The following is a 56,004-nucleotide window of genomic DNA, read 5'->3' as shown; positions in this document are numbered from 1 at the left end:
GCTATTTCACCCGCTGGAACGACGGGCCGGGCGACCGCAACCTGCTGCCGCACGAATTCGTCCACAGCTGGAACGGCAAGTTCCGCCGCCCCGAACTGCTGTGGACGCCCGACTATCGCACGCCGATGCAGGACACGCTGCTCTGGGTCTATGAAGGACAGACGCAATTCTGGGGCTATGTGCTGGGCGCCCGGTCGGGCCTCTACACCAAGGAGCAGACGCTCGACGCGCTCGCCTCCATCGCGGCGCGGCTGGATACGGCGAAGGGGCGGCAATGGCGGCCGATGGTCGACACCACGCTCGACCCGATCATCTCCGCCCGCCGCCCCAAGGGCTGGGCCAGCTGGCAGCGGTCGGAGGATTATTACAACGAAGGCCTGCTGATGTGGCTGGAGGCCGACGCGATCATCCGCCGCAACAGCCAGGGCGCGCGCGGCCTCGACGATTTCGCCCGCGCCTTCTTCGGCGTCCGCCCCGGCGACTGGGGGCAGCTGACCTACAGCCGGCAGGACGTGATCGACACCCTGAACAGCGTCCAGCCCTATGACTGGGCGGCCTTCTTCGCCGCCCATGTCGACCGCCCCACGCTGGAAGCGCCCAAGGCCGGGTTCGACATGGGGGGCTATACCTTGGTCTATGGCGACACCCCCAACAGCACGACGCGGGAGGTCGAGAAGAACCTGAAGGGCGTCGACCAGAGCTATGGCGTCGGCCTCGTGGTGAAGAATGAAGGCGAGATCACCGGCGTGATATGGGACAGCGCGGCCTTCAAGGCCGGATTGGCCGTCGGCATGAGCATCGTCGCGATCAACGGCGCGGAATTTTCCGGCGAGCAGTTCCGGGCCGCGCTGATGCAGGCCAGGGCGACCGGAAAGCCGATGGAGCTGGTCGTCCGGCAGGGCAAGCTCTACCGCAATATTAGTCTCGATTATTCGCTCGGCTTGCGCTATCCGCGCCTCCGCAAAACAGGAGAGGGAGAGGGCAGCCTCGACAGGCTGCTCCAACCGAAAACATAATCGCCGGAACGCAACCAGAGCTAAAGTCAGGGATTTCATGAATATTGATCTTATCCCGGTAGGGGACAACCCGCCGCACAGCCTCAACGTCATCATCGAGGTGCCGGTCGGCGGCGAGCCGGTGAAATATGAATTCGACAAGGCGTCGGGCGCGCTGTTCGTGGACCGCATCCTCCATACGCCGATGCGCTATCCCGCCAATTACGGCTTCGTGCCGCACACCCTGTCGCCCGACGGCGACCCGCTCGACGCGCTGGTCGTCGCGCGCTCCTCGTTCATGCCGGGCTGCGTCGTGCGCGCCCGCCCGATCGCGGTGCTGAACCTTGAGGACGAGCATGGCGGCGACGAAAAGCTGGTCTGCGTGCCGGTGGATTCGACCTTTCCCTATTATTCCGACGTGAAGGAAAAGGACGACCTGCCCGAAATCGTGTTCGCGCAGATCGAGCATTTCTTCACCCACTATAAGGACCTCGAAAAGGAAAAGTGGGTCCGCATCGGCAAATGGGGCGGCGCGGAAGAAGCGGCGCAGATCGTGCTTGAGGCGATCGAGCGCTATCAGGAAAGCAAGAAATAAGTCCACGGCCTTGGTTCTGACGAAAAAGGCGCGGCCGCCGGAAGGGGCCGCGCCTTTTTCGTTGGGTGCCACGCCCGCGGATGGGACCCATTGGATAGACGATTCCTGCTGTTCCTGCCCTTTCCATCGCGTCATGCCAGCGCAGGCTGGCATCTCAGGAGGGTAGCGCGCGACATCGCCTGCGACCCCAGCTTGCGCCGGGATGACGATTAGGAGGGAGAGTCTGCCCAATCCAAAACCGCATCAGGCGCAACAGGTCAGGCATGGAAAGGAAACCTGACACTCCCGCCCGCACCCATGTAAAGCTTCCTTTACAAGGAGGCCGTCATGATCCATTCACGCCGCTATATTTTCGAACTGGGCGGAGCGATGCTGCTCTATGGGGCGATGCTGCTGGGCGCCAATGCGCTGGCGCGGGCGGTTCAGCCGGAAGGGCTGCCGCGCCTCATCATCAATCTGGCGCCGATGATCGGCGCGGGCGCCGTCGCCTGGGCGATCTTGCGCGGGCTCTGGCGCATGGACGAGTTGCAGCGCCGTATCCAGCTCGACGCGATCGCCCTCTCCTTCCTCGGCACCGCGCTGCTCACCTTCGGCTGGGGCTTCGCCGAAGGGGCGGGCCTGCCGCATCTGCGCGCCTTCGCGGTGTGGCCGCTGATGGCAGTGCTGTGGGTGCTGGGCCTTATCGTCGCGCAGCGCCGCTACCGATGAACAACCGCATCCGCGACCTGCGCGCCGAGCGCGGCTGGAGCCAGGGAGCGCTCGCCGAGGCCCTCTCCGTTTCCCGCCAGACGATAAACGCGATCGAAAACGGCCGCTACGACCCCAGCCTGCCCCTCGCCTTCGCGATCGCGGCGCTGTTCGGGCTCAAGATAGAGGAGATTTTCCAGCCCTGAGGCGGCGCCTTGCCCTAGCCCCGGCCGCGATAGCCCGCCACGCCCTGATCGGGCACCCACACATCCGCCGGGGCCGCGCCCGATTGCCAGAACACGTCGATGGGAATGCCGCCGCGCGGATACCAGTAGCCGCCGATGCGCAGCCACAGCGGTTGCATTTCCTCGAACAGGCGCTGGCCGATGCCGACGGTGCAATCCTCGTGAAAGGCCGCATGATTGCGGAAGGAACCGAGGAACAGCTTCAGCGACTTGGATTCGACGATGGTGTCGCCGGGCACATAGTCGATCACCAGATGCGCGAAATCCGGCTGGCCGGTCACCGGGCAGAGCGAGGTGAATTCCGGCGCGGCGAAGCGCACCAGATAGCGGGTGCCCGCGCGCGGGTTGGGAACATAATCGAGCACCGCTTCCGCCGGGGAGGCAGGCAGCGCGCTGGTCTGGCCGAGATGAAGTGGGGTCATGGCCCGCCTATAGGCGATAAGCGGGCCGGAGCAAAGGGTGGCGGGGAGGGAGGCGAGCTTCAATCCTCCCCGGCACGGGGAGGGGAGGAATGGCAGCTAACCACTCCCAGCTCGCCCACCACCAATAGCCCAGCCCGCAAAAAGGCTGGAAACCGGCCCCGCCCTTCCCTATCCAGACGGGACGGCGAAGGAGGCGCGGACATCATGGACATGCTGGTGACGACGCAATGGCTGGCGGACCATAGGGACGAGAGCGATCTGCGCATCCTCGACGCCACCTCCTTCCTGCCGGAAATGGGCCGCGACGCCGCCGCCGAATATGAGGCGCGGCACATTCCCGGCGCGCTGTTCCTGAACCTTGCCGACGTGAAGGACGGCAGCGATCCCCGCCCCGGCATGGCCCCGCCGCCGGACGAGTTCGCGGCGCGCATGGGCGCGCTGGGGCTGGGCGGGCGCGACCGGATCGTCCTCTACGACGACAGCCCGCTGCACACATCGGCGCGCGCATGGTGGCTCTTCCGCCTGTATGGCGCCACGCGGGTGACGATCCTCGACGGCGGCCTCGGCAAATGGATCGCCGAAGGACGGCCGGTGGAGGAAGGCCCGGTGGAGGGCCGCCCCGCCGCCTTCGCCACCGCACAGGGCGACATGAGCGTTGCGACCAAGGCGGACGTGCTCGAAAATCTCTCCACGGAGAAAGCGCAACTGGTCGACGCCCGGTCTCTCGCCCGCTTCACCGGGGAGGAACGGGAAACCCGCCCCGGCCTCGCCTCCGGCCACATCCCCGGCTCCGTCTGCCTGCATTATGCGCGCCTGTTCAACGCCGATGGCACATGGAAGCGGGGCGAAGAGCTGCGCGGCCTGTTCGCCGAGGCGGGCGTGGACCTCGACCGCCCGATCATCACCACCTGCGGCAGCGGCGTCACCGCCGCCGACATCCTCTTCGCGGCGCATTTGCTGGGCAAGCGGGACGTCGCCCTCTATGACGGCAGCTGGAGCGAATGGGGCGCGGACCCCGACACGCCCAAGGCGACAGGACAGGCATGAGCAGCAGCAGACAGGACGATCACGACCACCTCACCAATACCGATATCGCCCCCGACACGCGGCTGGCGCAGGCCGGGCGGCGCGCCGAATGGACCAGCATCCCCGGCCAGCCGGGCGGCATCGTCAGCCCGGCTGTGTGGCGCGCCTCGACCATCCTCTACGAGGACGTCGCCCATCTGCGCGCGGCGCGGACCGATCAGCATGAACGCTGGTTCTACGGCCGCAAGGGCACGCCGACGGCCTGGTCGCTGGCCGACGCGCTGACCGAGCTGGAGCCGGGGGCGAAGGGCACGATGCTCTACCCTTCCGGCGTCGCGGCGATCAGTTGCGCGCTGATGGCCGTGCTGAAGCCGGGCGACCGGCTGCTGATGGTGGACAGCGCCTATGACCCCACCCGCACCTTTTGCGAGAAGGTGCTGCGCCCGATGGGCATCGACACCGTCTATTACGACCCGCTGATCGGCGCGGCGATAGAAGCGCTGGTCGACGGGAACACCCGCGCGATCTTTCTCGAAAGCCCCGGCAGCCTGACGATGGAGGTGCAGGACGTGCCTGCGATCGTCGCGGTGGCGAAGGCGCATGGACTCGTCACGCTGATCGACAATACCTGGGCGACGCCGCTCTTCTTCCCGGCACTGTCCCATGGCGTCGATATCTCGATCCTCGCCTGCACCAAATATATTGTCGGCCATAGCGACGTGATGATGGGATCGGTCACCACCCATGAAGGCTGGTGGCCGCAGATCCAGTCGATGGCGTGGATGTTCGGGCAGATGAGCAGCCCCGACGATTGCTGGCTGGCGCTGCGCGGCCTGCGCACGCTGGGGGTGCGGCTGCGCCAGCATCAGGAAACGGCGCTCGCCGTCGCGCGCTGGCTGAAGACGCGGGCGGAGGTCGGCGAAGTGCGCCACCCGGCGCTGCCCGACTGCCCCGGCCATGACCTCTGGCGGCGTGACTTCACCGGCGCCACCGGCCTGTTCAGCTTCACGCTGAAGGACGGCGACGACGCGATGCGCGCCCGCTTCATCGACAGCCTGCGCCATTTCGGCATCGGCTATAGCTGGGGCGGGTTCGAAAGCCTCGCGCTGCCGGTGGATCCGCATACCATCCGCACCGCAACACGATGGACGGCGCGCGACCCGTTGATCCGGCTGCATATCGGGCTGGAGGACGCGGCGGACCTGATCGCCGATCTGGAAAAGGCGTTCGCGGCTTGCAGCCTTACGGGCCGAACCGGCTGAAACAAGACGGAAATCCGCGATCCGCATCAGGCGCGCGGGCTGAGGCGGCAAGGCCACGGTTCGCCGCGGAAAGTTGCATCCGTGCAACACATCGGCGGCAACTCCGACCCGGCGCGCTGATTTCATCTTGTGCGGCGCGAAATATCGCGTCATCAAATCGGTGTTCGCGGTGACCGGCCCCGGTCAGACCAGCGCCCGCAGGAGGACCAGGCCTGCCGGCGAGATCAGAGAGGCATCGACCGGAACGCAGGTGGGACGATCTGTCTGATCGACTCGACGAAGGGAAATTTTATGAACAAGATGTTTTTTGCCGTGTCGGCGCTCGTGCTGGCATGCGCGGCCACGCCTGCGCTCGCGCAGGACAGCGACGCCCCGGCGGACCTCACCGTTTCGGGCAGCGCCACGGTGGTGAGCGACTATCGCTTCCGCGGCGTGTCGCAGACCGACAAGCGCTTCGCCGTGCAGGGCGGCCTCACCGTCAGCCACGCTTCGGGCCTGTATGGCAGCGTCTGGGGCTCCTCGATCGACGATTATGTCGCCAACGGCTCCGATCAGGAAATCGATTTCGTCCTCGGCTACAGCCGGACCGTCGGCGCCGCGACCTTCGATGTCGGCGTGCTCTATTACTATTATCCGGGTTCGGGCGGCGTCAATTCCGACTTCGTGGAACCCTATGCCAGCGTGAAGGGCGAACTCGGCCCGGTCAGCGCGAAGGTCGGCGTCGCCTATGCGCCCAAGCAACATGCGCTGAGCTGGCGCCACAATCGCGACGACAACACCTATGTCTATGGCGAGCTGTCCGGCAGCGTACCCAACACGCCGATCTCGGTCACCGCCCATGTCGGCGAGAGCTTCGGCCGCAGCTTCCTGACCGGCGGCCTGAAAAACTATACCGACTGGAGCCTCAACGCCAGCTACACCTGGAACCAGCTGAGCTTCGGCGTCACCTATGTCGACACCGACATCAAGAAGACCGATTCTCCGGACGCGCCCGGCTTCTTCACCAACGGCAACCGCTTCCTCGCCAAGGGCGGCGTCTACGGCACGGTCTCGGTCGCCTTCTGATCCTTTTGCCCAAAGCATGACGGGGGTTGCGGACCACGGTTCGCAGCCCCTTTTTTGGGCAGCGTCACGCCAGCACAGGCCGGGGTGACGGCAAGGGGGAAACGTCCCCCTCACACCATGATCAGGACTGCGCCACCGGGGCCTTGCGCCGGGCGAACAGTTCGCGGTCCTCCGGGCCGAAGCCCAGACGCCAGATCACCGCGCCATAGGCGGCGAGGATGGCCGGAACGCCGACCACCAGCTCGACCCATTCCAGATTGCGCGGCAGGGCGACGAACAGCCCGCCGACGCCCACCGCGACCAGCGCGGCGGCGATCAGCGCCGGGCGCCATGTCGCGATCCGGCACCGCAGCAGCCGCTGCAACAGGTGCGACTTGACGATGGAGCTGGACGCCAGCGCCAGCGCCAGCGCCAGCGCCGGGGCGGCGGCCAGCACCTGCGCGCCGTACCCCGCCTGCCGCGCCATCAGGATGAAGAGGAAGCTCAGCCCCGCCTGCACCGCGATCATCGCCAGCGAGATCATCAGGTTGCGATGCCGGGCGAGGTAGACCAGCGCGCTCTCGCTCACCACTGCGGTCGCGGCGACCACCTCCGCCGCCAGCAAGAAGCCGAGCGCCAGCGTGCCGTCGACGAATTGCGGGCCGACCAGCCCCATCACCGCCTCGCCCGGCAAGCCCAGCGCCAGCGCGATGCCCGCCTGCGCGGCGATGATCCAGAAGCCGACCTGGCTGACCTGCCGCGCGATCGCCGCAAGGTTGTTCTCGGTCAGGTTGCGGGTGATGACCGGGCCCAAAATCGGCTCGAAGCTGGTCTTGAGCTTCTGCGGCAGCGACGCGACCTGCTGCGCGACATAATAGACGCCGACCACCGCCGGGCTGACGAACAGGCCGAGGATCGCGAGGTCGAGCCGCCGCGACCCCCATTCCACCGCATCGGCGGCGGCGAGCGGCACGTTGATCCGCATCATCCGCCACAGCCGCAGCGGATGCGGCGCCCAGCCGCGCGGCACGCCGAAATGCCGGACCATCGGCCAGAGCGAAGCCGCCAGCGCGGCGATCATCGACAGCACATAGGACAGGATCAGCCCGTCCCGCAGCGAATAATAGGACAGCACCCACGCCGCGATGCTGATCGTCCACGGCTCGATGATCGCGCGCGCGCGCACCGTCGCGGCGATGTCGTAGCGCCACGCGCAGGCGGCCAGCGCCACGTCCGATCCGGCGACCGCGATGATGATGAGCGGCAGCAGCCGGTCGAGGCCGTTGACCCCGCTGTTCGGGAACATCGCATGGGGAAACAGCATCAGCAGCGCGGCCGCCGCCAGCGAGCAGAGCAGCGTCAGCAGCAGCCCGTCGGCCAGCACATGGTTTTCCGGCCGCTTCGTCTGCGCCAGCGCGCCCGCCAGACCGCGCTTGAGCCCCAGCGTCGCCAGTTGCGCCGCGAATTCGATCACCAATATCGCATAGGCGAAACGGCCAAGCACGTCCGGCCCGTAGATGCGCCCGGCGATGAACAGGAACGGCAGGCGCGCGGCAAGCCGCAGCAGAAAGCCGAAAATATTGGTGCGTCCGCCCTTTGCCAGGGCAGCGATGTCGCTATCTTCCCGCGCTTTGGCGTCAGGCGCCTCGTCAGATATCAACCCGCTAACCCTCCTAAAGCGCGGCGATCATAAGCCATGCCGCGCATCAAGTATATTGTCATTCGCTGCGCAGCGGGCGGGCGAGCAGCATCCCGGTCATGTCCGCCACGTCCACCGTTCCTTCGAGCAGCGCGCACACGCCCTCGACGATCGGCATTTCCACCTCCAGCCGCCGCGCCACGTCGCGTAGCACCGGCGCGGTGAAGGCGCCTTCGGCCACGGTGCGGCGGTTGGCGAGCAGATCGGCGGCGCGCGCGCCCTCGCCCAGCCCCTTGCCCAGCGAGAAATTGCGCGAATTGGTGGACGAGCAGGTCAGCACCAGATCGCCGAGGCCGGAAAGGCCCGACAGCGTTTCCGCCCGCGCGCCCAGCGCCCGGCCGAAGCGCGTCATCTCGGCAAAGCCCCGGCTGATGAGCGAGGCCCGCGCATTGAGGCCCATGCCCGCCCCCTCGGCGACGCCGCAGGCGATGGCGAGCACATTCTTCACCGCGCCGCCGACCTCCGCACCGATCACATCGTCGGACAGATAGGGGCGGAAGGCGGGCAGGGCGATGCGCTCGACCAGCCTTTGCCCAAGCTCCGCGTCAGCGCAGGCCAGCGTCACCGCCGTCGGCAGGCCCGCCGCGACCTCATGGGCGAAGGTCGGGCCGGACAGCACCGCGATCGGCGCGTCGGGCCGTTCCTGCTGCGCCACCTGCGAGACGAGCAGGCCGCTGCCCGCCTCTATCCCCTTGGCGCACAGCAGCAGCGCCGCCTCGCCGCGCGGCAGGCGGCGCAGAACCGCGCGCAGATGCTGGGCCGGAACGACGACCAGCAGCGCGTCGCAATCCGCCAGCGCCGCCAGATCGTCCACAGCGCGAATCGTGGGAGAAAGCGTCACGCCGGGCAGATAGAGGCTGTTTTCATGGGCATCGTTGATCGAAGCCACGACCTCCGGCTCCAGCGCCCACAGCGTCACCGCGTCGCCCTTGGCCGCGGCGACCTGCGCCAGCGCGGTTCCCCAGGCCCCGGCCCCGACTACGCCGATCTTCATTGCCGTTCCTCCCCCTTGCGGATGAATAGCCTCCGCCCGTTCACGCCTTCACCCCCGCGCCGCGCGCCCTTTCGGCGGTCGGGTCGAGCGGCCAGCGCGGTCGCGCCGCGATGTCCATTCCATCGGTCAGGCCGAGGCGGAAGCGCTCCGCCCCCGCCCAGGCGATCATCGCGCCATTGTCGGTGCACAGCCACAGCGGCGGCGCGACGAAAGGCAGGCCCCGGCTCTCCGCGAGGCCGGAAAGCGCCTCGCGCACCGCCCGGTTGGCCGCGACCCCGCCCGCGACGACCAGCGCGGTCAGCCCCTCACTCTGGTCCAGGGCAAGGCGCGTGCGGTCGACCAGGCAATCGACCACCGCCTGCGTGAAGCTCGCCGCGATATCCTCGACGCTGTATTTGCCGCTGTCGCGCGCGCGCAGCACCGCGCTTTTCAGACCCGCGAAGGAGAAATGCGGCTCCCCGCTGCCGACCAGCGGACGGGGCAGCGGCACAGCCTTCGGGTCGCCCCGCAGCGCCGCCTTCTCCACCTCCGGCCCGCCGGGATAGCCGAGGCCCAGCATCTTCGCGGTCTTGTCGAACGCCTCGCCCGCCGCATCGTCGATGGTGGTGGCGAGGCGGCGATAGCGCCCCACGCCCTCGACCCGCAGCAACTGGCAATGCCCGCCCGACACCAGCAGCAGCATATAGGGGAATTGCAGGCTTTGGTCCGCCAGACGCGGGGACAGCGCATGGCCTTCCAGATGGTTGACCGCGATCAGCGGCTTGCCCGCCGCCAGCGCCAGCGCCTTGCCGGTGACGAGGCCGACCATCACCCCGCCGATCAGCCCCGGCCCGGCGGTCGCGGCGATCGCGTCCACATCGGCCAGCGCCAGCCCCGCCTCTTCCAGCGCGGCGTCGACCAGCGGCATCAGCGCCTCGGCATGGGCGCGCGCGGCGATTTCCGGCACGACCCCGCCATAGGGGCGATGCTGCGCCTCCTGCGTGGCGAGGCGATGGGCGAGCACACGCCCGTCCCCGCTCACCAGCGCGGCGGCGGTTTCGTCGCAACTCGATTCAAGGCCCAGGATGATCGTCATTTGCGCCTTTCCTCTAAACCCCGTGGCGATTAGAGCAAGGGCCGATATGACCGACACCGCCCCTCCCCATCGCCCGCTGCGCCTCGGCAGCCGCGCTTCCCCCCTCGCCATGGCGCAGGCCCGGCTCGCCGCGCGCGCGCTGTGCGACGCCCATGGCTGGGCGGAGAACCGCGTCGTCATCGTGCCGGTGACGGCCAGCGGCGACAAGGTGCTGGACCGGCCGCTCGCCGATATCGGCGGCAAGGCGCTGTGGACCAAGGAGCTGGACCATTGGCTGCATGACGGCACGATCGACGCCTCGGTCCATTCGATGAAGGATGTGGAGACGATCCGCCCGGAAACACTGTGCATCGCCGCGATGCTGCCCCGCGCCGATGTGCGCGACACGCTGGTCGGCGCGGCTTCGATCGAGGCGCTGCCGCAGAGCGGCAGGCTCGGCACCAGTTCGCCGCGCCGCTCGGCGCAGATCCGGCGGCTGCGGCCCGATATCATGCCGGTGCTGTTCCGCGGCAATGTCGCGACGCGCCTCGCCCGGCTGGAGGCGGGCGAGGCCGACGCGACGCTGCTCGCGACGGCGGGGCTGGCGCGGCTGGGCCAGACGCATGTGGGAACGCCCGTGCCGGTGGCGCAGATGCTGCCCGCGCCCTCGCAGGGGGCGATCGGCATCGAGGTGCTGGCGGGCAACGCCACCATCGCCGCACTGGTCGGGGCGGTCGATCATCGCGCGACCAGCGATTGCGTCCATGCCGAGCGCGCGGTGCTGGAGGGGCTGGACGGCAGTTGCCATTCGCCGATCGCCGCGCTGGGCACGGTGGAACAGGGCGGGCATATCCGGCTGCGCGCGGAGATTCTCTCGCCCGACGGCACCGAGCATATCGCCGACGTCCGCCTGATCGACCGGGGCGACCATGCGGCGGCCTATGCGCTGGGGCGGGAACTGCTCGCCGCCGCCAGCCCGTCGCTGCGGGCGCTCTTCACGCCATGACCGGGGCGGCACCCGCGCTGCTCGTCTGCCGCCCGCAGCCGGGGGCCGAGGCGACGGCGCGGCGGGCGCGGGCGATGGGGATGGAAGCGCTGGTCTACCCGCTGTTCCGGGTCGAGCCGCTGGCATGGGACGCGCCAGACCCCGCGGCTTTCGACGCGCTGATGCTGAGCAGCGCCAACGGCCTGCGCCATGGCGGGCCGAAGCTGGCGCTCTATCACGACCTGCCGGTCGTCGCGGTCGGGGAGCCGACGGCGGAGGCGGCGCGCGCCCATGGCTTTCGCCGCGTGACCGTCGCCGGGCCGGATGCGCGGGCGATGATCGCCGCCCTGGGCGAGGCCGGGCATCGCCATGTGCTGCACCTGTGCGGCGCGGACTATCGCAAGGCCGACCCCGGCGCGCTCCGCATCGTCCGCCGCCCCGTCTATCGCGCGGTCGAGGCTGGGAGCGGCGAGGAGCTGGCCCCTCTCCTGCAACGCGCCGATATCGTCCTCGCCCATTCCCCCCGCGCGGCGCAGCGGCTGGCCGCGCTCATCCCGGCGGAGGCGCGGGCGCGCCTCGCCCTCGTCGCCATTTCCCCGGCCGCGCGCGACGCGGCGGGCGAAGGCTGGCGGCGCGCGCTGGCGGCGCCGACCCCCGACGATCCGGCCCTACTGGTCTTGGCCCGTCAAATATGCCAATGAAGGCGCACCCTTTTTCCACCACGGCGCCAAGGACATAGATGAGCAGCGACATTCCCGGTCAGGCTGGCCCTTTCGCAGACGAAGCCCATACCGCGCCCGCGCCGCCTCCGCCGCCCGGCCCGATCGCCTATCATCCCCCACGGCCCGCGCGCGCCGGCTGGTTGCTGCCGGTGCTGGTGCTGCTGGCCTTCGGCGGCGGCATCGGGGCGACGCTCTGGGGGCTGCCGAAGCTCGAAGGCTGGTGGAACAGGGACAAGGGTTCGGAACAGGCGGCGATCGACAATGGCAGCCAGGCGCTGCTGGACGGCCGGGTGAGCAACCGCGTTCCTGCCGCCGCCACGCTGCCGCCTGATGTCAATCCGCTCAGCGTCGCGGCGCTGGAGGCCCGCCTCGCCGCCGTTTCGACGCGGCTGGACGGCATTTCCGTGCAGGCGAACGCGGCCGGCGCGGATGCCGCGCGGGCGGAGGGCCTGCTGATCGCCTTCGCGACGCGCCGGGCGCTCGATCGCGGGGCGCCGCTCGGCTATCTGGAGGGGGAGCTGCGCCTGCGCTTCGGCGACAGCCAGCCCCGCGCGGTCGCCACCATCATCAACGCCGCCCATGCGCCCGTCACCATCGCCGACCTGCAAGCCGAGCTGGAGGAGGTCGCCCCCGCCCTGCTGGGCAAGAGCGGCGGCAAAACCGACTGGTGGGCCGCCACCCGGCGCGAACTGGCCAATCTCATCATCATCCGCAAGGCCGATGCGCCGTCGCCGGTGCCGCAGCAGGTGATCGCGCGCACCCGGCTGATGATCTCGTCGGAGCGGGTCAATTCCGCGCTGCGGGAAATCGAGCGTCTGCCCGATCATGAAAAGGCCGACAGCTGGATCCAGATGGCGCGCAAATATAACGAGGCCCGCCGCGCGCTCGACGTGATCGAGGCCGCCGCGATCCTGGAGCCGCGCAGCGTGCCCAGCAGCGCCCGCGCCGGATCGATGCAGGTCGCCCCTCCGCCCCCGGTCAACCCGGACGAGGAGGAAAGCGGCGCGTCGCTGACCCCGGAGCCTGCGCCGACGCCCGCGCCCGCCGCCCGTTAGGAAGAGCCCAGGGCGGTCGAGATTTCGTTCAGGTGGAGCCGAGAAGCGTGCTATTCGAGCATCGGAGCGCAGCGACCTAAAGGGTCGTGAGCACCGAAGCGCAGAATGGCGCGGTTGACCTTCGGTCGCCTCCGGCTCGCAGGCCCGCATGAGCGGAATCTCGACCGCCCTATTCGGGCATCTGCCAGAGGATGAACGCAAACTCCTCCGCCGTTTCGCGCAGGGATTCGAACCGGCCGGACTTGCCGCCATGGCCCGCGCCCATATTGGTCTTGAGCAGCAGCACGTTATCGTCCGTCTTGGTGGCGCGCAGCTTCGCCACCCATTTGGCCGGCTCCCAATAGGTGACGCGCGGGTCGTTGAGGCCCGCCGTCACCAGCAGCGGCGGATAGGCTTGGCGCTGCACATTCTGATAGGGGCAATAGGAGGCGATCAAGTCGAACGCCTTCTCGTCCTCTATAGGGTTGCCCCATTCGGGCCATTCGCCCGGCGTCAGCGGCAGCGAGGCGTCCAGCATCGTGCTCAGCACATCGACGAACGGCACATGCGCGACCGCCGCGCCCCACAGGTCCGGGTCGCTGTTCAGCACCGCGCCCATCAGCTCGCCGCCCGCCGATCCGCCGGAAATGCTGATCCGCCCCTTGGCGGTGAAGCCGCGCTCGATCAGCCCCTTCGCCACATCGACGAAATCGTTGAACGTGTTGACGCGCTTGTCAAGCTTGCCGTCGAGATACCATTGCTGGCCCAGATCGTCGCCACCGCGGATATGCGCGATCGCATAGGCGAAGCCGCGATCGAGCAGCGACAGCCGCGCGGTCGAGAAGCCCGGCTCCATCGCCAGGCCATAGGCGCCATAGCCGTAGAGATGCAGCCGCCCGGTCCCGTCCATCGGGAAATCCTTCGGATAGACGATCGACACCGGGATCTGCGTGCCGTCCCGCGCCGGGATCGTCAGCCGCTGCGTCGCATAGGCCGACGCGTCATAGCCGGACGGAATTTCCTGCACCTTCAGCAGTTCCCACTCCCCGGTGGCGAGGTGGTAATCATAGATGGTGTCGGGCGTGACCATCGATTCATAGCCGATGCGGATCTTCGTCACGTCATATTCGGGATTGTCGTCGAGCGAGGCGGTATAGCTCGCCTCCGGGAACGCCAGCCGCTTCGCCCGATGCGTCTCGTAATCGCGCAGCTCGATCTGGTCGAGGCCGTCGAGCCGCCCTTCGGTGACGTAGAAGCCCTTGAACAGCGTGAAATCGGTCAGGTAGAAATGCGGATCCGCCGCGATCACCTCCTCCCACCGGTCGGGCGCCTCGACGGGCGCCTTCACCAGCCGGAAATTGGGATGGGTGTCGTTGGCGCGGATGTAGAGCGTGCCTTCATGCTCATCGACATCATATTCGCGCCCTTCCCGCCGCGCCGACACCAGCCGGGGCGGCGCGAAGGGATCGTCGGCGGGGACCAGCCACGCCTCGCTCGTCACATGGTCGCCGGTGCCGATGATGATCCATTTCTCCGAGGAGGACAGCCCGATGGAAACGCGGAAGCCCTCGTCATCCTCGTGGAAAATCTCGCGGTCCTGCCCGATCGGCGTGCCCAGCACATGCACCCGCGCATTGTCGGTGCGCCAGTTCTCGTTGGCGAGGCTGTAGAGCAGCGCCTTGCTGTCGCTGGTCCACACCAGCGCCGACAAGGTGCCGGGGATCACATCGGGCAGCATCTCGCCGGTGGTGAGGTCGCGGATGCGCGCCTCGAACCGCTCGCCGCCATCGGTATCGACGGCGAAGGCGAGATAACGGCCGCAGGGCGACACCGACACCGCGCCCAGGCGAAAATATTCATGCCCCTCGGCCAGTGCCGGTTCGTCGAGGATCAGCTGGTCCTCACCGCCGCCGGCGGGCTTGCGATACCATTTGCGATATTGCGCGCCGATCTCGAACGCGCGCCAGTAGATATGATCGCCATCCTTTTGCGGGACGGAGCGGTCGTCCTCCTTGATGCGGCCCTTCATCTCCTCGAACAATGCGTCGATGGTCGCCTTGTGCGGTTCCATCGCCTGCTCGAACCAGCGGTTCTCCGCCTCCAGATAGGCCAGCACGTCCTTGTCCTTCACCTCCGGATAGCCGGGATCGCGCAGCCACGCATAGGGATCGTCGAGCACGCGGCCATGCTGTTCGATCCGGTGCGGGCGGCGCTCCGCGACGGGCGCGGAAACCATGGGGGAGAGGGAAGGGGAAAGGTCGTGCATTCGATATCCCGTATCTGAGCGGTGGCGGAACGGCCCGCCCGTCCTTATGTTGGTCGCCTGTCGCCATGCTGCAAGGATGGAAGAATGTCTACCGCCTCCCTCGCCCCCGAAGCCCCGGTCCGGGACAAGGACGCCGCACGGCGCCTCGCCGCGCTGCGCACCGAACTGGCGCGGCGCGGCCTTCAGGGCTTCATCGTGCCGCTGACCGACGAGCACCGGAGCGAATATGTCGGCGCCTATGCGCAGCGCCTCGCCTGGCTGACCGGCTTCGGCGGATCGGCGGGCAGCGCGGTCGTGCTGGCGGAAAAGGCGGCGGTCTTCACCGACGGGCGCTACACGCTTCAGGTGCGCGATCAGGTGGACGGGGCGCTCTACGACTATGGCGACCTGCCCGCCGCGCCGCCTTCCGCATGGCTGGCCGGACAGGTGCGGGCGGGCGACCGCATCGGCTACGACCCGTGGCTCCACACCCGCGACGAGGTGCGCGAGCTCGGCGCGCTGCTGGCGGCGAAGGGCGCGGCGCTGGTCGCGATCGCGGACAATCCCGTCGATGCGGTGTGGACCGATCGCCCCGCCCCCTCGCTCGCCCCGGCCGCGCCCCATCCGCTGGCCCATGCGGGCAAGGCGCATGAGGAGAAGCTGGACGACATCGCCGCCTGGCTGGCGCGGCGCGGCGACGATGCGGCGATCCTCTCCGCGCTCGATTCGATCGCATGGACGTTCAACATCCGGGGCAGCGACGTCGACCACACGCCGGTCGCGCTGTCCTATGCGATCGCGAAGGCGGACGGCACGGCGGACCTGTTCATCGCGCCGGAAAAGCTGACGGACGAGTTGCGCGCCCATCTCGGCAACCGGGTGGCGCTGCGGGATCGCGACGCCTTCGCCGCCGCGCTGGAGGCCGATTATCGCGGCAAGCGCGTCGCGGTCGATCCCGAACGCGCGGTGGCCGCGATCTTCGAGCGGCTGGAGGCGGGCGGCGCGGTCATCGACCCGGTGCGCGACCCCGCCGTGCTGGCCAAGGCGATCAAGAACCCGGCCGAGATCGCCGGCCATGACGCCGCGCAGCTGCGCGACGGCGCGGCGCTGACCCGCTTCCTCCACTGGATCGGCATCGAGGGGCCGAAGGGGACGCAGACCGAGCTGTCCGCCGCCGACCGGCTGCGCGCCTTCCGCGCCGAAACGGGCGCGCTGGTCGACCTCAGCTTCGACACGATCAGCGGCGCGGGGCCGAACGGGGCGATCGTCCATTATCGCGTGACGCCGGAAACCGACCGGCGGATCGAGCCGGACATGCTCTATCTGGTCGATTCGGGCGGGCAATATCGCGACGGCACCACCGACATCACCCGCACCCTCGCCATCGGCACGCCCACGGCGGAAATGCGCGAGCGCTTCACGCTGGTGCTGAAAGGCCACATCGCGCTGGCCCGCGCGATCTTCCCGGCCGGGACCAGCGGCGGCCAGCTCGACACGCTGGCGCGGCGGGCGCTGTGGGAACGCGGCCTCGATTACGCGCACGGCACCGGCCATGGCGTCGGCAGCTTCCTCTCGGTGCACGAAGGACCGCAGCGCATCGCGACCTTCGGCGGCAGCACCGAGCCGCTGCGCCCCGGCATGATCTGCTCCAACGAGCCGGGCTATTACAAGACCGGCGGCTACGGCATCCGCATCGAAAATCTGGTGCTGGTCGAGGAACGGGCGATCGCGGGCGCGGAAAAGCCGATGCTGGGCCTGCGCACGCTGAGCTTCGTGCCGATCGACCGCGCGCTGGTGGAGGTTTCGCTGCTGTCGCCGGAGGAGCGGGACTGGCTCGACGCCTATCATGCCGAAACGCTGCGCCGCGTCGCGCCGCTGGTGCCGGAGGAGGTGCAGGGCTGGCTGCGCGCCGCCTGTGCGCCGATCGGATAGGAGCCAGCAATGACCGCCACCCGCAACCTCTTCACCCATCCGGTGCATCTGGGAAAGGGCGCGCGCGTGCTACCCCAGCCCGAATTCACCGGTATGGACTGGTATGCCGGCTATATCGAACGGACGGCGGCCGACGGCGACGAAGGGCGGCTCGTCAGCCTCTATCGCTTCGCGGCGAGCTGGGACAGTTGGGAACGGCATCCGGCAGGCGATGAACTGGTGCTGTGTCTGTCGGGCCGGATGGCGTTGACGCAGGAATTTCCCGATGGCCGCGTCGAGCGAGTGACCCTCGGCCCCGGCGACTATGCGATCAACCCTCCGGGCGTCTGGCACACCGCCGATATCGGCACGGGGGAGGAAGCAACCGCGCTCTTCATCACATCGGGACGCGGGACCGAGCATCGCCCACGATAGGACCCGCGACAGGAGAAAAGGCGCGAATCAGTCCCGCGCCTTCCCGGCCGCGCCCGTCTTGCCGGCAACATCGCTTTCCCGCGCCTGCGCCTTGCGGCGGCGCAAATTGGTGCGCAGCGCCTCGGCCAACCGCTTTTTCCGTTCCGCTTCCGTCTCGCTCATGGCTCCTCTCAAGCAAAAATTCGCGCCGTGCTCAAGCGTCCCTTGACAATCCGCCCAAGGGAAGGCCATAGGCGCGGCTCCGAACGGTATGCTGCTGTAGCTCAGTGGTAGAGCACTCCCTTGGTAAGGGAGAGGCCGAGAGTTCAATCCTCTCCAGCAGCACCATTCTTCCCCCGACATCCTTAGCCGTCATGCCAGCGCAGGCTGGCATCGTTCGCGATGGCGAGGGGGCAAGCCTCCAGCGATCCCAGCGTTGAGCTTCGGTCGCCCTTCGGGTCGCTGGGATGACGATATATGAAGGGGCCGCAGATACCGCCGCCCCAGCTCTCAGAAACCAAATTCCACCGACTCGAACCGCACCGGCTCGCCCACCGCGTCGTTGGCGAGGCTGTCTTCCCACATCACGCGATGACCGCGCACGATGGTGCCAACCGCCTTGCCGGTCAGCTCCATGCCCTCGAACGGCGACCAGTCGCAGCGCGAGGCGAGCCAGTCGCGGCCCACCGTCCAGCGCTTCTTCAGGTCCACCACGGTGAAATCGGCGTCATAGCCGAGCGCGATGCGCCCCTTGCCGACAAGGCCGAACACCCGCTGCGGCCCCGCGCTGGTCAAGTCGATGAAGCGTTGCAGGGAAAGGCGCCCGTTCGCCACATGGTCGAGGAACAGCGGCACCAGCGTCTGCACGCCGGGCATGCCGCTGGGGCTCGCCGGATAGGCCTTCGCCTTCTCCTCCTTCGTGTGCGGCGCATGGTCGGAGCCGATCACGTCCGGCACGCCGAGGTTGAGATACTCCCACAGCCCCTCGCGATGCGCGGCCGAGCGGATCGGCGGGTTCATCTGCGCATAGGTGCCGAGGCGCGGATAGGCGTCCTCCCCGGCCAGCGTCAGATGCTGGGGCGTCACCTCGCAGCTGGCGATATCCTTGTGCTGCGCGATATAAGCCAGCTCGGCGGGCGTCGTCACATGCAGGATGTGGATGCGCCGCCGCGCCGCGCGGGCCAGCGCGATGATCCGCCGCGTCGCGATCATCGCGCTTTCGTCGTCGCGCCAGACCGGGTGGGAGGACGGGTCGCCCTCCACCCGCAGATCCTTGCGCGCGTTCATCCGCGCCTCGTCCTCGGCATGGATGGCGACGCGGCGGCGGCCGGAGGCCAGCACGCGGGCCAGCGCGCCGTCATCGTCAACCAGCAGGCTGCCCGTCGAGGCGCCCATGAAGATCTTGACCCCGGCGGTGCCCGGTATCCGCTCCAGCTCGGCCAGTTCCTCCGCATTGTCGGCGGTCGCCCCGACATAGAAGGCATGGTCGCACCACATGCGATGATGCGCACGCTTCAGCTTGTCGTGCACGCGGTCGGCGCTGTCGGTATTGGGATTGGTGTTGGGCATTTCGAACACCGCCGTCACCCCGCCCATCACCGCGGCGCGGCTGCCCGATTCGAGGTCTTCCTTATATTCCAGCCCCGGCTCGCGGAAATGGACCTGGCTGTCGATCACGCCCGGCAATATGTCGAGCCCGGCGCAGTCGATCACCTCGCCCGCATCGCCCGGCGCGGAGCCGATCGCCGCGACCTTGCCCCCGCGCACGCCGATATCGGCCGCCACCGGCCCGCCGGGCGTGTGGACGGTGCCGTTCTTCAGGATCGTGTCGAAGGTCTGGGGCATGGTGAGGCTTTCGCTTGGAGAATTGCACTGTCCGCCTTACCTAATGCGCATGGCAGAGAATACCACCCTTTATGACCGCGCGCTGATCCGCGTTTCGGGGGAAGAAGCCCGGCCCTTCCTCCAGGGCCTCGTGACGCAGGACGTGCTGGCGCTGGAGCAAGGCGCGCCGCGCTGGTCCGGCCTGCTGACGCCGCAGGGCAAGGCGCTGTTCGATTTCATCCTGTGGGCCGACGGCGACGATGTGCTGATCGATTGCGAGGCGGAGCAGGCCGAGGCGCTGCAACGCCGCCTCACCCTCTATCGCCTGCGCCGCAAGGTGGCGCTGGAGCGGGAGGAAGGGTTGCACGTGCACTGGTCGGCCGATGCGGGGGGAAAGCCCACCGACCCGCGCCTGCCCGGCCTCGGCCATCGCTGGATCGCGCCGGTGGCGGAGGATGACGGCGATGCCGCCCCCGCCTTCCGCGCCCATCGCCTCTCGCTCGGCGTGACCGAGGGGACGGCGGAGCTGGGCAGCGACCAGACGCTCTGGCTGGAGGCCAATGCCGAAGAGCTGAACGGCGTCAGCTACACCAAGGGCTGCTATGTCGGGCAGGAGAACACCGCCCGCATGCATTACCGCAACAAGGTCGGGCGGCGGCTGGTGGTGGTGCCGGAAGGACAATCCGACCCGAAGCGGCAGCGGACGCTGCTGGCCAATCTCGGCCTTGCGATCGACCATCGCCGGGTCGAGGACATGGCCGGACTGGCGCTGCCGCCATGGCAGGCCGCCGCCATCGCCGCCGACACGGCGGAGGATGCATGAAAGGCTGGCTCGCCCCGCTGGCCGCGCTGCTGCTCGCGACCGCGCCCGCCGCCCGCGCCGACACCGAATGGACGCTGGTGGCGACCTACCCGCATGACAAGGGTGCGTTCACGCAGGGGCTGATCTTCCTCGACGGGGCGCTATACGAAAGCACCGGCCGCAACGGCGCGTCGGAAATCCGGCAGGTGCGGCTGAAGGACGGCAAGGTGCTGCGCTCCGCCCCGATCGCGATGCGCTATTTCGGCGAGGGGATGACCAACTGGGGCAGCGAGCTGCTGTCGCTGACATGGCGGCACGGCACCGGCTTCCGCTGGGACCGGGCGACCTTCCGCCAGACCGGCACCTTCCGCTATTCCGGCGAGGGCTGGGGCCTGACGCAGGACGGCAAGCGCCTGATCCTGAGCGACGGCACCAACCGGCTCCGCTTCCTCGACCCGGAAAGTTTCGAGGAGACGGGGCATGTCAACGTCAGCTGGAACGGCAAGCCGGTGCGCCTGCTCAACGAGCTCGAATATGTGAAGGGCGAGGTGCTGGCCAATATCTGGCTGACCGACCGGATCGCGCGGATCGACCCCAAGACCGGCAAGGTGATCGACTGGATCGACCTCACCCCGCTCGCCCGCAGGCAGCCGGTGACGGATGCCGACGCGGTGCTGAACGGCATCGCCTATGACGCGAAGCACGACCGGCTGTTCGTCACCGGCAAGAATTGGCCCAGCCTCTACGAGATAAAGCTGAAGCGCTGACCCGTCAGGCGCGCGCCCTCCCCTTGCGCCGCGCGAGGGTGGCGAGGGTCCACAGCGCGATCAGGCACCAGATGATGTTGAGCGTCATCGGCGGGATCGCGCCATGCCATGCGGCATTGGTGACGAAGCCGAGCGATCCGAACAGGTTGAGCAACTGAAAGGCGACCGACCGCCCCTCCAGCCGCCCGGACGACACCAGCACATAGCCCAGCAGGATAAGCCCCCCGCCCAGCCATCCGGCGATTTCGATCAGCCAATTCGTCATCCTGTGCCCTTTTTGTCCTTCCACTCCCAACCAGCCGCACCGCCTTCATATATGGCGAACCGGGTCCATCCGCTGATGCAGAATGCGGATGATCGCAATCCCATAGGCCGTTGGCCGGAAATAGATCATATGCTGCTCCACAGCATGGCGGCGATAGCCCGGCCGGATAGCGCCGCAGTCCTGCGATTGATGCGGCGCGGCGGCCAATCGCGCACAAGCGACCTCGATAAGATCGGTATAGCGTAGCGCCTGAGACACTCCCCATCGGGCAACCGTGTAATCGAACACCGATTCAAGATCGCGCAGCGCCCTCGGGCTGAAGCGATATTCAGCCATGTTCGGCGGTTTTTCGCCTTCTGAATGCCGCAAAATCGAACGGTTCGGGTTCTCCGCTCTGCTCCCCCTCGATCAGGGCGCGACGGATCGCGTCCATCTCGAAAGTCCGCTCCTGCTCCCGCCGGATCAGATCGCGGATCGCTTCGCTGTCATTGGTGTAAAGGCCCGCCGCGATCTGCGCGGAGATCCATGCATCCTGCTGTTCGGTCAAGGTAATGGTCTTGCGGACCGTTCCCATCGCCTCTGCTCCAAAAATCATATTATTGGTGCGATATAGCGCAAATACATGCCACCTGCAATTCTAGCGTGAAGATGCAATGAGGCAGGACATCGCATGGTGCCCCTGCCTCATTGCATTATTCCATCAAATGCCGATCAGGCCGCCAGCTTGCGCAGCACATAATGCAGGATGCCGCCGTTGCGGAAATATTCGACCTCGTTGGCGGTATCGATGCGGCACAGCGCGGTGAAGGTGAAGCTGCTGCCGTCCTTCCGCGTCACCTTCACCTCGACATCCTGGCGCGGCTTCAGGTCCGCGACGCCGAGGATGGTGAAGCTGTCGTCGCCGGTCAGGCCCAGCGTCTGGCGGCTCTGCCCCTCCCTGAACTGAAGCGGCAGCACGCCCATGCCGACGAGGTTGGAACGGTGGATGCGCTCGAAGCTCTCCACGATCACCGCGCGCACGCCCAGCAGGTTGGTGCCCTTGGCCGCCCAGTCGCGCGAGGAGCCGGTGCCATATTCCTTGCCCGCGATGACGACCAGCGGCGTGCCCTGCTCCTTATATTTCATCGCCACGTCGTAGATCGGCATCACCTCCTCGCCGAAGCGGCTCATCCCGCCCTCGATGCCGGGGACCATTTCGTTGCGGATGCGGATATTGGCGAAGGTGCCGCGCATCATCACCTCATGATGGCCGCGGCGGGAACCGTAGCTGTTGAAATCGGCCTTGGCGACCTGATGCTCCATCAGCCATTTGCCCGCCGGACTGTCCACCTTGATGGACCCCGCAGGCGAAATATGGTCGGTGGTGATCGAATCGCCCAGGATCGCCAGCGGCTTCGCCTCCACGATATCGGCGACCGGCGCCGGGGTCATCGTCATGCCGTCGAAATAGGGCGGATTGGCGACATAGGTGCTGCCCGCGCGCCACTGATAGGTTTCCGATCCGGTGACGTCGATCGCCTGCCAATGGGCATCGCCCTTGTAGACATGGGCATAGCGCGCCTGGAACATCGAGCGGTCGACGCACTCCGCGATGGTGGCGGCCACTTCCTGATTGGTCGGCCAGATGTCGCGCAGATAGACGTCCTGCCCGTTGCCGCCCCTGCCGATCGGCGTGGTGGTGAAATCCTCGACCACCGTGCCCTTCAGCGCATAGGAAACGACCAGCGGCGGCGACGCGAGGAAGTTCGCGCGCACGTCCGGCGACACGCGCCCTTCGAAATTGCGGTTGCCGGAAATGACCGCCGCGGCGACGAGGTTGTTTTCGTTGATCGCCTTGCTGATCGGTTCGGCCAGCGGCCCCGAATTGCCGATGCAGGTGGTGCAGCCATAGCCCACCAGATTGAAGCCGATAGCGTCGAGATGCCGCTGGAGGCCCGCCTTTTCCAGATAGTCGGTGACGACCTGGCTGCCCGGCGCGAGCGAGGTCTTGACCCACGGCTTGGGCCTGAGGCCCAGTTCATTGGCCTTTTTCGCGACCAGACCGGCGGCGACCAGCACGCTGGGGTTCGACGTGTTGGTGCAGCTGGTGATCGCGGCGATCACCACGTCGCCGTCGCCGATGTCGAAATCCTTGCCTTCGACCGCGACGCGCTGCTGCGGCTTCTTGTAGACGCTTTCCATGTCGGCGTTGAACACGTCGTCCACCTCCGGCAGCACGACCTTGTCCTGCGGGCGCTTGGGACCGGCCAGCGTCGGGACGACCGTGGCGAGGTCCAGATCCAGCGTCGAGGAGAAGACCGGCTCGACGGCGGGGTCGATCCAGAAGCCCTGCTCCTTCGCATAGGCCTCGACCAGCGCGATCTGCTCTTCCTCGCGGCCGGTGAGGCGCATATAGTCGAGCGTCTTGTCGTCGATGCCGAAAAAGCCGCAGGTCGCGCCATATTCCGGCGCCATATTGGCCAGCGTCGCGCGATCGGCAAGGCTCAGCGACGCGAGGCCGGGGCCGAAATATTCGACGAAGCGGCCGACCACGCCATGGTTGCGCAGCATGTTGGTGCAGGTCAGCACGAGGTCGGTCGCGGTCACGCCCTCCTGTAACGCACCGGTCAGGCGGAAGCCGACCACTTCGGGGATGAGCATCGACACCGGCTGGCCCAGCATCGCGGCCTCCGCCTCGATGCCGCCCACGCCCCAGCCCAGCACGCCGAGGCCGTTGATCATCGTCGTGTGGCTGTCGGTGCCGACGCAGGTGTCGGGATAGGCGACCGTCTCGCCCTGCGCATCGACGCTGGTCCACACCGCCTGCGCGATATGCTCCAGATTGACCTGATGGCAGATGCCGGTGCCCGGCGGCACGGCATAGAAATTGGCGAGGCTCTTCGACCCCCATTTCAGGAAGTCGTAGCGCTCCATGTTGCGCTGATACTCGATCTCCATATTGTCCTGAAAGGCGCGGGGATGGCCGAATTCGTCCACCATCACGCTGTGGTCGATGACGAGATTGACCGGCACCTGCGGGTTGATCTTGCTGGTGTCGCCGCCCAGCTTGGCGATCGCGTCGCGCATCGCGGCGAGGTCCACCACGCAGGGCACGCCGGTGAAATCCTGCAACAGCACGCGCGCCGGGCGGTACTGGATCTCATCGCCGGTGACGGGGTTCTTCTGCCAGTCGACGATCGCCTGGATATCCCTGGTGGAAACGGTGAAGCCGCCATCCTCGAACCGGAGCAGATTTTCCAGCAGCACCTTCATGGAGAAAGGCAGGCGCGACACGTCGCCCAGCTTTTCCGCCGCCTTCCTGAGCGAATAGATGGCGTAGGTCTTGCCGCCCACCGCCAGCGACTGGCGCGTGCCCAAACTGTCCTGTCCGATTGCAGTCATGTGATGTGTCTCCATCGCTAAAGCGCTTGGGCCATTCCGGCTGGGGAATGATGGACGGAGACAGCATCGTCCCGAAAATTCGGCATCCGGTCAACTGCTTTGCCTCTTGTCCATCCGTCGGCGGTCAAAGCGGAATGATCCCTCTCATCCCCGCTGCGAGATAATGCCCTCCGGTCAGGAGTCAATGATTTGCGGCCTTTTGCAAGGGCTTTTCGGCCAATAGCGGCAAAATGACGCGGCAGATGTGCCGCCGGTCGCGGCACCGGTCCGCAAATGCCCGGCGGGTCCGGCCCCGCGATTTCCCCGATGCGGAAAGATGCGGAAAAGCAAGAAAGGTCTTTCTTGTCTTTCGCATACTTGCCCCGCCCCGGTCCATAGCGGCGAGACCGAAGGCACGAAGCCTTATTTCAAATGCAAATCAAGTGCAGAAACTTTTTCGTCTATGGCCCCGATCGGGACCGGAATCGCCGGATTCCATGTTGCGCTGCCGAATGAATGGGAATAACGCACTCCCGCGTGCCGGGCTGCAAGGCCCACCAATGTCTGATCCTTATCATGGAGCCCGACCGAATGTCCTCGATGCTTCAGTCCTATCGTGAACATGCCGCGGAACGCGCCGCTCTCGGCATTCCGCCCCTGCCCCTCTCGGCACAACAGACCGCCGACCTGATCGAGCTTATCAAGGCTCCTCCGGCGGGCGAGGATACCGAATTCCTGCTCGACCTGCTGACCCATCGCGTGCCGCCGGGCGTCGACGACGCCGCCAATGTGAAGGCGTCCTTCCTCTCGGCCGTCGCCCATGGCGATTTCCCGGTCGCGCTCATCAGCCGCCAGCGCGCCACCGAACTGCTCGGCACGATGGTCGGCGGCTATAACGTCAAGCCGCTGATCGACCTGCTGGGCGATGCCGAGGTGGGCGCCGTCGCGGCCGAGGGCCTCAAGAAGACCCTGCTGATGTTCGACTTCTTCCACGACGTCGCCGAACTCGCCAAGGCGGGCAATGAGAACGCCAGGGCCGTCGTCCAGTCCTGGGCCGACGCGCAATGGTTCACCGACCGCCCGGAAGTGCCGGAAAAAATCACCGTCACCGTGTTCAAGGTGACCGGCGAGACCAACACCGACGACCTGTCCCCCGCGCCCGACGCCTGGTCGCGCCCGGACATTCCGCTCCACTATCTCGCCATGCTGAAGAACGCCCGCGACGGCATCACGCCCGAAGAGGACGGCAAGCGCGGCCCGATCCAGTTCATCGAGGACCTGAAGAAGAAGGGCCATCTCGTCGCCTACGTCGGCGACGTGGTCGGCACCGGCTCCTCGCGCAAGTCCGCCACCAACAGCGTGATCTGGGCGACCGGGCAGGACATTCCCTATGTCCCCAACAAGCGCTTCGGCGGCGTCACGCTGGGCGGCAAGATCGCGCCGATCTTCTTCAACACGCAGGAAGATTCGGGCGCGCTGCCGATCGAGGTCGATGTGTCGCAACTCCACATGGGCGACGTGATCGACATCTATCCCTATGAGGGCAAGATCGTGAAGGACGGCGCCGAAGTCGCGCAGTTCGCGCTCAAGAATCAGGTGCTGTTCGACGAGGTGCGCGCCGGCGGCCGCATCAACCTGATCATCGGCCGCTCGCTGACGGCGCGCGCGCGCGAGTTCCTCGGCCTGCCCGCCTCCGACCTGTTCCGCCAGCCCGCCACCCCGGTCGACACCGGCAAGGGCTTCACGCTGGCGCAGAAGATGGTCGGTTGCGCCTGCGGCCTGCCCGAAGGCCAGGGCGTGCGCCCCGGCACCTATTGCGAGCCGCGCATGACCACCGTGGGATCGCAGGACACCACCGGCCCGATGACCCGCGACGAGCTGAAGGATCTCGCCTGCCTCGGCTTCTCGGCCGACATGGTGATGCAGTCCTTCTGCCACACCGCCGCCTATCCCAAGCCGGTGGACGTCAAGACCCATCGCGAGCTGCCCGCGTTCATCTCCAACCGGGGCGGCGTCGCGCTGCGTCCGGGCGACGGGGTGATCCACAGCTGGCTCAACCGCCTGCTGCTGCCCGATACGGTCGGCACCGGCGGCGATTCGCACACCCGCTTCCCGATCGGCATTTCCTTCCCGGCAGGCTCCGGCCTCGTGGCGTTCGCCGCCGCGACCGGCGTGATGCCGCTCGACATGCCGGAATCGGTGCTGGTGCGCTTCAAGGGCGAGATGCAGCCCGGCATCACGCTGCGCGACCTCGTCCACGCCATCCCCTATTATGCGATCCAGCAGGGGCTGCTGACGGTCGAGAAGGCGGGCAAGAAGAACATCTTCTCCGGCCGCATCCTCGAAATCGAAGGCCTGCCCGACCTCAAGGTCGAGCAGGCGTTCGAGCTGACCGACGCGTCGGCGGAACGCTCGGCGGCGGGCTGCACCGTGCACCTCAACAAGGAACCGATCATCGAGTATATGAACTCGAACATCGTTCTGATGAAGAACATGATCGCCGACGGCTATCAGGATGCCCGCACGCTCCAGCGCCGCATCGACGCGATGGAGGCATGGCTCGCCAATCCGCAGCTGCTTGAGGGCGATGCGGATGCGGACTATGCCGCCATCATCGAGATCGACCTTGCCGAGATCAAGGAGCCGATCCTGTGCGCGCCGAACGACCCGGACGACGCGCGCCTCCTCTCCGAGGTGCAGGAAACGCCGATCGACGAGGTGTTCATCGGCTCGTGCATGACCAATATCGGCCATTTCCGCGCAGCCTCGCTGCTGCTCAAGGGCAAGAAGGACATCCCCGCCCGTCTGTGGGTCGCCCCGCCGACCAAGATGGACGCCGCCGAACTGACCAAGGAAGGGCATTATTCCACCCTTGGCGGCGCGGGCGCGCGCATGGAAATGCCGGGTTGCTCGCTGTGCATGGGCAACCAGGCGCAGGTGCGCGAGGGCGCGACCGTGGTGTCGACCTCGACCCGCAACTTCCCCAACCGCCTCGGCAAGAACACCAACGTCTTCCTCGCCTCTGCGGAGCTGGCGACGGTCGCCTCCAAGCTGGGCCGCCTGCCCAGGGTCGAGGAATATATGGCCGAGATGGGCGTGATCGACGAAGCGAAGGACGAGGTCTATCGCTACATGAACTTCGACCAGATCGAGGAATATGCCGAACGGGTCGCATAACGCCGCGATCCGATGATCGGATGAGAAACCGGCCGGGCCTTCGGGCTCCGGCCGGTTTTCTTTTGGGCGGTCGGTGAATCTTATCCGTCATGCCAGCGAAGCTGGCATCTCAGGAGGTGGCGCACCATGGCCCACGGCCCCGGCCTGCGCCGGGTGACGGCTGGAAGCGGACCTGATGATCCCCTCCCCTGAAGGGGAGGGGCTTGAAGTTGCCCGACCACCCGACGCCCACAAAAAACCGGCGCCGGCACTGCTGCCGACGCCGGTGAATTCAGCGAAACCTCGCTTTGGTCAGTCCTCGATCTTCCGTCGGAAGGTTTCGGGCAGGAACAGCAGGCCGACCACCACCGTCAGCGCGGCGATGACCACCGGGTACCAGAGGCCGTAATAGATGTTCCCGGTCGCCGCGACCATCGCGAAGGCGGTGGTCGGCAGGAAGCCGCCGAACCAGCCATTGCCGATATGATAGGGCAGCGACATCGAGGTGTAGCGGATGCGGCTGGGGAACAGTTCCACCAGCATCGCGGCGATCGGGCCGTAGACCATCGTCACCAGCATCGCGAGCGCCCACAGGATCGCGACCACCGCCACCTTGTTCATCTGCGCGTCGTCGGCCTTGGCGGGATAGCCCGCATCGGCCAGCGCCGCCTTCATCTCGCCCTGGAAACCGGCGATCGCGGTCGTCAGCGCCTCGCCCGACAACGCCTTGGGATCGGGCGCGGTCAGCAATGTGTCGCCGACCCGCACCTGCGCGGCGGCCCCCACAGCCCCCTCGGCGTTATGATAATCGACGCCCGCCTTCGCCAGCCACGCCTTGGCGATGTCGCAGCTGGTGCTGTCGAACTTGTTCCGGCCCACCGGATCGAACTGGAACGAGCATTCCTCCTGATTCACGCTGACGGTGATCGGCGCGGCGGCCTGCGCATGGGCCAGCGCCGGGTTGGCCGCGCCGGTCAGCGCGCCGTAGAGCGGGAAATAGGCGATCGCCGCCAGAAAACAGCCGCCCAGGATGATCGGCTTGCGGCCGATCTTGTCGGACAGCCAGCCGAAGATGACGAAGAAAGGCGTCGCCAGCGCCAGCGCGATCGCGATCAGGATGTTCGCCGTCGCGCCATCGACCTTCAGCGTCTTTTCGAGGAAGAACAGCGCGTAGAACTGGCCGCAATACCAGACCACCGCCTGCCCCGCGACCGCGCCGAACAGCGCGATCAGCACCCAGCGCAAATTGCTCCACTGGCCGAAGGCTTCGGTCAGCGGCGCCTTGGAGGTCTTGCCCTCCTCCTTCATCTTCTTGAAGACCGGGCTTTCGTTGAGTTGCAGCCGGATCCACATCGACACCGCGAGCAGGACGATCGAGATCAGGAACGGCAGGCGCCAGCCCCATGATGCGAAGCTTTCCTCGCCCATGGCGAGGCGGATGCCGATCACCACCAGCAGCGCCGCGAACAGGCCCAGCGTCGCGGTGGTCTGGATCCAGCTGGTATAGAGGCCGCGCTTGTTGTTAGGCGCATGCTCGGCGACATAGGTGGCCGCGCCGCCATATTCGCCGCCCAGCGCCAGCCCCTGCAACAGACGCATGATCAGCAGGATGATCGGCGCGGCGATGCCGATCGAGGCATAGGAGGGCAACAGGCCGACCGCGAAGGTCGACAGGCCCATGATGCCCATCGTCACGAGGAAGGTGTTCTTGCGCCCGACCAGATCGCCGATCCGCCCGAACACCAGCGCGCCGAACGGCCGCACGGCGAAACCGGCGGCGAAGGCGGCAAGCGCGAAGATGAAGCCGGTGGTCTCGTTGACCCCGGAAAAGAATTGCTGCGAAATATAGGTCGCCAGCAATCCGTAAAGATAGAAATCATACCATTCGAACACCGTGCCCAGCGAAGAGGCGGCGATGACGAGTTTCTCGTTCTGCGTTGCCTCATGATGCTGGGGCAGGCTGTCTTCATAGACCGTGGCCATAGTCCCTCTCCTTGTCCATATCTGTTTCCTTGCGGCGGGCGCGCCTGTCAAAACGTATATTTCGCCGCCATTTCCACGCGATCCATCTGCCCCTTGGCGCCGCCGACAATCTCGCGCTCGCCATGGCGGTATTCGATGCCGACATCGAGATTCTTCACCGGCGACCAGAACAGGTTGCCGGCAAGGCTCCACGCCCGCTTGTTGGCCAGCGCGGGGATGACGATGCCGCCGGGATAGTCCGCATCCTGATAGGAGGCGATGAAGGAGGAGCGGATCGTCGGCGTCCAGCCCAGCTTCAGCGCGGCGAAGCCCGCGAAATTGCCGATCGGGCGCAGGTCCGGCGTGGCGCCCGTCGCGTCATAGGCGGCATCGGCGACATAGCCGACCGCGAGATAGCGGCCCATGCCCTTGCCATAGGTGGCGGTGAAGCGCAGGTCGTGGCGCTTGTCCGGCCCGAACGGAATCTTGCCGCCCGCGCTGACGCCCCAGCCCGTGGCCGACGTGTCGTACCCCATATTCTCCATCGTCAGCCTGCGCACGATCCCGGCGAGATGCAGCTCGCCAAGGCCGCCCGAATAACCGAGCTTGGCGACGAAATCGGGCAGGCGGTCATGATCGTTGTCGACATAGGCGCCGCTCGCCGAAGTGCTCGCCAGCGTCTCGGTCTGCGGATTTTCCGCCGCGATCATGAGCGCCAGACCGTTGCCGAGCGGCTGCCTGTACTGCACCATCATCTGCCGCACGAAGATCGACCCGTCGGTGGCGCCGATGAAATCGGTGCTTTCCGGGAACAGCGCCGGGTTCTGGAAGGTCGTCCATTCCTGCCCGATCAGCCAGTTGCCGTAGCTGAGGAAGGCGCGGCGCAGCGTCGGCGTATAGGGGTTGGTCGAGCGTTGCGCGCCCACGGGCGCGGCGGCCAGCGCGAAGTCGAACTCGATCAGCGACTTGAGGTCCTTGCCGCCCACCGGCGTCGCCGAGGAAAAGACCAGCCGCGTCTGGCGCGCATGGCCGACCATGTCGTGGCTGCTGAAATTCTGGCCGACCGGAATCTGCTGCGGCAGGTGGAATTCCTTGCCGAGCGCGCCGGTATCGACCGCGCCATCGCTGTAGCGGGTGGCGCTGGCGACGACCTTGACGAAACCGCCGAGCTTGAAGGTGGTGCTGCCGACCTTGAACCCTTCGGCGGGCGGCGCCGGCCGCGCCTCTACGGCGGCGACGCGCGTTTCCACCGCCTGCGCCTGCTGCGCCTGGGTGGCGACCTGCTGCTGCACCTGCGTCTGCCCTTGCGCCTGCTCCGCCCGCGCCGTGGCGAGCTCCGCCTTCAGGTCGGCGACCGCCTGTTCCAGCAGACGCAGCCGCGCCTCCAGCTCCGCCTGACTGCCCGTCTGCGCATGGACGGGCAGCGGACAGAGCGCGATCAGCGCGGCCCCGGCGAGCAGAAGCCGGTGCGGCGGCGCACCCCCTTTGATTTGCGTTGCGATAGACACCTTGGCCATCCTCTCTCTCCTGAGCGTCGCGCGCCTCGCCGTCTGAAGGGGCGAATGTCGCGCGACAGGATGGAAACATGCCTTTCCGGCAAGCGGTTTAGCCAGATAGACCTTGGTAGATGGCCACCATAGACCTTAGTATTGGTGTCGGGTGTTGCCGCCGCCTGCTAAGACGGGGCAGGATATTAGGAGAGACTAAAATGAGCGATGCGATCTATCCTGTGCCGCAGGAATGGTCAGCGAACGCCAAGATCGATGGCGCCCGCTATGAAGCCCTCTATGCCGAGGCCGCCAATGATCCCGACAGCTTCTGGCGGCGCGAGGCCCGGCGACTCGACTGGATCAAGCCCTTCACCAAGGTGAAGAACACCTCGTTCAACGAGGCCGATTTCGGCATCAAATGGTTCGAGGACGGCGAGCTGAACGTCGCGGCCAACTGCATCGACCGTCATCTGGCCGAGCGCGCGGACGAAGTCGCGATCATCTGGGAGCCGGACAGCCCCGGCGCCGAGCGGCGCATCACCTATCGCGAGCTGCATGAGGAAGTGAGCCGCCTCGCCAACGCGCTGAAGGCCAATGGCGTCGGCAAGGGCGACCGCGTCACCATCTATCTGCCGATGATCCCGCATGCGGCCTTCGCGATGCTCGCCTGCGCGCGGATCGGCGCGATCCATTCGGTCGTGTTCGGCGGCTTCTCGCCCGACAGCCTCGGTGGAAGGATCGAGGATTGCGACTCGAAGCTGGTCATCACCGCCGACGAAGGGCTGCGCGGCGGCAAGCGCGTGCCGCTCAAGGCCAATGTCGACGAGGCGCTGAAGAATTGCGGCAGCGTGTCGAAGGTGCTGGTGGTCCGCCATACCGGCGGCACCATCGCGATGCAGGACGGCCGCGACATCTGGTATGACGAGGCGATCGCGGCGGCCTCGCCCGATTGCCCGGCCGAGCCGATGAACGCCGAGGATCCGCTGTTCATCCTCTACACCTCCGGCTCCACCGGCAAGCCCAAGGGCGTGCTGCACACCAGCGGCGGCTATCTCGTCTGGGCGTCGATGACGCATGAATATGTGTTCGACTATCGCCCCGGCGACATCTTCTGGTGCGCGGCGGACGTCGGCTGGGTCACCGGCCACACCTATGTCGTCTATGGCGCGCTCGCCAACGGGGCGACGACGGTGATGTTCGAGGGCGTGCCCAACCACCCGGATTTCAGCCGCTTCTGGCAGATCGTCGACAAATATCAGGTCAATATCTTCTACGGCGCCCCCACGGCGCTGCGCGCGCTGATGCGCGAGGGCGACGAGTGGGTGAAGAAGACCAGCCGCAAGTCGCTGCGCCTGCTCGGCTCGGTCGGAGAGCCGATCAACCCGGAGGCATGGGAATGGTATTATCATGTCGTCGGCGAGGAGCGCTGCCCGATCGTCGACACCTGGTGGCAGACCGAAACCGGCGGTACGATGATGACGCCGCTGCCCGGCGCTACCCCGCTCAAGCCCGGCAGCGCGGCGATCCCGATGTTCGGGGTGAAACCGCAGATCGTCGATGCCGACGGCAAGGTACTGGACGGCGCGACCGACGGCAATCTGTGCATCACCGACAGCTGGCCGGGGCAGATGCGCACCGTCTGGGGCGATCATGAGCGCTTCTTCCAGACCTATTTCACCACCTATCCGGGCAAATATTTCACCGGCGACGGCTGCCGCCGCGACGCGGACGGCTATTACTGGATCACCGGGCGGGTCGATGACGTCATCAACGTATCCGGTCACCGCATGGGCACGGCGGAGATCGAAAGTGCGCTGGTCGCCCATGCCAAGGTGGCGGAAGCCGCGGTGGTCGGCATGCCCCATCCGCTCAAGGGCCAGGGCATCTACGCCTATGTCACCCTCAATGCGCATGAGGAACCGACCGAGGAGCTGCGGCGCGAGCTGATCCAGTGGGTGCGGCACGAAATCGGCCCGATCGCGACGCCGGACGTGATCCAGTTCGCCCCCGCGCTGCCCAAGACGCGCTCCGGCAAGATCATGCGCCGCATCCTGCGCAAGATCGCCGAGGACGATATCGGCAATCTGGGCGACATTTCCACGCTCGCCGATCCGTCCGTGGTTGACCATCTGCTGGAACATCGTCAACTAGTGGCGTGATGCCAGAAACCAGCGCAAGCGAAGAGGAAACGATCCTCATCGCCGACGATCATCCCCTTTTCCGTCAGGCGCTGGCCATGGCGGTAAGGGGGGTCAGACCGGGGGCCGCCATCATCGAGGCGGGCACCGTTGCCGCCGCGCTGGAAGCCGCGCGGGGCGCGGAAAAACTCGCGCTGGTACTGCTGGACCTGCGCATGCCGGGCGCGGAAGGCTTCATGGGCGTGGCGCTGATGCATGCGCAGCGGCCCGATGTTCCGATCATCGTCGTATCGAGCGCCGACGCCGCGGGCAGCGCGCGCGAGGCGGTGCGGCTGGGCGCGACCGGGTTCCTCGGCAAGCATGAGGATCTGGCGACGATGGAAAAGGTGATCGCCGCCGCCCTCGCCGGGGAACGCATCGCCGCCCCCGCCGACGCGCCGCTGGACGCGATGGCGAGCAAACTCGCCGGGCTGACGCCGATGCAGCTTCAGGTGCTGCACGGGGTGCTGGCCGGGCGGCTCAACAAGCAGATCGCGCACGACCTCGGCATCGCCATCCCGACGGTGAAGGCGCACATGACCGCGATCCTGCGCAAGCTGGACGTCGCCAACCGGACGCAGGCGGTGCTGGCCGCGCGTACCCTGGGGCTTACGCCACCGGCGGTGGAATAATACACTGATGGCTGCTTTGAGTAGCAGTTTGTTCAAACAGAACCGTTCGCCCTGAGCTTGTCGAAGGGCTGCTTTTCTCTTGGGGCAAGAACAAGGACAGGGCTTCGACAAGCTCAGCCCGAACGGCTTTTTTAAGTCCGTGCTTCGCCCAACCGAAGAAGCCTCACTCCGCCGCCTTTTCCATCCCGCCCTCACCCAGCCAGCGCAGCAGCGCATCCGGCGACGCAGGTTTCAGGAACAGCGCTATCCCTTCCTCCCGGCACCGCCGCGCCGTTTCGGGCGAGCGGTCCGCCGTCACCAGCGCGCAGGCCAGCGCCGGGTTGGCCGCCCGCAGCGCGGCGATCACGCTCAACCCGTCGCCCTGCCCGCCCAGGTGAAAATCCACGAACGCCGCATCGGCCCATTGCGCGGAGGCGAGCGCCTGCGCATCGCTTTCCGCCGCCCGCGCCTCGAACCCGTGCTGGCGCAACAGCAACAAGGTCGCCGCGCGGATTTCCGGCTCGTCGTCCATCACCAGCACCCGCCGCGCCCGCGCGCGCCGTTGCCCGACCGACGCGGCTTCCTCCTCCACAGCCGCCTCGGCCCCGCCGTCCACCCGCGCCAGCGCCACGGCGAACCGGCTGCCCCGCCCCTCGACCGAGCGCAGATCGACCGTCGCGCGCAGCAGCCGCGCGGTACGCTCGACGATCGCCAGCCCCAGGCCGATGCCCGCATCGTCGCCATTGCCGAGCCGCTCGAACTCTCGGAACACCCGCCGCTGATCCTGATCGGCGATGCCGGGGCCGCTGTCGTAGACCTCGACCCGCGCCAGCCCGCCGCGCCGCCGCACGCCGAGCACGATGCCGCCGCGCACCGTGTAGCGCACCGCGTTGGAGAGGAAATTCTGCACGATCGAATGGAGCAGCGCGCGGTCGGTTTCCACCATCGCATCTCCGGGGGCCACGCGGATCGAGAGGCCCTTGGCCGCCGCCTGCGGCGCGAACAGCTCCGCCAGTTCGAGCAGGAGCGGCCGCAGCGCGAAGCGGGTCGGCTGCGGCTGGATGCCGCCCGCGTCCAGCTTCGATATGTCGAGCAGCGCCCGCAACAGGCTTTCCGCCGCCTCGATCGAGCCGGATATGCCGCCCAGCAGCGGGCGCAGATTTTCCGGCAATTGCCGGTCCAGCCCGGCGGTGAACAGCCGCGCGGCATGGATGGGCTGCAACAGGTCGTGGCTCGCGGCAGCGAGGAAGCGCGTCTTTTCCGCGTCCGCCCGCGACAATTGCGCATTGGCGTCGCGCAGTTCCTGCGTGCGCTGCTCGACCCGGCTTTCCAGTTCCGCGCGCGCCCGCTCCAGCCCGGCGCGCGCCTCCGCCTCCGCCGTGATGTCGGTGAAGCACATCACATAGCCGCCGTCGGGCATCGGCCCGCCCACGGTCTTGAGCACCCGCCCGCCCGGCCGCACCCGCTCGAAGCTGTGGACGGTGCCGCGCCGCATATGGTCGAGCCGCTTTTCGACATGGGCATCGACCTCGCCCGGCCCGCATTCGCCCCGCTCGGCATTATAGCGGATCAGGTCGGCGACCGGCGCGCCGACATAGACCAGTTCGGGCGGATAATCGAACAGCTCCAGATAGCGGCTGTTCCATGCCATCAGGCGCAGATTGCGGTCGATCACGCTGACGCCGGGGTCGATATTCTCCAGCGTCGCGGCGAGCAGCCCTTTGGAGAAATGCAGGCTCTGCGCCGACTGGTCGAGCAGGCGCGCGATATCCGCCACGCCCAGCCGCGCGCCCGACAGCGCCGAGGCCATGATCTGCCGCGCCGACGGGCCACCGATCACCCCGGCGATCAGCCGCTCGGCGAGGCGCGCGTCGCGGCGGCCGATGGCGGCGGTCCTGTCCCGATCCGGCCCGAAGGCGTTGCGCACCTCCTCCCGCCCGGCGAAGCGCGCCGCCATGTCCATCAGGTCGCCGACGGTCCGCGCCTCTGCGATGCGCGGATTGCGGCCGAAGCCGGTGGCGAGCGGCGCCCGCACCCCGCGCGCGGAGACGAGCGCGAAGGCGAAGAGATTGGCGCCCAGGCTCCACAGCGTGCCATGGGTGATCGGCGACAGGCCGTTCATCCCCATCAGCCCCAGCGGATCGAGCAGCGTCCCGGCCAGCGGGCGCAGCAGGTCGCGGGTCAGCAATTCGGGCAGGAACAGCGTATAGCCCCAGACCGCGAGGCCCGTCAGCAGCCCCGCCTTGGCCGCCGCCGCATCCCGGTTGCCGCGCCGCACGGCGAGGATCAGCGCCGGGGCGAACTGCGCCATCGCGGCGAAGGCGGTGAGGCCGATCACTGCCAGCCGCTCGCTTTCCGCGACCATGCAGGCATAGCCCAGCGCCGCCCCCATCACCGCGACGATGCCCACGCGGCGCACGTTCAGCATCAGCCGGCCGAGATCCGCCCCGGCGCTCATCCGGCGGTGGCGCAGCATCATCGGCGCGATCAGATCGTTGGACAGCATCGTCGACAGCGCGATGGTTTCCACCACAACCATGCCGGTCGCCGCCGAAAAGCCGCCGAGAAAGGCGAGCAACGCCAGCCATTGCGCGCCATGCGCCAGCGGCAGGCCCAGCACCAGCAGATCGGGCGCGATGCCCGCGGGCAGCACCGCCATGCCCGCAAGGCTGATCGGCAGCACGACGAGCGCGATCACCACCATGTAGAGGATGAACGGCCAGCGCGCGCCGGACACGTCCTCCGGCCGGGTCGCGCCGATGACGCCGACATAGAATTGGCGCGGCAGGCACAGCACCGCCGCCATCGACAACAGGGTGAGGACCAGGAAATCGCCGTCGATCGCCGACGGCGCGAAGATGCGGCGGAACTGTGCCATGCCGGCGAGCCGCTCCGGCGCGGGCGCGTGCAGGAACAGCAGCGCGGCGAACACCCCGACCATGGTCAGCGCGGCGAGCTTCACCAGCGATTCGACCGCGATCACGTAGAGCACCGCCTCGCTGCGGCTGGACGCGACATAGCGGCGCGTGCCGAAGGCGATGGCGAAGATGGCGAGCAGCGCGGCGGCGACCATCATCGGCATCACCGGGTTGCCCGCCGACACCGATTCCGGCCCGGCGATCATCGCATAGCCGGTGCCGATCGAGCGCAATTGCAGCGCCAGATAGGGGATGGAGCCGAACAGCGCGAGCAGCGTCACCAGCGCCGCCACGCCCCGGCTCTTGCCGAAGCGGGAGCCGATGAAATCGGAGATGGAGGACGCCCCTTCCGCCTGCACCTCGCGCACCAGCGCGCGCAGGAAGCGGGGGGCGAGCAGGTAGAGCAGCGCCGGGCCCAGATAGATGGGCGCGTAGTTCCACCCTTCGGCGACGCTGCTGCCGACCGCGCCGAAAAAGGTCCAGCTGGAGCAATAGACGGTCAGCGCCAGCGCATAGGCGGGCAGGCGCAGGCGCGAGGCGTCGAGCCGCGTCCGCCGCCTTTCGGCCAGCGCGGCGAGCAGGAACAGCATCGCCGCATAACCGGCGGCCGCGAGAAACGGTATGAGGCCCCTCATCCTTCCCCTCTATCAGAGCGGGTGACTGTAGGAAACGCCGCACCCGCGCCTCAGATCGCGCTCGCCACCACATTCACGGTGAGCGCGAGCACGCCCAGATTGAAGATGAAGGCCAGCAATCCGTGCGCCGTCGCCACGCGCCGCATGCGCCGGCTGGCGATATCGATGTCGGCGGTCTGGCAGGTCATGCCGATGACGAAGGCGAAATTGACGAAATCGGCGAACACCGGCTCCTCATCCCCCGGAAAATCGAGCCCGCCATGGTCGCCGCCGCCCGGCCCCTGCGCATAATAGAGCCGGGCATAATGGAAGGTGTAGACGAGGTTGGAAAACAGCCATGCGAGCAGCAGCGTCGCCACCAGCAGCCCGATGTGGAGCGCGGGCAGGCTGCCCTTTTCCGCCAGCAGCAGGCCGACCGCCACCAGCATCGCCATGATGATGGCGGCGGTGAGCAGCAGCAGCGTGACCTGCCCGGCGTCATCGCGCTCGGCCTGCCGCCTGATGTCGTCGGGGCGGCCTTCCCGCCACAGCGGCCAGACCGAGACGAGGAAGGCGACCACCGCCAGATCGAACGCCGCGACCAGCGCGACACCGGCGGGCAGCACCAGCGACAGCGGCGCGGGCAGCAGGATCAGCAGCGCCAGAAACAGCATGTAGCGGCCATGGGGTATTCCGGCTCTGGCCTTCCCTGTCATCCGACGCCTCCCCTGATGGTCGGGGGAGCATATCCCGCCCGAAAATCCGCCGTCAATCGGCGCTTTCGAGCGGACATGGCGGGGAGGGACGATCAAGCGGCAGGTTTCGGCCGGGAGCGGACGTAGAAGATTGGTTTCACGCGGAGGCGCGGAGACGCGGAGAGATGGTAGCGCGAAGCGCTTTCCCTCGTCATTCACCCCGGCAACCGACGCAAGGAGAATGAAATGGGGCCTGCGGCCCGGAACGTCCTTCTCCGCGCCTCCGCGTCTCCGCGTGAACTTTCTACTCCAGCACGATATGTCCGCTAACCTACCCAAACCCATCATTCCGCAGCCATGGGCTCACCCAAATCATCACCATGAAAAAGGCCGCACCCCAAGGATGCGGCCCTTCCTGCGCCCGCGAACGGACCTTGGCTCAGAATCCCGCCGAGACCGAAAAGACCACCCGGCCCGAGGAGATGGACGATCCGTTCTTGGACGAGGCGAAGCCGCCGCCCAGGCGGGCCGCTTCGGACCGGCCGATATCGGTATCGACATAGGACACGCCCAGCGTCACCGGCCCGACCGCGAGGTCGGCGCCCAGCATCCAGTCGAGATATTTGCCGGTCGGCGCGATGCTCGTGCCGTTGGGGCCGAGGCCGGGGTTGCCGTCCGAATAGCCCAGATGCGCCTTCAGCGTCAGCGGCGTATCGGGAACCGCGGTGCTGGCATCGGCCCAGATGTAGAGATTATCCTCCTTGTCACCGGGACGGCCCGCCGGGTGGACGGTCGGGTCGGTATTGCCCAGCGCCTTCTGCTTGGGCGCATAGGCGACGCCGAGCAGCAGGCTGGCCGGGCCGACATCGCCCGACAGCTTCACATAGGGCTCGGCGAAATCGGTGGTGTCGAGGCCGCCGGGGTACATATACCAGGTCAGGCCCACGTCCAGCGTCGCCCCGCCGAGCGGGATCGCATAGCCGCCGAACAGATCCAGCTCCATGTTGGACCCGCCGAACGTGCCCCAGCCGGCGAGGTTCGACGCCCAGGTGCCGACATAGACGCCGCTTTCATGGGAAACGGTCAGGCCGCCCTGAACCGCCATTTCCTTGTCGCTCTGCGATACGCCGCGGAAACGATAGTCGGAAACGAGCGCGACGCTGCCCGAAACGGAGACGGGTCCGGCCGGCGCCTCGGTTTGCGCATATGCGGGGGTGCTGGAAAGCAGCAGGGCTGCAAAGGCAGTGATTTTCTTCATGGGATCTCCCTTTTCAATGGAGTGTCCCTTCCTGCATCGACCCGCCACGGTTCTTTGCGCGACCGCGTTCGGGCGATGAGGATTTTCTATTTCCTCTTTTCCGGATCGCGAAGCGTTTGTTCGCAGGTGCAGCACATTATTATTGAATCGTTGCTTTGGAGCAACATTTTGTGAACCGGTATTTTCTTTAGTATTTCCGGTATTTTCCGTTTCGTGACAAAATATGTCTACAGCCCGATTATTCCTCGATTAGATCGAGATAGGCGATAACGTCATTGTCGGTGGCGATGAACAGGCCCGCCTGCACCTCCTCCGGCTGGCTCGCCGCGACGCGCAGCGCCTCGTCCAGCGATCCGTAGAGCAGGGTCGTCGCTGCGCCGCCCTCGGCCGCGTCGTCGAGATGATAGAGGCGCACCGTCGCGCCGCCGAAGGTCGATCGCATCAGTCCTTCCTCTCTTCCATGCCGTCCGCCCCTTCGCGCCGCGCGCCGTCGATTGCCCGCGCCTGCCGTTCCGCCTCGTCGCGCTGCCGCAGCTTTTCCGCCTTGGTGAGGCCGTGGCGGGCACGGTTTTCCGCCGCCTTGTCCTCGGCCGCCTTGCGGGCGAAGCGCTTGCGCGCCTGGCGCAGATTGACCACGTCGCCCATCAGCCTTCCTCCTCCCCGAAATGCAGCGCCAGCCAGACGGTCGGCTCGTCGGGCGCGGTCCATGTCACGCGATGCGCCGTCCCCGCCGGGATCAGCCGCCGGTCGCCGGGGGCAAGGGCGATCTCCCCCTCGCCCTCGATCCACAGCCGCGCCTGCCCGGCGAGCAGCAGCACCCATTCGTCGTGCGGCTGGCAATAGGGCGCTTCCTCCGGCGTCGCCTGCCCGTGCGAGACGATCCGCTCCACCCGCACGCCGGGCCGGGCGAGCAGCGTCTCGAACACCTCCCCGCCGCGCGCATCGGGCAACGGATGGAGCAGGTTGCCGGTCATGCGCCGCTGGCCGCATCTTCGGGCAGGCGGCTGATGTCGACCCAGCGCGCGCCGGTCAGCGCCGCCAGCCGCGCGGGCGTCAGCTCGACCGAGCTGTTGAGCGATCCCGCCGCCGGGAACACCGTGTCGAACGCCTCCAGCGAGCGGTCGCAGCAGACCGGCAGGTCGGTGGCGAGGCCGAAGGGGCAGACGCCGCCCACCGCATGGCCGGTCAGCGCCAGCGTCTCGTCCGGGTCGAGCATGCGAGGGCGGGCGCCGAACGCCGCCTTGGTCTTCGCATTGTCGAGCCGCGCATCGCCCCGCGTCACCAGCAGGAACACCTCGTCCTTCACCCGGATCGCCAGCGTCTTGGCGATGCGCGCCGGTGCGACGCCCAAAGCGGCGGCGGCCTCCTGCACGGTGGCGGTCGATTGCTCCGCCTCGATGATCGCGACATCGGGCGCATGCTCGGCAAGCCAGCGCCGCGCGCTTTCCAGACTCATGGCTATTCCCCCAGCAGGTGCAGCGCGACGGTGCGGCGGTGCGGCCGCCGGCGATGCTCGAACAGATAGACGCCCTGCCAGGTGCCGAGCGCCAGCCGCCCGCCGACCAGCGGCACCGAAAGCTGCGCCTGCGTCAGCGCGGCGCGGATATGGGCGGGCATGTCGTCCGGCCCCTCATCGTCATGGAGATAGCGGCCATCCTCCGGCGCGATGCGGGCGAAGAAGGCGATCAGGTCGTCCTTCACCTCCGGCGCGGCATTTTCCTGGATCAGCAGCGACGCCGAGGTGTGGCGGCAGAACAGGGTCAGCAGCCCCTCGCCCATGCGCTGTTCCGCCACCCAGCGGGTCACCGCATCGGTGATCTCGACGAGGCCGGTGCCGGGCGTGGCGACTTCCAGCATCGTCGTCGCCTGCCGCATCACCTTGCGAGCCTTTCGACCAGCGCCCGCGCGGCGGCGGACACGTCGGCCCATGTTTCCTCGAATCCTTCCGGCCCGCCGAAATAGGGGTCGATAACGCTGCTGCCCTCGCGCCCCGGCACCAGATCCATCAGCAGCGAGAGGCTCGCCCGCCCGTTGCCGGGGACGAGGCGGCGCAGAGTGTCGAAATTCGATGTGTCGAGCGCGAAGACATGGGTGAAGCGCAGGAAATCCTCCACTCTCACCTGCCGCGCCCGGTAGCGCGAAATGTCGAGGCCGTGGCGCAGCGCCTCGGCCTGCGCGCGCGGGTCGGGCGGATTGCCGACATGCCAGTCGCCGGTGCCCGCCGAATCCGCGAACGCCGCCAGCCCCGCCCGTTCCGCCTCGGCGCGGAACGCCGCCTCGGCGAGCGGCGAGCGGCAGATATTGCCGAGGCAGACGAACAGCACCGCCGGTTCGCGCGGATCACTCATCCCCCTCTCCATATCGCTCCATCCGCCAGGCCGCCGTCAGATAAGCCTCCGCCGCCGCGCGCAATGGCGCGTCCTCGGCTTCCGCAAAGGCCTCGGCGGGGACCGGCGCGGTGCCGAGCGCGTCCATCAGCGTCCACAGCGCGAAGCGGCGGCCCGGTTCCCGCTCCGACCCGAAATCGATGGCGAGCCGTTCCTTGCCGAGAACCAGCGCTCCCTCGTCCGCCTCCTCCAGCGAGGCCGTGCCGAAATAATGGTGGAGCAATATGTCGAGGTCCATCCGCTCAGCCCTCCATCGGCGCGGTGGTGAGGCCGAGTTCGGGAATGCCGATCGACCGCCGCCCGCCGAAATCGGTGCGGATGACGATCAGGTTGTTGCGCTCCATATACTCGATCAGGCGGCGCACGCGGCCCGCCGACTGGGTGCCGTAGGCGCGTGCGATATCCTCGTCATTGGGGCAGGGCGCGCCTTCGATCGCCGCATGGGCAAGCATCAGGAACGGGGCCAATATGTCCTCGCTCACCCGCTCGGACAGCGTCAGCGCGTCGGCCCAGCGCGGGTCGGCGGGGTTGGCGATGCCCGCCTGCGCGATCGCATAGCGGCGGCGGAAGGCGGGCAGGTCGATCGGCGCGCGAGCGAGCTGCCGCATCCGGCAGCGCACGGTGAAATCCTGATAGAGGGCGGCGATGGGCTGGAACGCACAGTCCGGGTCCTCCACCATTTCGTTGAGGATTTCGGTCATCACCTCATCGCTGGTGTCGAACAGGTCGGCCACGGCGGGGCGGCCGGCTTCTTCGGCCTTTTCCTCGTCGGTCTTGCCCAGCTCGAAATGCGATATCCGGTCGATCAGCGCGTCGCTGTCCTGCTCCGCATGCGCCGGTTCGGGGGCGCCGACGCTCAGCATCTCCTCCTCGCCCTCGCTGCGTTCGAACAGCATCGCGGTCATCTCCTCGCTCGGCGCGGTGGGCAGCGGCATCAGCTTGTGCGAGGAGGTGCGCGCGCTGGTCTGCACATTGCCGATCTTCACCGACACCGGACGGCGGCAGATGGCCGGGCCGAGCGCGAGGAAGCGGCCGCGCTCCAGATCGCGAATCTGCTCGGCCTGCCTGCGCTCCATGCCCAGCAGGTCGGCGGCGCGGGCCATGTCGATATCGAGGAAGGTGCGCCCCATCAGGAAGTTCGACGCCTCGGCCGCGACATTCTTGGCGAGCTTGGCAAGGCGCTGCGTCGCGATGACGCCCGCAAGGCCGCGCTTGCGCCCCCGGCACATCAAATTGGTCATCGCCGCGAGCGAGAGCCGGCGCGTATCGTCGGAAACGTCCCCGGCGGCGGCGGGCGCGAACATCTGCGCCTCGTCCACCACCACCAGCGCCGGGTACCAATGGTCGCGCGGCGCGTCGAACAGGGTAGAGAGAAACTGCGCGGCGCAGCGCATCTGCGCTTCCAGCTCCAACCCGTCCAATGCCAGCACCACCGAGGCGCGATGGGCGCGGATGCGCGAGGCGAGTCGCTCTATCTCCCGCCCGTCATGGGCCGCGCCGTCGATCACCACATGGCCGAACGGCTCGGACAGGGTGACGAAATCGCCCTCCGGGTCGATGATCACCTGCTGCACCATGCGGGCGCTTTCCTCCAGCATCCGGCGCAACAGGTGCGACTTGCCGGACCCGCTATTGCCCTGCACGAGCAGGCGCGTGGCCAGCAATTCCTCCATGTCGACCGGGACCGGCGCCCCGTTCGGATCGGTGCCTATGACGATAGATGAACTCACGCCCGCTTCCTTGGCGTAAGCCGCCCGGAAGGGCAAGGGGGCAGCGCACCGGGCGCGACCGGCTATCCGCGATAGTAGCAGCCCGGCAGGCCGACGGCGCCGCTCTCCACCTCGAACAGCGCGCCGTCATCGGCGGAAGGCGGCAGGCCGATGGCGGCGGAGGTGACGAACATCCGGTCCAGCTCCTGCCCGGCGAAGCTGATGTTGGTGACCTGCCGCGCGGGCAGGGCAATGCTGCGGTCCAGCGCGCCTTCCGGCGTGAAGCGGCTGATGCGCCCGCCGCCCCAATGGGCGACCCACAGGCCGCCGTCGCGATCGACGGTCATGCCGTCGGGATAGCCGTCCTCCTCGCCGAAGCGGATGAAGGGCCGCTTGTCCTGCGCGCCGGTCTCGGTCAGCGCGAAGCGGTAGATGATCCGGCGCGCGGTGTCGGAATGATAGAGCCAGCGCCCGCAGGCCGAGAAGGCCGGGCCGTTGGGCACGCGATAGCCGCTGTCGATCACCGCGCAGCCGCCGTCCGGCGCGAGGCGGTAGAGCGAGCCGCTGTCCTCGCCCTCCGCCATGTCCATCGTGCCGCACCAGATGGCGCCGCTGCGGTCGGCCTTGCCGTCGTTCATCCGGTTGCCGGGCAGATGCGGTTCGGGATCGTGCAGCGGATCGATGGCCAGCGGGTCGAGGCCGATGCGCGCAAAACCGCTCCTGAACCCGCCGATAAAGCCGCCGGACGCCCGCTCCGCGACCCAGCCCAGCGGTTCGGGCATGGCCCAGCGCTCGATCCGCCCGTCGCCCAGCGACAGCCGGTTGAGCGCGGGGGCGAGGATATCGACCCAGTAGACGGCATTGTCGCGGGCGGACCACAATGTCCCCTCCCCCAACAGGTCGAGCGTGTCCCGCTCTATCCGCCGCCACTGGTTCATGCTCTCTCTCCCGATATCGGCGCGCCGCTCAGTGCCCGCTGCTTAGTGCCGCCGCTCAATGATTGTCGCGGGGCAGGCCGCGCGTCTGCGCGATCCGCTGATATTTCTCGGCCCCTTCCAGTATCGCGCCGGTGTTCATCTGGCCGATGACCGCGCGCTGGATTTCCTGCCACGGCGTTTGCGATTCGGGATAGGGATATCCGCCCTGCGCCAGCAAGGCGGCGCGACGCTCGGCCAGTTCCTCGTCGGAAATCAGCACGTCCACCCGCCCTTTCTTCAGGTCCATGCGCACCCGGTCGCCGGTGCGCAGCAGCGCAAGGCCGCCATTGGCCGCCGCTTCGGGCGAGGCGTTGAGGATCGACGGGCTGCCCGACGTGCCGGACTGCCGCCCGTCGCCGATGCAGGGCAGCGCGTTCACCCCTTCGGTGATGAGGTAGGATGGCGGCCGCATGTTCACCACCTCCGCCGCGCCGGGATAGCCGATCGGCCCCGCGCCGCGCATGAACAGCAGCGTTTCCGGCGTGATGCCGAGCGACGGATCGTCGATCCGGCGATGATAATCCTCCGGCCCGTCGAACACCACCGCCGGGCCTTCGAACGCGTCGGGATCGTCCGGGTTGGAAAGGTAGCGCTGGCGGAATTCCTCGCTGATGACGCTGGTTTTCATGATCGCGGCGTCGAAGAGGTTGCCGGTCATCACGAGGAAGCCCGCTTCCTCCTTCAGCGGCCGGTCGAACGGGCGGATGACCTTTTCGTCCTCGATCATTGCGCCCCGGCAATTCTCGCCGATGGTCCGGCCGTTGACGGTCAGCGCGTCCTCGCGGATCAGCCCCTGCGCCATCAGCTGCGCGATCACCGCGGGCACGCCGCCCGCGCGATAATAATCCTCGCCCAGATAGTCGCCCGCCGGTTGCAGGTTGACCAGCAGCGGAATCTTGTGGCCCAGCGTCTCCCAATCCTTGAGCGGCAGGTCGACGCCGATATGGCGGGCGAGCGCGGCGAGGTGGATCGGCGCGTTGGTCGATCCGCCGATCGCCGAATTGACGACGATCGCGTTGCGGAACGCATCGAGCGTCAGGATGTCGGAGGGCTTCAGGTCCTCCCGCACCATGTCGACGATGCGCTTGCCGGTGTGATAGGCGACCTCCTGCCGGTCGCGATAGGGCGCGGGGATCGCCGCCGATCCGGGCAGCATCATGCCCAGCGCCTCGGCGAGGCTGTTCATCGTCGTCGCCGTGCCCATGGTGTTGCAATAGCCGGTCGAGGGCGCCGACGAGGCGACGAGCTTGATGAAGCCCTCCTCGTCCAGCTCGCCCGCGGCCATCATCTGCCGCCCCTTCCAGACGATCGTGCCCGACCCGGTGCGCTCGCCCTTGTGCCAGCCGTTGAGCATCGGCCCGACCGACAGCGCGATCGCGGGAATGTTGACGGTCGCCGCCGCCATCAGGCAGGCGGGCGTCGTCTTGTCGCACCCGGTCGTCAGCACCACGCCGTCGAGCGGATAGCCGTAGAGCGCCTCGACCAGCCCCAGATAGGCGAGGTTGCGGTCGAGCCCGGCGGTGGGGCGCTTTCCGGTTTCCTGGATCGGGTGGACCGGGAATTCCAGCGCGATCCCGCCCGCCTCACGGATCCCCTCGCGGATGCGCTCGGCCAGCACGAGGTGATGGCGGTTGCACGGGGAAAGGTCGCTGCCGGTCTGCGCGATGCCGATGATCGGCCTGCCCGACCGCAATTCCTCCAGGCTGATCCCGAAATTCAGATAGCGCTCCAGATAGAGCGAGGTCATGTCGATATTGTCGGGGTTATTGAACCAGGCGCGCGAGCGGAGCTGGTTTTTCGGGGTGTCTGTCATTGCGGTTCCCGTCAGGGGCGAGTGGAAAAGCGGTAGATCATGACATGCCGGTAGGGCTTGCCGGGATCGACGCGGGCGGAAACGAAGGCGGGCTTGTTCGGCGCGTCGGGGAATTTCTGCGGCTCCAGCGCGATGCCGTCGCCCATGCGATAGAGGTGCCCTTGCTTGCCGACATAGGTGCCGTCGAGGAAATTGCCGGTGTAGAACTGCACGCCCGGCTCGGTGGTCAGCACCTCCAGCACGCGGCCCGACGCCGGGTCCTCCAGGCGGGCGGCCAGTTCGGGCGCCTTGGTCAGCCCCTTGTCGAGCGCGAAATTATGGTCATAGCCCTGCCCGAAGCGGATCTGCTCGTCGCGGCCGTCGCGAATGCCGTCGGCGATGCGGCGGGGCTGGCGGAAATCGAACACCGTTCCTTCCACCGGGCGCAGTTCGCCGGTCGGGATCAGCGTGGCGTCCACCGGCGTATAGGCTTTCGCCGGAACGGTCAGCAGATGGCCGGTCGCGCCTTCCGGCGACCCTTCGCCTGCGAGGTTGAAGATCGCGTGGTTCGTCATGTTGACGATGGTCGGCCTGTCGGTCTGCGCGTCGAAGGCGATGGTGAGCGCGCCCGCCTCGTCCAGCGAATAGGTGACGGTCACGTCGAGCTTGCCGGGATAGCCCGCCTCGCCGTCCGGGCTGACGCGGGACAGGACGAGGCGCGCCACCGGGCCCGCCTTGACCGAGGCTACCTTCCACACCTGCTTGTCGAAACCGGCGCCGCCGCCGTGCAGCGAATTGGTCTTGTCGTTGAGCGGCAACTGATAAGTCCGACCATCGAGCACGAAGCGCCCGCCGGCGATGCGATTCGCATAGCGGCCCACCGTCACGCCGAAGAAATTGGGGCGGTTCACATAGGAATCGAGATCGTCATAGCCCAGCACCACGTCGGCGGGCTTGCCGTCGCGGCCGGGCGCGACCACCGATTGCAGCGTCGCGCCATAGGTGAGGATCGTCGCGGATACGCCGTTTCCGGCGGTCAGGCGGATCGACTCGACCGCGGTGCCGTCCGCCAGCGTGCCTGCGGGCTTGCGCTCCACCTCGACCGCATGCGCCGCGCCCGCGACGCAAAGCGCAGCCGCCAGCGCGATCGAGGCCGCACTTGCCTTTCCTGTCCCAACCATATTGTCCTCCCGATGCCGGACGCCCCATTGACGAGCCGCCCCTACATATATAGTCCGACAAATTAAACAAGCGCAAGCCATGCCGCGACGGTGTAGAAACGACCGGGCCAAAGCAGGGCGAACTTAATTTGGAGAAGGGTGAGTATGGCTTCACCGATATCGACGACTACCGCTCCCGCACCGGAAAGCGACGCTTCCGGCACGCGCTACGGCCCGGCGCTCACCTTGCTCGCCAGCCTGTTCTTCATGTGGGGGTTCATCACCGTCATCAACAACACGCTGCTGCCGCACCTGCGCAGCGTGTTCGACCTCAGCTACACCCAGACGACGATGATCGAATCGGTGTGGTTCATCGCCTATTTCGTCGCCTCGATCCCCGCCGCGAAGCTGATCGAGCGGATCGGCTACAAAAGGTCGCTGGTCGTCGGCCTGGGCGTGATGGCGGCGGGCGCGCTGGGGATGATCCCGGCGGCGCGCATTCCTTCCTATACCGTCACGCTGATCGCGCTGTTCATCATCGCCAGCGGCATCACCCTGTTGCAGGTGGCGGCCAACCCCTATGTCGCGGTGGTCGGCAGGCCGGAAACCGCCTCGTCCCGCCTCAATCTGGTGCAGGCGTTCAACTCGCTCGGCACGACGCTGGCGCCGCTGTTCGGCGGCTATCTGATCCTCGGCCGCTCGACGTCGGGCACGGCGGAGGCGGGCACGGTGCTGACCCAGGCGGAGCGGCTCGCCGACGCGCAGTCGGTGCAGTTGCCCTATCTGATCGTCGCAGGCGTGCTGATCCTCCTCGCGATCGTCATCGCCCGCTTTCCGCTGCCGTCGATGGGCAAGGCGACGCAACGCGCCGCGCGCGAGGAACGCAAGCATCATTCGCTGTGGAATCACCGCAATCTGGTGCTCGGCGTGCCGGCGATCTTCATCTATCTGATCGCGGAAATCGGCGTGTCGAACCTGTTCATCAACTTCGTGTCGCAGCCGGAAATCGGCAATCTGACGCATGAGCAGGCCTCGCGCTATCTGTTCCTGCTGTGGGGCGGCATGATGGTCGGCCGCTTCGTCGGCAGCTTCGCGATGCGCAACCTGCCGCCCGAGCGGGTGCTGGCGGTGGCCGCCATCGGCGCCTTCGCAGTGATGATGATCGCGGCGTCGGCCACCGGCCATGCCGCGATGTGGGCGCTGATCTCGGTCGGGCTGTTCCATTCGATCATGTTCCCGACCATCTTCACCCTCGGCATCCGGGGCCTCGGCCCGCTGACCGAGGAAGGATCGGGCCTGCTGGTGATGGCGATCGCGGGCGGCGCGCTGGTGGTGGTGCAGGGCTGGATCGCCGACCATTACGGCCTCCAGACCTCGTTCCTGCTGACCGCCGCCTGCGAACTCTACGTGCTGTTCTACGCACTCTGGGGATCGCGCCCCACCCACGCGCTGCCCGACCAGCGGATCGATTGAGGAACGCCCCTTCGAAACGGGAAAGGCCCGGCTTCCATGTGAGGGAGCCGGGCTTTTTTAGGCGATAGGGGTGCGGGTATGGGTGGTTAGCGGACATATCGTGCTGGAGTAGAAAGTTCACGCGGAGACGCGGAGGCGCGGAGAAGGACGTTCCGGGCCGCAGGCCCCATTTCATTCTCCTTGCGTCGGTTGCCGGGGTGAATGACGAGGGAAAGCGCTTCGCGCTACTATCTCTCCGCGTCTCCGCGCCTCCGCGTGAAACCAATCTTCTACGTCCGCTCCCGGCCGAAAGCAGCCGTTCCGCCTCACCCCGCCTTCAGGACGCCATGGAACTGCGCGTATCCTCCAGCGCCAGATCCACCAGCACCCGCATCGCGTCGCTGGCCTCGGCGGGGTCGCCCGCCGCGATCGCTTCATAGACGCGCATATGATCGGGGATGGGATTGCGCGGCAGCGCGCGCGAGCGTTGCTTGAACTGCGTCGTCCAGTTGACGGCGGCGCCGATGCTGGCGCTCAGCACCATCAGCGCGTCGTTGCGGGTCGCGTGCAGGATCGCATTGTGGAAATCGCGGTCGGCCGCGCGCCCCGCCTCGGTCGCCAGCGTATGGCGGCGCATCGCGGCGAGCGCTTCCTTCATCGCCTTGAGATCGGCCTTGTCCCGCCGCTCCGCCGCGAGGCGCGCGGCCGCCGGTTCGACAATGGCGCGCAATTCGAACAGGCTGCGAACGAATTCGACGTCCGGCTCCCCGGCAAAGGCCCAGGCCAGCACTTCGGGATCGAGCAGGTTCCAGCGGTTGCGCGGCAGCACGCGCGTGCCCGCCTTGGGGCGGCTTTCCACCAGCCCCTTGGCGGTCAGCACCTGAATCGCCTCGCGATAGGCGCTGCGCGATACCTCCAGTTCCTCGGCAAAGGCCACCTCGCCCGACAGGGTGTCGCCCGGCTGATATTGCCCCGACAAAATCGCGGTTCCCAGCTTGTGCGCTATCGCCCCGTGCAGCCGGCGGCCGGGGCCGCGCGCCTGCCGGCCGGGGCCGGATGCCTTTGCTTCCGCCTGCGCGGGTACGGCCATGCCGCCCCGTTCGGACTTCGTTTCTGCCACGCTGTCTTCCTCCACCCTCTGATCCCTACCAGTCTCCCGCGCGGGGCGAAATGGCAAAGATCGCAAAGGCACAAACATTCATTACAATGATTGCGTTCCGCTTCTCTCTATAATATGTCGGAGTAAATAAGGAGATTCAAAATGACCGAATTTCGCTCCGTGACGGCCGAAACCGGCCTGCCCGAAGGGGAGGCGTTCGCCGTTCATGGCCCGGCGGACGTCGCGGCGGCCTGCGCCGCGGCCGAGGCCGCGTTCGACATCTATCGCGCGACCGACCGGGAAAGCCGCGCCGCCTTCCTCGAACGAATCGCGGAAGAGATAGAGGCGACCGGCGATGAACTGATCGTCGCGGCGATGCGCGAAAGCGGCCTGCCGCGCGCCCGGCTGGAGGGCGAGCGCGGCCGCACAGTCGGACAATTGCGCCTGTTCGGCGCCGTCGTGCGCGCCGGGCACTGGCAAGGGCTGCGCATCGACCCCGCGCTGCCCGACCGCCAGCCGCTGCCGCGCCCAGACCTGCGCCTGCGCATGGTCCCGCTCGGCCCGGTCGCGGTGTTCGGCGCGTCGAACTTCCCGCTCGCCTTCTCGACGGCGGGCGGCGACACCGCCTCCGCGCTCGCGGCCGGTTGCCCGGTCGTGGTGAAGGGCCACCCGGCCCATCCGCAGACCGGCGCGCTGGTCGCCGCCGCCATCGGTCGCGCGGTGCGGGCGTGCGGCCTGCCCGAAGGCACTTTCTCCCACCTCGTCGGCCCCGGCAACGAACTGGGCGCCGCGCTGGTGCAGGATCCGCGCATTGCGGCGGTGGGTTTCACCGGCTCCCGCGCGGGCGGGCTCGCGCTGGTGAAGCTGGCGCAGGCGCGCGAGGTGCCGATCCCGGTCTATGCCGAAATGTCGAGCATCAACCCGGTGCTGCTGCTGCCCGAAGCGCTGAAGGCGCGCGGGGAAGCGCTCGGCGCCGCGTTCGTCGGCTCGCTCACCATGGGCGCGGGCCAGTTCTGCACCAATCCGGGCCTGGTCCTCGCGATCGAGGGCGAGGGGCTGGACGCGTTCACCGCCGCCGCCGCCAGCGGCATCGCAGCGGCGGAGGCACAGACCATGCTCACCACCGGCATCTGCGCGGCCTATGGCAAGGGCACCGAGGCGCTGCGGAACGCGGCGGCGGTCGAGACGCTGGCGCGGGGCAAGGACGGCAATGGCAGCACGCGCGGACAGGCCGCGCTGTTCCAGACCAGCGCGGCGGCCTTCCTCGCCGACAGGGCGCTGGGCCATGAAGTGTTCGGCGCCGCTTCCCTGATCGTGCGCTGCGCGGACGAGACGGAATTGCGCGCCGTCCTCTCCACCCTCGAAGGCCAGCTTACCGCGACGCTGCACATGGACGACGCCGACACCGCGCTCGCCGCGCGGCTGCTGCCGCTGCTGGAGCGCAAGGCCGGGCGCATCCTCGCCAATGGCTGGCCCACCGGGGTCGAGGTCTGCCATGCGATGGTGCATGGCGGCCCGTTCCCGGCGACCTCGGACAGCCGCACCACCTCGGTCGGCAGCCTCGCGATCGACCGTTTCCTGCGCCCGGTTTCCTATCAGAACCTCGCCCCCGCCCTGCTGCCCGCCGAATTGCGCGACGAGGCGCGCGGCGACGGCGTGCCGAGGCTGGTCGACGGGACATTGAGCATCGCCTGACACCCCCCGTGGCGGGCCGGGCCCTGCCGGGAACGGCCCGCCTTTTTCCACCGTTTATCGCGCCGCCCTCTGTGCGGGCGGCGCCCAGAGGAGAGATTTCGCTATGGCACTTCGTCTGCTGCAACATCGCGGCGCCGGCGGCAAGCGCTCGGTCATACTGGCCGACGGCGCGCAGGCCTGGTTCCTGCCGGGCGTGGAAAGCGTCCGCGCGCTGGCCCTGGAGGCGATCGCCGCCGGGCAAAGCCTCGCCGACACCGCCACCGCCAGGGGCAAGGGCGATGCGGTCGACATCGCCGCCGAGTTCGAGGCCGGCACGCTGCTCGCGCCGATCGACCATGAGGACGACGCGCATGTGCTGCTGACCGGCACCGGCCTCACCCATCTCGGCTCCGCCGAGGGGCGCGACAAGATGCACAAGGAAGCCGCCGCCGCCGAGGCCAAGACCGATTCCATGCGCATGTTCCTCGAAGGGCTGGAAGGCGGCAAGCCCGCACCGGGCGCCGAGGGGCAGCAGCCCGAATGGTTCTACAAGGGCGACGGCTCGCAGCTCATCGGCTCCAACGTCCCCTTCGCCATGCCGGATTTCGCGAAGGACGGCGGGGAAGAGCCGGAACTGGCGGGCATCTACATCATCGGCGGGGACGGCACGCCCTACCGGCTCGGCCTCGCGCTCGCCAACGAATTTTCCGACCATGTGACCGAGCGGCACAATTATCTCTGGCTCGCCCATTCGAAGCTGCGGCAGGCCTCGCTCGGTCCGGAACTGCTGATCGGCGAGCTGCCCGCCCATGTCGAGGGCACCAGCCGCCTGCTGCGCGACGGGCAGACCGTCTGGGAAAAGCCGTTCCTGTCGGGCGAGGACAATATGTCGCACAGCATCGCCAATCTGGAGCATCATCATTTCAAATATGACCTGTTCCGCCGCGCGGGCGACGTGCATGTGCATTTCTTCGGCACCGCGACGCTCAGCTTCACCGACGGGGTACAGACACAGGAAGGCGACGTGTTCGAGATCAGCGCCGCGCCCTTCACCCTGCCGGTGCGCAATGCGCTGACGCGCGCGGCCCCCGCGCCCGTCGCGGTGAAGGCGCTGTAAGGCGATGGACCCGATCCGCATCGCGATCGTCGGCATGGGCAAGATCGCCCGCGACCAGCATGTGCCCGCGATCCTCGGCAACAACGCGTTCAGCCTCGCCGCCACGGTCAGCCCGCGCGACAGCGGGCTGGAGGACGTGCCGCATCATCGCGCGCTCGACGCGCTGCTGGACGAAGGCCCGGCGGTGGACGCGGTGGCGCTCTGCACCCCGCCGCAGGTCCGCTACGACCTCGCCGCGCTGGCGCTGCGGCGCGGCGTGCATGTGTTCCTCGAAAAGCCGCCCGGCGCCACGCTGTCGGAAGTCGCGGCGCTGAAGTCGCTGGCGGAAAAGACCGGCGCGACGCTGTTCGCCTCCTGGCATTCGCGCTTCGCGGCGGGGGTCGCCCCGGCGCGGGCGTGGCTGGCCGAGCGGCGGATCGATGCCGTATCGATCGTCTGGCGCGAGGATGTGCGCGTCTGGCATCCGGGGCAGGACTGGATCTGGGAGCCGGGCGGCCTCGGCGTGTTCGACCCCGGCATCAATGCGCTCTCCATCGTCACCCATATCCTGCCGCGCCCCTTCTTCCTGAAGGAAGCGACGCTGGTGCTGCCGGAAAACCGCGCGGCGCCGATCGCCGCCGACATCCAGTTCCGCGACACGGCGGGCGCGCCGATCCACATGGATCTCGACTGGCGGCAGACCGGCCCGCAAAGCTGGGACATCGTCGTCGAAACCGACGCGGGCACGCTGAAGCTGGCGAACGGCGGCGCGGTCCTCTCCCTCCCCAGCGGGACGGAGCATAGCGAGGATGTCGAATATCCCGGCCTCTACAGCCGTTTCGCAACGCTGATCCGGGGCGGGCGCAGCGATGTCGACATCGATCCGCTGCGCCTCGTCGCCGACGCCTTCCTGCGCGGCAGGCGGGAAACGACCGACGCCTTTTACGATTGAAAACCCACGATAAGGGAGGGGAAACATGATCAAAGCCCTGCGCCATGCGGCCACCGCGCTGCTCCTGTCGGCCACCGCACTGGCCGCGCCCGTCGCCGCCGTCGCCCAGACCGGCGGCAAGCCGACCACCGCGACCATCCAGGCGGACAAGCCCGGCCCGGTCTACGACCGGCTGATCTTCACTCAGTTCGCCGAGCATCTGGGCAACGGCATCTATGGCGGCCTGTGGGTCGGCAACGACAAGTCGATCCCCAACACCAACGGCTTCCGCAACGATGTGGTCGCCGCGCTGCGCAACCTCAACGTGCCCGCGATCCGCTGGCCGGGCGGCTGCTTCGCCGACGAATATCACTGGCGCGACGGCATCGGCCCGAAGGCCAGGCGCCCGGTCAAGGTCAACACCCATTGGGGCGGCGTGACCGAGCCCAACAGCGTCGGCACCCATGAGTTCATGGAACTGGTGCGGCAGATCGGCGCCGAGCCCTACATCGCGGGCAATGTCGGCAACGGCACCGCGCGGGAAATGGCCGAATGGGTGGAATATATGACCGCGCCCGCCGGCAGCCTCGCCGAGGAGCGCGCGCGCAACGGCCGCAAGGAACCGTGGAAGGTCCCCTATTTCGGCGTGGGCAACGAGCTGTGGGGTTGCGGCGGCAACATGCGGCCGGAGTTCGCGGCCGACGAGACCCGCCGCTTCGCCACCTTCGTCAAGGCCCCGGCGGGAACGAAGATCGTGAAGATCGCCGCGGGCGCCAATGTCGACGACTATAGCTGGACCGACGCGATGATGCGCATCGCGGGCAGCCAGATCGACGGCCTGTCGCTGCATTATTATGTCCACCCGGCGGGCGGCTGGCCGCCCCGCGCGCCTGCGGTCGATTTCGACGAAACCGGCTGGGCCGACGCGCTGGCCGGGGCCTGGCGCATGGAGGAACTGATCGCGAAGCACAGCGCGATCATGGACAAATATGATCCGCAAAAGCGCGTGTTCCTCGCCGTCGACGAATGGGGCGCCTGGTATGCGCAGGATCCCGGCACGCATCCCGGCTTCCTGCGCCAGCAGAACACGCTGCGCGATGCGCTGATCGCGTCGATCCATCTCGATATCTTCGCCCGCCACGCCGACCGCGTGCGGATGACGGCGATCGCGCAGATGGTGAACGTGCTTCAGGCGATGATCCTGACCGAAGGCAGGAAGATGGTGCTGACCCCCACCTATCATGTGTTCGAGATGTACAAGCCCTGGCAGGACGCGACCGTGCTGCCGATCGCCATCGACACGCCCTGGTACGGCAAGGACCGGTTCACCATGCCCGCCGTCAGCGGATCGGCGGTGCGGGGCAAGGACGGCAAGGTCCATGTCGGCCTGTCGAACCTCGATCCCAATGTCGCCAACACGGTGACGGTGAAGCTGGAGGGCCTTTCCGCCGGTACGGTGTCGGGCCGGGTGCTGACCGCGCCCGCGATCAATGCGCACAACAGCTTCGACGCGCCCGAAGCGGTGAAGCCCGCCCCGTTCACCGGCGCGCGGATCGACGGCGGCACGCTGACCGTCGCGCTGCCGCCCAAGTCGGTGGTGGTGCTCGACCTGCAATGACCCGGCGCGGGCGGCGAAGGACGCGCCGCCCGCGCTTTTCGCACAAGACGGCAATCAGGGGAGAGGCTCGCATGACGATGCCCTACATCATCACACTGGCGGGCGCGGCGATGCTCGCCATCGCCGGGGCGGCGGATGCGCAGCAGGGCGCATCCCAACCCGCGCCCCAAACCGGAACCACGCTCAACAGCCGCCTTTCCGGCGACCTCGCGCCCACCCACGATCCGGTCATCATCCGCGAGGGGGATGTCTATCATGTGTTCTCCACCGGCCATGGCGAGCGGCTGATCGAGACGCGCACGTCGAGGGACCTGGTGCACTGGACGGCGGGCAAGCCGCTGTTCACCGCCCTGCCCGGCTGGGCAAGCAAGGCGATCCGCGGCTCCAACGGCATGTGGGCGCCGGACATCTCCTATGTGAACGGCCGCTACCGCCTCTATTATTCCGTATCGACCTTCGGATCGAACCGCTCCGCCATCGGCCTCGCCACCAGCCCGACGCTCGATCCCGCCGCGCCCGGCTATGGCTGGCGGGACGAAGGGCCGGTGGTGATGTCGACCGAGCAGGACGATTTCAACGCGATCGACCCCAATTTCATCATCGACCGCGAAGGCCGCCACTGGCTCTCGCTCGGCAGCTTCTGGACCGGCATCAAGCTGTTCGAGCTCGACCCCAAGACCGGCAAGCCGCTGAAGCCGGGCGAAAAGCCCTATTCCATCGCCCGCCGCCCCGCCCCGGCTGGCGGCCCCGCGCCGGTGGAGGCGCCGTTCATCGTCGAGCATGGCGGCTATTATTGGCTGATGGTGTCCTACGACTATTGCTGCAAGGGCGTGAACAGCACCTATTATACGGTGATCGGCCGCTCGAAGGAGATCA

51 protein-coding genes and 1 tRNA gene (2 of these 52 cut by a window edge) are annotated in these 56,004 nt (G+C 67.5%); 24 read left to right on the top strand and 28 right to left on the bottom strand.

The window, feature by feature from the left end; all coding sequences use genetic code 11:
• The 4 genes from GGR43_RS09445 to GGR43_RS09430 form a co-directional block, all read left to right on the top strand.
• Positions 1-1,016 carry the 3' portion of a M61 family metallopeptidase gene (locus GGR43_RS09445; protein WP_188071715.1) on the top strand. 931 nt of this gene lie to the left of the window's left edge, so 1,016 of the gene's 1,947 nt are visible here — the last part of the coding sequence; its start codon lies off the left edge, out of view; it ends in the stop codon at positions 1,014-1,016.
• 37 nt (positions 1,017-1,053) lie between these two features.
• Entirely contained in the window at positions 1,054-1,590 is a 537-nt protein-coding gene (ppa, locus tag GGR43_RS09440) for an inorganic diphosphatase (protein WP_188071714.1), read from the top strand.
• A 327-nt stretch (positions 1,591-1,917) separates the two neighbouring features.
• Positions 1,918-2,298, top strand: a complete 381-nt coding sequence (locus GGR43_RS09435) for a hypothetical protein (RefSeq protein WP_188071713.1) — start codon at positions 1,918-1,920, stop codon at positions 2,296-2,298.
• Entirely contained in the window at positions 2,295-2,483 is a 189-nt protein-coding gene (locus GGR43_RS09430; protein ID WP_188071712.1) for a helix-turn-helix transcriptional regulator, read from the top strand. The genes GGR43_RS09435 and GGR43_RS09430 overlap by 4 nt, the downstream gene beginning before the upstream one ends.
• Positions 2,484-2,497: 14 nt before the next feature.
• Here the strand turns inward: GGR43_RS09430 and queF are convergent, their stop codons facing one another.
• Positions 2,498-2,944: a preQ(1) synthase gene (gene queF / locus GGR43_RS09425; protein WP_188071711.1), complete on the bottom strand. Its 447-nt coding sequence runs from the start codon at positions 2,942-2,944 to the stop codon at positions 2,498-2,500.
• Positions 2,945-3,148: 204 nt separating this feature from the next.
• On the opposite strand from queF, the gene sseA reads away from it, so the two are divergent.
• The 3 genes from sseA (at position 3,149) to GGR43_RS09410 (ending at position 6,297) form a co-directional block, all read left to right on the top strand.
• Positions 3,149-3,991 carry a 3-mercaptopyruvate sulfurtransferase gene (gene sseA, locus GGR43_RS09420; protein WP_188071710.1) on the top strand — a complete coding sequence of 281 codons (843 nt, stop codon included), beginning with the start codon at positions 3,149-3,151 and terminating at the stop codon, positions 3,989-3,991.
• Positions 3,988-5,232 (top strand): cystathionine beta-lyase, encoded by a 1,245-nt coding sequence (metC, locus tag GGR43_RS09415; protein WP_246343453.1) that lies wholly within the window; start codon positions 3,988-3,990, stop codon positions 5,230-5,232. Before sseA ends, metC begins: the two co-directional genes overlap by 4 nt.
• Before the next feature lie 291 nt (positions 5,233-5,523).
• Complete coding sequence (locus GGR43_RS09410) at positions 5,524-6,297, top strand: TorF family putative porin (RefSeq protein WP_188071708.1); 774 nt, start codon at positions 5,524-5,526, stop codon at positions 6,295-6,297.
• A 121-nt stretch (positions 6,298-6,418) separates the two neighbouring features.
• Here GGR43_RS09410 and GGR43_RS09405 read toward each other — a convergent pair whose 3' ends face one another.
• The 3 genes from GGR43_RS09405 to tsaD all read right to left on the bottom strand — a co-directional run bounded on the left by GGR43_RS09405 (position 6,419) and on the right by tsaD (position 10,044).
• Positions 6,419-7,933, bottom strand: a complete 1,515-nt coding sequence (locus GGR43_RS09405; RefSeq protein ID WP_188071750.1) for a lipopolysaccharide biosynthesis protein — start codon at positions 7,931-7,933, stop codon at positions 6,419-6,421.
• A gap of 61 nt (positions 7,934-7,994) precedes the next feature.
• Entirely contained in the window at positions 7,995-8,969 is a 975-nt protein-coding gene (locus GGR43_RS09400; protein ID WP_188071707.1) for an NAD(P)H-dependent glycerol-3-phosphate dehydrogenase, read from the bottom strand.
• Between the two features lie 40 nt (positions 8,970-9,009).
• Positions 9,010-10,044, bottom strand: a complete 1,035-nt coding sequence (gene tsaD, locus GGR43_RS09395) for a tRNA (adenosine(37)-N6)-threonylcarbamoyltransferase complex transferase subunit TsaD (protein ID WP_188071706.1) — start codon at positions 10,042-10,044, stop codon at positions 9,010-9,012.
• 46 nt (positions 10,045-10,090) lie between these two features.
• Between tsaD and hemC the strand changes: the two genes are divergently transcribed.
• The 3 genes from hemC to GGR43_RS09380 are packed head-to-tail and all read left to right on the top strand — an operon-like array spanning position 10,091 to position 12,785.
• On the top strand, positions 10,091-11,029 hold the full coding sequence (hemC, locus tag GGR43_RS09390; RefSeq protein WP_188071705.1) for a hydroxymethylbilane synthase: 939 nt from the start codon (positions 10,091-10,093) through the stop codon (positions 11,027-11,029).
• Positions 11,026-11,709 (top strand): uroporphyrinogen-III synthase, encoded by a 684-nt coding sequence (locus GGR43_RS09385; protein ID WP_188071704.1) that lies wholly within the window; start codon positions 11,026-11,028, stop codon positions 11,707-11,709. Before hemC ends, GGR43_RS09385 begins: the two co-directional genes overlap by 4 nt.
• Before the next feature lie 38 nt (positions 11,710-11,747).
• Positions 11,748-12,785, top strand: a complete 1,038-nt coding sequence (locus GGR43_RS09380; RefSeq protein ID WP_188071703.1) for a hypothetical protein — start codon at positions 11,748-11,750, stop codon at positions 12,783-12,785.
• 169 nt (positions 12,786-12,954) lie between these two features.
• Here GGR43_RS09380 and GGR43_RS09375 read toward each other — a convergent pair whose 3' ends face one another.
• Positions 12,955-15,030: a S9 family peptidase gene (locus GGR43_RS09375; RefSeq protein ID WP_188071702.1), complete on the bottom strand. Its 2,076-nt coding sequence runs from the start codon at positions 15,028-15,030 to the stop codon at positions 12,955-12,957.
• Positions 15,031-15,114: 84 nt separating this feature from the next.
• Between GGR43_RS09375 and GGR43_RS09370 the strand changes: the two genes are divergently transcribed.
• On the top strand, positions 15,115-16,941 hold the full coding sequence (locus GGR43_RS09370; protein WP_188071701.1) for an aminopeptidase P family protein: 1,827 nt from the start codon (positions 15,115-15,117) through the stop codon (positions 16,939-16,941).
• A 9-nt stretch (positions 16,942-16,950) separates the two neighbouring features.
• Positions 16,951-17,355 carry a cupin domain-containing protein gene (locus GGR43_RS09365; protein ID WP_188071700.1) on the top strand — a complete coding sequence of 135 codons (405 nt, stop codon included), beginning with the start codon at positions 16,951-16,953 and terminating at the stop codon, positions 17,353-17,355.
• A 27-nt stretch (positions 17,356-17,382) separates the two neighbouring features.
• On the opposite strand, the gene GGR43_RS23730 is transcribed toward GGR43_RS09365, so the two are convergent.
• Positions 17,383-17,517: a hypothetical protein gene (locus GGR43_RS23730; RefSeq protein WP_281392454.1), complete on the bottom strand. Its 135-nt coding sequence runs from the start codon at positions 17,515-17,517 to the stop codon at positions 17,383-17,385.
• A gap of 90 nt (positions 17,518-17,607) precedes the next feature.
• On the opposite strand from GGR43_RS23730, the gene GGR43_RS09360 reads away from it, so the two are divergent.
• A tRNA-Thr gene (locus tag GGR43_RS09360) sits at positions 17,608-17,682 on the top strand.
• 162 nt (positions 17,683-17,844) lie between these two features.
• On the opposite strand, the gene GGR43_RS09355 is transcribed toward GGR43_RS09360, so the two are convergent.
• Entirely contained in the window at positions 17,845-19,179 is a 1,335-nt protein-coding gene (locus GGR43_RS09355) for a dihydroorotase (RefSeq protein WP_188071699.1), read from the bottom strand.
• 49 nt (positions 19,180-19,228) lie between these two features.
• Here GGR43_RS09355 and ygfZ point away from each other — a divergent pair, with 49 nt between their 5' ends.
• Entirely contained in the window at positions 19,229-19,981 is a 753-nt protein-coding gene (gene ygfZ / locus GGR43_RS09350) for a CAF17-like 4Fe-4S cluster assembly/insertion protein YgfZ (protein ID WP_188071698.1), read from the top strand.
• Entirely contained in the window at positions 19,978-20,727 is a 750-nt protein-coding gene (locus GGR43_RS09345) for a glutaminyl-peptide cyclotransferase (RefSeq protein WP_188071697.1), read from the top strand. Before ygfZ ends, GGR43_RS09345 begins: the two co-directional genes overlap by 4 nt.
• Before the next feature lie 4 nt (positions 20,728-20,731).
• Here GGR43_RS09345 and GGR43_RS09340 read toward each other — a convergent pair whose 3' ends face one another.
• The 4 genes from GGR43_RS09340 to acnA form a co-directional block, all read right to left on the bottom strand.
• Entirely contained in the window at positions 20,732-20,992 is a 261-nt protein-coding gene (locus GGR43_RS09340) for a CBU_0592 family membrane protein (protein ID WP_188071696.1), read from the bottom strand.
• Between the two features lie 45 nt (positions 20,993-21,037).
• Positions 21,038-21,328 (bottom strand): type II toxin-antitoxin system RelE/ParE family toxin, encoded by a 291-nt coding sequence (locus tag GGR43_RS09335; RefSeq protein ID WP_188071695.1) that lies wholly within the window; start codon positions 21,326-21,328, stop codon positions 21,038-21,040.
• Positions 21,321-21,566 carry a type II toxin-antitoxin system ParD family antitoxin gene (locus GGR43_RS09330; protein WP_188071694.1) on the bottom strand — a complete coding sequence of 82 codons (246 nt, stop codon included), beginning with the start codon at positions 21,564-21,566 and terminating at the stop codon, positions 21,321-21,323. The genes GGR43_RS09335 and GGR43_RS09330 overlap by 8 nt, the downstream gene beginning before the upstream one ends.
• Positions 21,567-21,703: 137 nt before the next feature.
• Positions 21,704-24,373, bottom strand: a complete 2,670-nt coding sequence (acnA, locus tag GGR43_RS09325) for an aconitate hydratase AcnA (RefSeq protein WP_188071693.1) — start codon at positions 24,371-24,373, stop codon at positions 21,704-21,706.
• 570 nt (positions 24,374-24,943) lie between these two features.
• Here acnA and acnB point away from each other — a divergent pair.
• Positions 24,944-27,529, top strand: a complete 2,586-nt coding sequence (acnB, locus tag GGR43_RS09320; RefSeq protein ID WP_223177373.1) for a bifunctional aconitate hydratase 2/2-methylisocitrate dehydratase — start codon at positions 24,944-24,946, stop codon at positions 27,527-27,529.
• 291 nt (positions 27,530-27,820) lie between these two features.
• Here the strand turns inward: acnB and GGR43_RS09315 are convergent, their stop codons facing one another.
• Complete coding sequence (locus GGR43_RS09315) at positions 27,821-29,491, bottom strand: MFS transporter (protein WP_188071692.1); 1,671 nt, start codon at positions 29,489-29,491, stop codon at positions 27,821-27,823.
• Positions 29,492-29,538: 47 nt separating this feature from the next.
• On the bottom strand, positions 29,539-30,987 hold the full coding sequence (locus GGR43_RS09310; RefSeq protein WP_188071691.1) for a DcaP family trimeric outer membrane transporter: 1,449 nt from the start codon (positions 30,985-30,987) through the stop codon (positions 29,539-29,541).
• 191 nt (positions 30,988-31,178) lie between these two features.
• Here GGR43_RS09310 and acs point away from each other — a divergent pair, with 191 nt between their 5' ends.
• Positions 31,179-33,119 (top strand): acetate--CoA ligase, encoded by a 1,941-nt coding sequence (gene acs, locus GGR43_RS09305; protein WP_188071690.1) that lies wholly within the window; start codon positions 31,179-31,181, stop codon positions 33,117-33,119.
• Positions 33,119-33,769: a response regulator transcription factor gene (locus GGR43_RS09300; protein WP_188071689.1), complete on the top strand. Its 651-nt coding sequence runs from the start codon at positions 33,119-33,121 to the stop codon at positions 33,767-33,769. The genes acs and GGR43_RS09300 overlap by 1 nt, the downstream gene beginning before the upstream one ends.
• A 163-nt stretch (positions 33,770-33,932) precedes the next feature.
• Here GGR43_RS09300 and GGR43_RS09295 read toward each other — a convergent pair whose 3' ends face one another.
• From GGR43_RS09295 to GGR43_RS09230, 14 genes are all read right to left on the bottom strand, one after another.
• Entirely contained in the window at positions 33,933-37,301 is a 3,369-nt protein-coding gene (locus GGR43_RS09295) for a PAS-domain containing protein (RefSeq protein ID WP_188071688.1), read from the bottom strand.
• A gap of 50 nt (positions 37,302-37,351) precedes the next feature.
• Positions 37,352-37,996 (bottom strand): DUF1345 domain-containing protein, encoded by a 645-nt coding sequence (locus GGR43_RS09290; protein WP_188071687.1) that lies wholly within the window; start codon positions 37,994-37,996, stop codon positions 37,352-37,354.
• Positions 37,997-38,414: 418 nt separating this feature from the next.
• Positions 38,415-39,233: a TorF family putative porin gene (locus GGR43_RS09285; protein WP_188071686.1), complete on the bottom strand. Its 819-nt coding sequence runs from the start codon at positions 39,231-39,233 to the stop codon at positions 38,415-38,417.
• 238 nt (positions 39,234-39,471) lie between these two features.
• Positions 39,472-39,675 (bottom strand): hypothetical protein, encoded by a 204-nt coding sequence (locus GGR43_RS09280; protein WP_188071685.1) that lies wholly within the window; start codon positions 39,673-39,675, stop codon positions 39,472-39,474.
• Entirely contained in the window at positions 39,675-39,878 is a 204-nt protein-coding gene (locus GGR43_RS09275) for a DUF4169 family protein (protein ID WP_188071684.1), read from the bottom strand. Before GGR43_RS09275 ends, GGR43_RS09280 begins: the two co-directional genes overlap by 1 nt.
• The gene (locus GGR43_RS09270) at positions 39,878-40,207 is read right to left on the bottom strand and encodes a cupin domain-containing protein (RefSeq protein ID WP_188071683.1); all 330 of its coding nucleotides are present in this window, start codon (positions 40,205-40,207) and stop codon (positions 39,878-39,880) included. Before GGR43_RS09270 ends, GGR43_RS09275 begins: the two co-directional genes overlap by 1 nt.
• Entirely contained in the window at positions 40,204-40,689 is a 486-nt protein-coding gene (locus tag GGR43_RS09265; protein WP_188071682.1) for a YbaK/EbsC family protein, read from the bottom strand. Before GGR43_RS09265 ends, GGR43_RS09270 begins: the two co-directional genes overlap by 4 nt.
• A 2-nt stretch (positions 40,690-40,691) precedes the next feature.
• Entirely contained in the window at positions 40,692-41,108 is a 417-nt protein-coding gene (locus GGR43_RS09260; protein ID WP_188071748.1) for a secondary thiamine-phosphate synthase enzyme YjbQ, read from the bottom strand.
• A complete protein-coding gene (locus tag GGR43_RS09255; protein ID WP_188071681.1) occupies positions 41,108-41,581 on the bottom strand; it encodes a low molecular weight protein-tyrosine-phosphatase in 474 nt (157 codons plus the stop codon). Before GGR43_RS09255 ends, GGR43_RS09260 begins: the two co-directional genes overlap by 1 nt.
• Positions 41,574-41,858 carry a hypothetical protein gene (locus tag GGR43_RS09250; RefSeq protein ID WP_188071680.1) on the bottom strand — a complete coding sequence of 95 codons (285 nt, stop codon included), beginning with the start codon at positions 41,856-41,858 and terminating at the stop codon, positions 41,574-41,576. The genes GGR43_RS09255 and GGR43_RS09250 overlap by 8 nt, the downstream gene beginning before the upstream one ends.
• Before the next feature lie 4 nt (positions 41,859-41,862).
• Positions 41,863-43,350, bottom strand: coding sequence for an ATP-binding protein (locus GGR43_RS09245; protein ID WP_188071679.1), 1,488 nt, complete (start codon positions 43,348-43,350; stop codon positions 41,863-41,865).
• A 62-nt stretch (positions 43,351-43,412) separates the two neighbouring features.
• Positions 43,413-44,267 carry an SMP-30/gluconolactonase/LRE family protein gene (locus GGR43_RS09240; RefSeq protein WP_188071678.1) on the bottom strand — a complete coding sequence of 285 codons (855 nt, stop codon included), beginning with the start codon at positions 44,265-44,267 and terminating at the stop codon, positions 43,413-43,415.
• A 55-nt stretch (positions 44,268-44,322) separates the two neighbouring features.
• The gene (locus GGR43_RS09235; protein ID WP_188071677.1) at positions 44,323-46,119 is read right to left on the bottom strand and encodes an IlvD/Edd family dehydratase; all 1,797 of its coding nucleotides are present in this window, start codon (positions 46,117-46,119) and stop codon (positions 44,323-44,325) included.
• Between the two features lie 11 nt (positions 46,120-46,130).
• Positions 46,131-47,279 carry an aldose epimerase family protein gene (locus GGR43_RS09230; protein ID WP_188071676.1) on the bottom strand — a complete coding sequence of 383 codons (1,149 nt, stop codon included), beginning with the start codon at positions 47,277-47,279 and terminating at the stop codon, positions 46,131-46,133.
• A 144-nt stretch (positions 47,280-47,423) separates the two neighbouring features.
• On the opposite strand from GGR43_RS09230, the gene GGR43_RS09225 reads away from it, so the two are divergent.
• Positions 47,424-48,731 (top strand): sugar MFS transporter, encoded by a 1,308-nt coding sequence (locus GGR43_RS09225; protein ID WP_188071675.1) that lies wholly within the window; start codon positions 47,424-47,426, stop codon positions 48,729-48,731.
• A gap of 316 nt (positions 48,732-49,047) precedes the next feature.
• Here GGR43_RS09225 and GGR43_RS09220 read toward each other — a convergent pair whose 3' ends face one another.
• On the bottom strand, positions 49,048-49,800 hold the full coding sequence (locus tag GGR43_RS09220; RefSeq protein ID WP_246343482.1) for a FadR/GntR family transcriptional regulator: 753 nt from the start codon (positions 49,798-49,800) through the stop codon (positions 49,048-49,050).
• Positions 49,801-49,971: 171 nt separating this feature from the next.
• Here GGR43_RS09220 and GGR43_RS09215 point away from each other — a divergent pair, with 171 nt between their 5' ends.
• The 5 genes from GGR43_RS09215 to GGR43_RS09195 form a co-directional block, all read left to right on the top strand.
• On the top strand, positions 49,972-51,504 hold the full coding sequence (locus GGR43_RS09215; protein WP_188071674.1) for an aldehyde dehydrogenase (NADP(+)): 1,533 nt from the start codon (positions 49,972-49,974) through the stop codon (positions 51,502-51,504).
• Between the two features lie 103 nt (positions 51,505-51,607).
• Positions 51,608-52,600, top strand: a complete 993-nt coding sequence (araD1, locus tag GGR43_RS09210) for an AraD1 family protein (protein ID WP_188071673.1) — start codon at positions 51,608-51,610, stop codon at positions 52,598-52,600.
• 4 nt (positions 52,601-52,604) lie between these two features.
• A complete protein-coding gene (locus tag GGR43_RS09205) occupies positions 52,605-53,531 on the top strand; it encodes a Gfo/Idh/MocA family protein (protein ID WP_188071672.1) in 927 nt (308 codons plus the stop codon).
• A gap of 25 nt (positions 53,532-53,556) precedes the next feature.
• Positions 53,557-55,128 carry an alpha-N-arabinofuranosidase gene (locus GGR43_RS09200; RefSeq protein ID WP_188071671.1) on the top strand — a complete coding sequence of 524 codons (1,572 nt, stop codon included), beginning with the start codon at positions 53,557-53,559 and terminating at the stop codon, positions 55,126-55,128.
• Between the two features lie 71 nt (positions 55,129-55,199).
• Positions 55,200-56,004: the 5' portion of an arabinan endo-1,5-alpha-L-arabinosidase gene (locus GGR43_RS09195; protein ID WP_425502177.1), read on the top strand. 245 nt of this gene lie beyond the right edge of the window; only the first 805 of its 1,050 coding nucleotides appear in the window; its start codon is at positions 55,200-55,202; its stop codon lies beyond the right edge, outside the window.

Origin of the sequence: Sphingobium jiangsuense, assembly GCF_014196495.1 — a bacterium.
Taxonomy (GTDB): Bacteria; Pseudomonadota; Alphaproteobacteria; order Sphingomonadales; family Sphingomonadaceae; genus Sphingobium; species Sphingobium jiangsuense.
This window is presented reverse-complemented; position numbering and strand designations above follow the sequence as displayed.

What these genes read in the sequence shown, in the direction of transcription:
- ppa (WP_188071714.1), top strand. Translation starts at nt 1,054, where the DNA reads ATGAATATTGATCTTATCCCGGTAGGGGACAACCCGCCGCACAGCCTC.
- GGR43_RS09435 (WP_188071713.1), top strand. Translation starts at nt 1,918, where the DNA reads ATGATCCATTCACGCCGCTATATTTTCGAACTGGGCGGAGCGATGCTG.
- GGR43_RS09430 (WP_188071712.1), top strand. Translation starts at nt 2,295, where the DNA reads ATGAACAACCGCATCCGCGACCTGCGCGCCGAGCGCGGCTGGAGCCAG.
- queF (WP_188071711.1), bottom strand. Translation starts at nt 2,944, where the DNA reads ATGACCCCACTTCATCTCGGCCAGACCAGCGCGCTGCCTGCCTCCCCG.
- sseA (WP_188071710.1), top strand. Translation starts at nt 3,149, where the DNA reads ATGGACATGCTGGTGACGACGCAATGGCTGGCGGACCATAGGGACGAG.
- metC (WP_246343453.1), top strand. Translation starts at nt 3,988, where the DNA reads ATGAGCAGCAGCAGACAGGACGATCACGACCACCTCACCAATACCGAT.
- GGR43_RS09410 (WP_188071708.1), top strand. Translation starts at nt 5,524, where the DNA reads ATGAACAAGATGTTTTTTGCCGTGTCGGCGCTCGTGCTGGCATGCGCG.
- GGR43_RS09400 (WP_188071707.1), bottom strand. Translation starts at nt 8,969, where the DNA reads ATGAAGATCGGCGTAGTCGGGGCCGGGGCCTGGGGAACCGCGCTGGCG.
- tsaD (WP_188071706.1), bottom strand. Translation starts at nt 10,044, where the DNA reads ATGACGATCATCCTGGGCCTTGAATCGAGTTGCGACGAAACCGCCGCC.
- hemC (WP_188071705.1), top strand. Translation starts at nt 10,091, where the DNA reads ATGACCGACACCGCCCCTCCCCATCGCCCGCTGCGCCTCGGCAGCCGC.
- GGR43_RS09385 (WP_188071704.1), top strand. Translation starts at nt 11,026, where the DNA reads ATGACCGGGGCGGCACCCGCGCTGCTCGTCTGCCGCCCGCAGCCGGGG.
- GGR43_RS09380 (WP_188071703.1), top strand. Translation starts at nt 11,748, where the DNA reads ATGAGCAGCGACATTCCCGGTCAGGCTGGCCCTTTCGCAGACGAAGCC.
- GGR43_RS09375 (WP_188071702.1), bottom strand. Translation starts at nt 15,030, where the DNA reads ATGCACGACCTTTCCCCTTCCCTCTCCCCCATGGTTTCCGCGCCCGTC.
- GGR43_RS09370 (WP_188071701.1), top strand. Translation starts at nt 15,115, where the DNA reads ATGTCTACCGCCTCCCTCGCCCCCGAAGCCCCGGTCCGGGACAAGGAC.
- GGR43_RS09365 (WP_188071700.1), top strand. Translation starts at nt 16,951, where the DNA reads ATGACCGCCACCCGCAACCTCTTCACCCATCCGGTGCATCTGGGAAAG.
- GGR43_RS23730 (WP_281392454.1), bottom strand. Translation starts at nt 17,517, where the DNA reads ATGAGCGAGACGGAAGCGGAACGGAAAAAGCGGTTGGCCGAGGCGCTG.
- GGR43_RS09355 (WP_188071699.1), bottom strand. Translation starts at nt 19,179, where the DNA reads ATGCCCCAGACCTTCGACACGATCCTGAAGAACGGCACCGTCCACACG.
- ygfZ (WP_188071698.1), top strand. Translation starts at nt 19,229, where the DNA reads ATGGCAGAGAATACCACCCTTTATGACCGCGCGCTGATCCGCGTTTCG.
- GGR43_RS09345 (WP_188071697.1), top strand. Translation starts at nt 19,978, where the DNA reads ATGAAAGGCTGGCTCGCCCCGCTGGCCGCGCTGCTGCTCGCGACCGCG.
- GGR43_RS09340 (WP_188071696.1), bottom strand. Translation starts at nt 20,992, where the DNA reads ATGACGAATTGGCTGATCGAAATCGCCGGATGGCTGGGCGGGGGGCTT.
- GGR43_RS09335 (WP_188071695.1), bottom strand. Translation starts at nt 21,328, where the DNA reads ATGGCTGAATATCGCTTCAGCCCGAGGGCGCTGCGCGATCTTGAATCG.
- GGR43_RS09330 (WP_188071694.1), bottom strand. Translation starts at nt 21,566, where the DNA reads ATGGGAACGGTCCGCAAGACCATTACCTTGACCGAACAGCAGGATGCA.
- acnA (WP_188071693.1), bottom strand. Translation starts at nt 24,373, where the DNA reads ATGACTGCAATCGGACAGGACAGTTTGGGCACGCGCCAGTCGCTGGCG.
- acnB (WP_223177373.1), top strand. Translation starts at nt 24,944, where the DNA reads ATGTCCTCGATGCTTCAGTCCTATCGTGAACATGCCGCGGAACGCGCC.
- GGR43_RS09315 (WP_188071692.1), bottom strand. Translation starts at nt 29,491, where the DNA reads ATGGCCACGGTCTATGAAGACAGCCTGCCCCAGCATCATGAGGCAACG.
- GGR43_RS09310 (WP_188071691.1), bottom strand. Translation starts at nt 30,987, where the DNA reads ATGGCCAAGGTGTCTATCGCAACGCAAATCAAAGGGGGTGCGCCGCCG.
- acs (WP_188071690.1), top strand. Translation starts at nt 31,179, where the DNA reads ATGAGCGATGCGATCTATCCTGTGCCGCAGGAATGGTCAGCGAACGCC.
- GGR43_RS09300 (WP_188071689.1), top strand. Translation starts at nt 33,119, where the DNA reads ATGCCAGAAACCAGCGCAAGCGAAGAGGAAACGATCCTCATCGCCGAC.
- GGR43_RS09295 (WP_188071688.1), bottom strand. Translation starts at nt 37,301, where the DNA reads ATGAGGGGCCTCATACCGTTTCTCGCGGCCGCCGGTTATGCGGCGATG.
- GGR43_RS09290 (WP_188071687.1), bottom strand. Translation starts at nt 37,996, where the DNA reads ATGACAGGGAAGGCCAGAGCCGGAATACCCCATGGCCGCTACATGCTG.
- GGR43_RS09285 (WP_188071686.1), bottom strand. Translation starts at nt 39,233, where the DNA reads ATGAAGAAAATCACTGCCTTTGCAGCCCTGCTGCTTTCCAGCACCCCC.
- GGR43_RS09280 (WP_188071685.1), bottom strand. Translation starts at nt 39,675, where the DNA reads ATGCGATCGACCTTCGGCGGCGCGACGGTGCGCCTCTATCATCTCGAC.
- GGR43_RS09275 (WP_188071684.1), bottom strand. Translation starts at nt 39,878, where the DNA reads ATGGGCGACGTGGTCAATCTGCGCCAGGCGCGCAAGCGCTTCGCCCGC.
- GGR43_RS09270 (WP_188071683.1), bottom strand. Translation starts at nt 40,207, where the DNA reads ATGACCGGCAACCTGCTCCATCCGTTGCCCGATGCGCGCGGCGGGGAG.
- GGR43_RS09265 (WP_188071682.1), bottom strand. Translation starts at nt 40,689, where the DNA reads ATGAGTCTGGAAAGCGCGCGGCGCTGGCTTGCCGAGCATGCGCCCGAT.
- GGR43_RS09260 (WP_188071748.1), bottom strand. Translation starts at nt 41,108, where the DNA reads ATGCGGCAGGCGACGACGATGCTGGAAGTCGCCACGCCCGGCACCGGC.
- GGR43_RS09255 (WP_188071681.1), bottom strand. Translation starts at nt 41,581, where the DNA reads ATGAGTGATCCGCGCGAACCGGCGGTGCTGTTCGTCTGCCTCGGCAAT.
- GGR43_RS09250 (WP_188071680.1), bottom strand. Translation starts at nt 41,858, where the DNA reads ATGGACCTCGACATATTGCTCCACCATTATTTCGGCACGGCCTCGCTG.
- GGR43_RS09240 (WP_188071678.1), bottom strand. Translation starts at nt 44,267, where the DNA reads ATGAACCAGTGGCGGCGGATAGAGCGGGACACGCTCGACCTGTTGGGG.
- GGR43_RS09235 (WP_188071677.1), bottom strand. Translation starts at nt 46,119, where the DNA reads ATGACAGACACCCCGAAAAACCAGCTCCGCTCGCGCGCCTGGTTCAAT.
- GGR43_RS09230 (WP_188071676.1), bottom strand. Translation starts at nt 47,279, where the DNA reads ATGGTTGGGACAGGAAAGGCAAGTGCGGCCTCGATCGCGCTGGCGGCT.
- GGR43_RS09225 (WP_188071675.1), top strand. Translation starts at nt 47,424, where the DNA reads ATGGCTTCACCGATATCGACGACTACCGCTCCCGCACCGGAAAGCGAC.
- GGR43_RS09220 (WP_246343482.1), bottom strand. Translation starts at nt 49,800, where the DNA reads ATGGCCGTACCCGCGCAGGCGGAAGCAAAGGCATCCGGCCCCGGCCGG.
- GGR43_RS09215 (WP_188071674.1), top strand. Translation starts at nt 49,972, where the DNA reads ATGACCGAATTTCGCTCCGTGACGGCCGAAACCGGCCTGCCCGAAGGG.
- araD1 (WP_188071673.1), top strand. Translation starts at nt 51,608, where the DNA reads ATGGCACTTCGTCTGCTGCAACATCGCGGCGCCGGCGGCAAGCGCTCG.
- GGR43_RS09205 (WP_188071672.1), top strand. Translation starts at nt 52,605, where the DNA reads ATGGACCCGATCCGCATCGCGATCGTCGGCATGGGCAAGATCGCCCGC.
- GGR43_RS09200 (WP_188071671.1), top strand. Translation starts at nt 53,557, where the DNA reads ATGATCAAAGCCCTGCGCCATGCGGCCACCGCGCTGCTCCTGTCGGCC.